Source organism: Microcoleus sp. PH2017_08_TRC_O_A (assembly GCF_020738665.1).
Lineage (GTDB): Bacteria > Cyanobacteriota > Cyanobacteriia > Cyanobacteriales > Microcoleaceae > Microcoleus.
Genome location: NZ_JAEQCE010000053.1, coordinates 1 through 57,671, shown reverse-complemented (window position 1 = coordinate 57,671; position 57,671 = coordinate 1). Strand labels below are relative to the sequence as shown.

General features: G+C 46.9%; 59 protein-coding genes. 30 read left to right on the top strand and 29 right to left on the bottom strand.

Going from position 1 to position 57,671, the window contains the following annotated elements:
* Positions 1–170: 170 nt before the first annotated feature.
* From JGK22_RS19355 to JGK22_RS19335, 5 genes are all read left to right on the top strand, one after another.
* Positions 171–1,442 (top strand): response regulator, encoded by a 1,272-nt coding sequence (locus tag JGK22_RS19355; protein ID WP_293183107.1) that lies wholly within the window; start codon positions 171–173, stop codon positions 1,440–1,442.
* Between the two features lie 29 nt (positions 1,443–1,471).
* Positions 1,472–2,062 carry a chromophore lyase CpcT/CpeT gene (locus JGK22_RS19350; RefSeq protein WP_293313423.1) on the top strand — a complete coding sequence of 197 codons (591 nt, stop codon included), beginning with the start codon at positions 1,472–1,474 and terminating at the stop codon, positions 2,060–2,062.
* A 110-nt stretch (positions 2,063–2,172) separates the two neighbouring features.
* Positions 2,173–3,324, top strand: coding sequence for an NAD-dependent epimerase/dehydratase family protein (locus tag JGK22_RS19345; RefSeq protein ID WP_293183103.1), 1,152 nt, complete (start codon positions 2,173–2,175; stop codon positions 3,322–3,324).
* A gap of 335 nt (positions 3,325–3,659) precedes the next feature.
* The gene (locus tag JGK22_RS19340) at positions 3,660–3,944 is read left to right on the top strand and encodes a hypothetical protein (protein ID WP_293183101.1); all 285 of its coding nucleotides are present in this window, start codon (positions 3,660–3,662) and stop codon (positions 3,942–3,944) included.
* 6 nt (positions 3,945–3,950) lie between these two features.
* A complete protein-coding gene (locus JGK22_RS19335; RefSeq protein WP_293183099.1) occupies positions 3,951–4,589 on the top strand; it encodes a DUF4291 domain-containing protein in 639 nt (212 codons plus the stop codon).
* A 100-nt stretch (positions 4,590–4,689) separates the two neighbouring features.
* On the opposite strand, the gene JGK22_RS19330 is transcribed toward JGK22_RS19335, so the two are convergent.
* A complete protein-coding gene (locus tag JGK22_RS19330) occupies positions 4,690–4,953 on the bottom strand; it encodes a hypothetical protein (RefSeq protein WP_293183097.1) in 264 nt (87 codons plus the stop codon).
* On the opposite strand from JGK22_RS19330, the gene JGK22_RS19325 reads away from it, so the two are divergent.
* The 8 genes from JGK22_RS19325 (at position 4,934) to JGK22_RS19290 (ending at position 14,474) form a co-directional block, all read left to right on the top strand.
* Complete coding sequence (locus tag JGK22_RS19325) at positions 4,934–6,067, top strand: glycosyltransferase (protein WP_293313421.1); 1,134 nt, start codon at positions 4,934–4,936, stop codon at positions 6,065–6,067. The two genes, JGK22_RS19330 and JGK22_RS19325, sit on opposite strands and share 20 nt — an antisense overlap.
* A gap of 18 nt (positions 6,068–6,085) precedes the next feature.
* A complete protein-coding gene (locus JGK22_RS19320; protein ID WP_293183093.1) occupies positions 6,086–6,229 on the top strand; it encodes a hypothetical protein in 144 nt (47 codons plus the stop codon).
* 420 nt (positions 6,230–6,649) lie between these two features.
* The gene (locus JGK22_RS19315; RefSeq protein WP_293183091.1) at positions 6,650–9,304 is read left to right on the top strand and encodes a GAF domain-containing protein; all 2,655 of its coding nucleotides are present in this window, start codon (positions 6,650–6,652) and stop codon (positions 9,302–9,304) included.
* Between the two features lie 150 nt (positions 9,305–9,454).
* Complete coding sequence (locus JGK22_RS19310; protein ID WP_293183089.1) at positions 9,455–10,597, top strand: hybrid sensor histidine kinase/response regulator; 1,143 nt, start codon at positions 9,455–9,457, stop codon at positions 10,595–10,597.
* Between the two features lie 632 nt (positions 10,598–11,229).
* Positions 11,230–11,940, top strand: a complete 711-nt coding sequence (locus tag JGK22_RS19305; protein ID WP_293197008.1) for a transposase — start codon at positions 11,230–11,232, stop codon at positions 11,938–11,940.
* A gap of 15 nt (positions 11,941–11,955) precedes the next feature.
* Positions 11,956–12,435, top strand: coding sequence for a transposase (locus JGK22_RS19300; protein ID WP_293192147.1), 480 nt, complete (start codon positions 11,956–11,958; stop codon positions 12,433–12,435).
* A 6-nt stretch (positions 12,436–12,441) separates the two neighbouring features.
* Positions 12,442–13,272 (top strand): GUN4 domain-containing protein, encoded by an 831-nt coding sequence (locus JGK22_RS19295; RefSeq protein ID WP_293192144.1) that lies wholly within the window; start codon positions 12,442–12,444, stop codon positions 13,270–13,272.
* A gap of 611 nt (positions 13,273–13,883) precedes the next feature.
* Positions 13,884–14,474: a YdcF family protein gene (locus tag JGK22_RS19290; protein WP_293183081.1), complete on the top strand. Its 591-nt coding sequence runs from the start codon at positions 13,884–13,886 to the stop codon at positions 14,472–14,474.
* Positions 14,475–14,702: 228 nt separating this feature from the next.
* On the opposite strand, the gene JGK22_RS19285 is transcribed toward JGK22_RS19290, so the two are convergent.
* The 6 genes from JGK22_RS19285 to plsX form a co-directional block, all read right to left on the bottom strand.
* Positions 14,703–15,341, bottom strand: a complete 639-nt coding sequence (locus JGK22_RS19285) for a lysophospholipid acyltransferase family protein (RefSeq protein ID WP_293183079.1) — start codon at positions 15,339–15,341, stop codon at positions 14,703–14,705.
* 188 nt (positions 15,342–15,529) lie between these two features.
* Positions 15,530–16,474: a substrate-binding domain-containing protein gene (locus tag JGK22_RS19280; protein WP_293241538.1), complete on the bottom strand. Its 945-nt coding sequence runs from the start codon at positions 16,472–16,474 to the stop codon at positions 15,530–15,532.
* Between the two features lie 10 nt (positions 16,475–16,484).
* A complete protein-coding gene (locus JGK22_RS19275; RefSeq protein WP_293241541.1) occupies positions 16,485–17,198 on the bottom strand; it encodes a PspA/IM30 family protein in 714 nt (237 codons plus the stop codon).
* A gap of 352 nt (positions 17,199–17,550) precedes the next feature.
* Positions 17,551–18,432: an ACP S-malonyltransferase gene (gene fabD / locus JGK22_RS19270; RefSeq protein WP_293192140.1), complete on the bottom strand. Its 882-nt coding sequence runs from the start codon at positions 18,430–18,432 to the stop codon at positions 17,551–17,553.
* Positions 18,433–18,956: 524 nt separating this feature from the next.
* A complete protein-coding gene (locus tag JGK22_RS19265; protein ID WP_293157417.1) occupies positions 18,957–19,958 on the bottom strand; it encodes a beta-ketoacyl-ACP synthase III in 1,002 nt (333 codons plus the stop codon).
* A 349-nt stretch (positions 19,959–20,307) separates the two neighbouring features.
* Positions 20,308–21,360: a phosphate acyltransferase PlsX gene (plsX, locus tag JGK22_RS19260; protein ID WP_293183071.1), complete on the bottom strand. Its 1,053-nt coding sequence runs from the start codon at positions 21,358–21,360 to the stop codon at positions 20,308–20,310.
* Between the two features lie 474 nt (positions 21,361–21,834).
* On the opposite strand from plsX, the gene JGK22_RS19255 reads away from it, so the two are divergent.
* The 8 genes from JGK22_RS19255 to JGK22_RS19220 all read left to right on the top strand — a co-directional run bounded on the left by JGK22_RS19255 (position 21,835) and on the right by JGK22_RS19220 (position 28,461).
* Positions 21,835–23,172, top strand: coding sequence for a D-alanyl-D-alanine carboxypeptidase (locus JGK22_RS19255; protein ID WP_293183069.1), 1,338 nt, complete (start codon positions 21,835–21,837; stop codon positions 23,170–23,172).
* A gap of 175 nt (positions 23,173–23,347) precedes the next feature.
* Positions 23,348–23,632, top strand: a complete 285-nt coding sequence (rpsP, locus tag JGK22_RS19250; protein ID WP_293157400.1) for a 30S ribosomal protein S16 — start codon at positions 23,348–23,350, stop codon at positions 23,630–23,632.
* The gene (locus JGK22_RS19245; protein WP_293183067.1) at positions 23,604–24,089 is read left to right on the top strand and encodes a KH domain-containing protein; all 486 of its coding nucleotides are present in this window, start codon (positions 23,604–23,606) and stop codon (positions 24,087–24,089) included. Before rpsP ends, JGK22_RS19245 begins: the two co-directional genes overlap by 29 nt.
* 772 nt (positions 24,090–24,861) lie before the next feature.
* Positions 24,862–25,815, top strand: coding sequence for a PhoH family protein (locus tag JGK22_RS19240; protein WP_293183065.1), 954 nt, complete (start codon positions 24,862–24,864; stop codon positions 25,813–25,815).
* A gap of 198 nt (positions 25,816–26,013) precedes the next feature.
* Positions 26,014–26,418 (top strand): ChuX/HutX family heme-like substrate-binding protein, encoded by a 405-nt coding sequence (locus JGK22_RS19235; protein WP_293183125.1) that lies wholly within the window; start codon positions 26,014–26,016, stop codon positions 26,416–26,418.
* Positions 26,419–26,598: 180 nt separating this feature from the next.
* Positions 26,599–27,384 (top strand): DUF6816 family protein, encoded by a 786-nt coding sequence (locus JGK22_RS19230; protein ID WP_293183063.1) that lies wholly within the window; start codon positions 26,599–26,601, stop codon positions 27,382–27,384.
* Between the two features lie 13 nt (positions 27,385–27,397).
* Positions 27,398–27,724, top strand: coding sequence for a hypothetical protein (locus tag JGK22_RS19225; RefSeq protein WP_293183061.1), 327 nt, complete (start codon positions 27,398–27,400; stop codon positions 27,722–27,724).
* Between the two features lie 2 nt (positions 27,725–27,726).
* Positions 27,727–28,461: a hypothetical protein gene (locus tag JGK22_RS19220; protein ID WP_293313419.1), complete on the top strand. Its 735-nt coding sequence runs from the start codon at positions 27,727–27,729 to the stop codon at positions 28,459–28,461.
* A gap of 56 nt (positions 28,462–28,517) precedes the next feature.
* Here JGK22_RS19220 and JGK22_RS19215 read toward each other — a convergent pair whose 3' ends face one another.
* The 14 genes from JGK22_RS19215 to JGK22_RS19150 all read right to left on the bottom strand — a co-directional run bounded on the left by JGK22_RS19215 (position 28,518) and on the right by JGK22_RS19150 (position 39,719).
* Positions 28,518–28,883 carry a hypothetical protein gene (locus tag JGK22_RS19215; protein WP_293313417.1) on the bottom strand — a complete coding sequence of 122 codons (366 nt, stop codon included), beginning with the start codon at positions 28,881–28,883 and terminating at the stop codon, positions 28,518–28,520.
* Positions 28,884–28,897: 14 nt separating this feature from the next.
* Positions 28,898–29,242 (bottom strand): papain fold toxin domain-containing protein, encoded by a 345-nt coding sequence (locus tag JGK22_RS19210; RefSeq protein WP_293313427.1) that lies wholly within the window; start codon positions 29,240–29,242, stop codon positions 28,898–28,900.
* 239 nt (positions 29,243–29,481) lie between these two features.
* Positions 29,482–30,735: a beta-ketoacyl-ACP synthase II gene (gene fabF, locus JGK22_RS19205; protein WP_293192131.1), complete on the bottom strand. Its 1,254-nt coding sequence runs from the start codon at positions 30,733–30,735 to the stop codon at positions 29,482–29,484.
* A gap of 97 nt (positions 30,736–30,832) precedes the next feature.
* A complete protein-coding gene (gene acpP / locus JGK22_RS19200) occupies positions 30,833–31,087 on the bottom strand; it encodes an acyl carrier protein (protein ID WP_293185403.1) in 255 nt (84 codons plus the stop codon).
* 370 nt (positions 31,088–31,457) lie between these two features.
* Positions 31,458–31,934 carry a hypothetical protein gene (locus JGK22_RS19195; RefSeq protein WP_293185404.1) on the bottom strand — a complete coding sequence of 159 codons (477 nt, stop codon included), beginning with the start codon at positions 31,932–31,934 and terminating at the stop codon, positions 31,458–31,460.
* Positions 31,935–31,937: 3 nt separating this feature from the next.
* Positions 31,938–33,329 (bottom strand): transposase, encoded by a 1,392-nt coding sequence (locus JGK22_RS19190; protein ID WP_293185405.1) that lies wholly within the window; start codon positions 33,327–33,329, stop codon positions 31,938–31,940.
* Positions 33,330–33,624: 295 nt separating this feature from the next.
* Entirely contained in the window at positions 33,625–33,786 is a 162-nt protein-coding gene (locus tag JGK22_RS19185; protein WP_293192129.1) for a hypothetical protein, read from the bottom strand.
* Between the two features lie 12 nt (positions 33,787–33,798).
* Positions 33,799–35,595 carry an iron uptake porin gene (locus JGK22_RS19180; protein ID WP_293313415.1) on the bottom strand — a complete coding sequence of 599 codons (1,797 nt, stop codon included), beginning with the start codon at positions 35,593–35,595 and terminating at the stop codon, positions 33,799–33,801.
* Positions 35,596–35,597: 2 nt separating this feature from the next.
* Positions 35,598–36,185, bottom strand: a complete 588-nt coding sequence (locus tag JGK22_RS19175; RefSeq protein ID WP_293185408.1) for an isochorismatase family protein — start codon at positions 36,183–36,185, stop codon at positions 35,598–35,600.
* A gap of 10 nt (positions 36,186–36,195) precedes the next feature.
* Positions 36,196–36,783 carry a cytochrome b gene (locus JGK22_RS19170; protein WP_293313413.1) on the bottom strand — a complete coding sequence of 196 codons (588 nt, stop codon included), beginning with the start codon at positions 36,781–36,783 and terminating at the stop codon, positions 36,196–36,198.
* Positions 36,784–36,795: 12 nt separating this feature from the next.
* The gene (locus tag JGK22_RS19165; protein ID WP_293217518.1) at positions 36,796–37,530 is read right to left on the bottom strand and encodes an SDR family oxidoreductase; all 735 of its coding nucleotides are present in this window, start codon (positions 37,528–37,530) and stop codon (positions 36,796–36,798) included.
* Between the two features lie 42 nt (positions 37,531–37,572).
* The gene (locus JGK22_RS19160; RefSeq protein ID WP_293313411.1) at positions 37,573–37,821 is read right to left on the bottom strand and encodes a CDGSH iron-sulfur domain-containing protein; all 249 of its coding nucleotides are present in this window, start codon (positions 37,819–37,821) and stop codon (positions 37,573–37,575) included.
* A 140-nt stretch (positions 37,822–37,961) separates the two neighbouring features.
* Entirely contained in the window at positions 37,962–38,861 is a 900-nt protein-coding gene (locus JGK22_RS19155) for an AraC family transcriptional regulator (protein WP_293313409.1), read from the bottom strand.
* A 243-nt stretch (positions 38,862–39,104) separates the two neighbouring features.
* Positions 39,105–39,719, bottom strand: coding sequence for a hypothetical protein (locus tag JGK22_RS19150; RefSeq protein WP_293217527.1), 615 nt, complete (start codon positions 39,717–39,719; stop codon positions 39,105–39,107).
* Between the two features lie 272 nt (positions 39,720–39,991).
* Here JGK22_RS19150 and JGK22_RS19145 point away from each other — a divergent pair, with 272 nt between their 5' ends.
* The 3 genes from JGK22_RS19145 (at position 39,992) to glmS (ending at position 43,844) form a co-directional block, all read left to right on the top strand.
* Positions 39,992–40,897 carry a CoB--CoM heterodisulfide reductase iron-sulfur subunit B family protein gene (locus tag JGK22_RS19145; protein WP_293212472.1) on the top strand — a complete coding sequence of 302 codons (906 nt, stop codon included), beginning with the start codon at positions 39,992–39,994 and terminating at the stop codon, positions 40,895–40,897.
* Between the two features lie 239 nt (positions 40,898–41,136).
* Entirely contained in the window at positions 41,137–41,382 is a 246-nt protein-coding gene (gene psaC, locus JGK22_RS19140; protein WP_015175986.1) for a photosystem I iron-sulfur center protein PsaC, read from the top strand.
* 518 nt (positions 41,383–41,900) lie between these two features.
* Positions 41,901–43,844 (top strand): glutamine--fructose-6-phosphate transaminase (isomerizing), encoded by a 1,944-nt coding sequence (gene glmS / locus JGK22_RS19135; protein ID WP_293192880.1) that lies wholly within the window; start codon positions 41,901–41,903, stop codon positions 43,842–43,844.
* A gap of 99 nt (positions 43,845–43,943) precedes the next feature.
* On the opposite strand, the gene JGK22_RS19130 is transcribed toward glmS, so the two are convergent.
* Together JGK22_RS19130 and JGK22_RS19125 are read right to left on the bottom strand one after the other, a co-directional pair.
* Positions 43,944–45,554, bottom strand: a complete 1,611-nt coding sequence (locus JGK22_RS19130; RefSeq protein WP_293205762.1) for an O-antigen ligase family protein — start codon at positions 45,552–45,554, stop codon at positions 43,944–43,946.
* A gap of 52 nt (positions 45,555–45,606) precedes the next feature.
* Positions 45,607–46,452 (bottom strand): YaaW family protein, encoded by an 846-nt coding sequence (locus JGK22_RS19125; protein ID WP_293185418.1) that lies wholly within the window; start codon positions 46,450–46,452, stop codon positions 45,607–45,609.
* Between the two features lie 256 nt (positions 46,453–46,708).
* Between JGK22_RS19125 and JGK22_RS19120 the strand changes: the two genes are divergently transcribed.
* Positions 46,709–47,779, top strand: a complete 1,071-nt coding sequence (locus tag JGK22_RS19120) for an FAD-dependent oxidoreductase (protein ID WP_293313425.1) — start codon at positions 46,709–46,711, stop codon at positions 47,777–47,779.
* A gap of 21 nt (positions 47,780–47,800) precedes the next feature.
* Here the strand turns inward: JGK22_RS19120 and JGK22_RS19115 are convergent, their stop codons facing one another.
* Positions 47,801–48,727: a Uma2 family endonuclease gene (locus JGK22_RS19115; protein ID WP_293192884.1), complete on the bottom strand. Its 927-nt coding sequence runs from the start codon at positions 48,725–48,727 to the stop codon at positions 47,801–47,803.
* Between JGK22_RS19115 and JGK22_RS19110 the strand changes: the two genes are divergently transcribed.
* Positions 48,719–48,904, top strand: coding sequence for a hypothetical protein (locus JGK22_RS19110; protein WP_293185421.1), 186 nt, complete (start codon positions 48,719–48,721; stop codon positions 48,902–48,904). The two genes, JGK22_RS19115 and JGK22_RS19110, sit on opposite strands and share 9 nt — an antisense overlap.
* A 199-nt stretch (positions 48,905–49,103) precedes the next feature.
* Here the strand turns inward: JGK22_RS19110 and JGK22_RS19105 are convergent, their stop codons facing one another.
* The 4 genes from JGK22_RS19105 to JGK22_RS19090 form a co-directional block, all read right to left on the bottom strand.
* Positions 49,104–50,027 (bottom strand): polysaccharide deacetylase family protein, encoded by a 924-nt coding sequence (locus JGK22_RS19105; RefSeq protein WP_293185445.1) that lies wholly within the window; start codon positions 50,025–50,027, stop codon positions 49,104–49,106.
* A 341-nt stretch (positions 50,028–50,368) separates the two neighbouring features.
* Positions 50,369–51,955: a bifunctional pantoate--beta-alanine ligase/(d)CMP kinase gene (locus JGK22_RS19100; RefSeq protein WP_293185422.1), complete on the bottom strand. Its 1,587-nt coding sequence runs from the start codon at positions 51,953–51,955 to the stop codon at positions 50,369–50,371.
* A gap of 499 nt (positions 51,956–52,454) precedes the next feature.
* On the bottom strand, positions 52,455–53,522 hold the full coding sequence (locus JGK22_RS19095; RefSeq protein ID WP_293185424.1) for a septal ring lytic transglycosylase RlpA family protein: 1,068 nt from the start codon (positions 53,520–53,522) through the stop codon (positions 52,455–52,457).
* 605 nt (positions 53,523–54,127) lie between these two features.
* Positions 54,128–54,304: a hypothetical protein gene (locus JGK22_RS19090; protein WP_293313407.1), complete on the bottom strand. Its 177-nt coding sequence runs from the start codon at positions 54,302–54,304 to the stop codon at positions 54,128–54,130.
* A gap of 54 nt (positions 54,305–54,358) precedes the next feature.
* On the opposite strand from JGK22_RS19090, the gene purM reads away from it, so the two are divergent.
* From purM to JGK22_RS19070, 4 genes are all read left to right on the top strand, one after another.
* Positions 54,359–55,387 (top strand): phosphoribosylformylglycinamidine cyclo-ligase, encoded by a 1,029-nt coding sequence (gene purM / locus JGK22_RS19085; protein ID WP_293275001.1) that lies wholly within the window; start codon positions 54,359–54,361, stop codon positions 55,385–55,387.
* A 259-nt stretch (positions 55,388–55,646) separates the two neighbouring features.
* Positions 55,647–56,288 (top strand): Uma2 family endonuclease, encoded by a 642-nt coding sequence (locus JGK22_RS19080; protein ID WP_293225255.1) that lies wholly within the window; start codon positions 55,647–55,649, stop codon positions 56,286–56,288.
* A gap of 138 nt (positions 56,289–56,426) precedes the next feature.
* Positions 56,427–56,747, top strand: a complete 321-nt coding sequence (locus JGK22_RS19075) for a DUF433 domain-containing protein (protein ID WP_293225257.1) — start codon at positions 56,427–56,429, stop codon at positions 56,745–56,747.
* Positions 56,740–57,075 carry a DUF5615 family PIN-like protein gene (locus JGK22_RS19070; RefSeq protein ID WP_293225259.1) on the top strand — a complete coding sequence of 112 codons (336 nt, stop codon included), beginning with the start codon at positions 56,740–56,742 and terminating at the stop codon, positions 57,073–57,075. The genes JGK22_RS19075 and JGK22_RS19070 overlap by 8 nt, the downstream gene beginning before the upstream one ends.
* Before the next feature lie 105 nt (positions 57,076–57,180).
* Here the strand turns inward: JGK22_RS19070 and JGK22_RS19065 are convergent, their stop codons facing one another.
* Complete coding sequence (locus tag JGK22_RS19065) at positions 57,181–57,516, bottom strand: hypothetical protein (protein WP_293313405.1); 336 nt, start codon at positions 57,514–57,516, stop codon at positions 57,181–57,183.
* Between the last annotated feature and the right edge of the window lie 155 nt (positions 57,517–57,671).

Below are 57,671 nucleotides of genomic sequence, written 5' to 3'. Positions count from 1 at the left end.
TTATTATCAATAAAAAATTTGATTCAAATTACTATATAATTGAAAAAAAACTATTTATTCTTTTTTCCTTCCTTTTAACCTCTTACATCCATCCCTTATATCCGTTACATCCGTTAGACAACCCGTTGCCGAACTTCCTGCTTCCTGCTGTTTATATATTGGAGTTTCTAATGTCAGTCAATTCCATGTCCGCAGACAAGACTATTTTAGTTGTAGACGATACTCCCAGTAATCTGCAAGTATTATTTGATGTATTGAGCGAACATGACTACCGGGTGGCGATCGCCAAAAATGGTGAAACCGCTCTACAACGAATTCAATTATCTCAGCCCGATTTGATTTTGCTAGATGTCATGATGCCTGGAATCGATGGCTTTGAGACCTGCAAACAGCTCAAAGCCAATCCTGATACTCGCGATATTCCGGTTGTTTTTATGACAGCCCTTTCCGACTCAGTAGATAAAATTAAGGGGCTAAGTTTGGGTGCAGTGGACTACATCACAAAGCCGATTCAGTGCGAAGAAGTATTGGCCCGGATTCAGGTGCATTTACAACTACGAAATGCCACACGCATCATGGAACAACGTACCAAGGAACTCAACGAAGCATTAGAAAATCTAAAACAAGCCAAAACTCATTTAGTGCAAGGCGAAAAAATGTCTGCCCTCGGCCACTTGGTGGCGGGAGTAGCCCACGAAATTAACAACCCGGTGAATTTCATTCATGCTAACCTAAACCCCGTCAAAGAATACACTGAATATTTGTTAGACTTTGTGCAACTTTACCAGAAACATTATCCAAATCCGGTTCCAGAAATCCAGACACGGGCAGAAGAAATTGATTTAAAATTTTTGCAATCAGATTTGGTTAAAATACTCAATTCGATGAAAATAGGTACGGATCGCATTCGCGAATTGGTGCTTTCTCTCCGCAATTTCTCCCGCTTGGATGAAGGCTACTGCAAAGCGGTTGATATTCATGTAGGTATTGACAGCACTCTGTTGATTTTGCAACACCGTCTAAAAGGTGGACAAAATTGTCCTGAAATTCAAGTCATCAAAAATTATGGGCAGTTACCACAAGTCCAATGTTATCCTAGTCAACTAAACCAGGTGTTTATGAATATCCTGAGTAATGCGATCGATGCTTTGGAATCATCGGGTGTCAGCAATAACCAAGAACCTAGGATTACGATTCGTACTTTCATTAGTAGTGATGATGCGATCGCAATTAGTATTGCCGATAATGGAGTCGGGATCCCGGAACCCATTCTTTGTCTATTATTCGATCCGTTTTTCACTACCAAACCTCTTGGGAAAGGCACTGGTTTGGGGCTGTCAATCAGTCATCAGATTATTACTGAAAAACATGGTGGTAAGATTGAATGTTCTTCGATTCTGGGGCAGAGTACGGAGTTTGTTGTGAAAATTCCAGTAAAATAACTTCTACTCCGCTTCTCAAAACCATCGATATGTCCCATTCCACCGATATCATTACCCTCGCCCGCTGGATGGCGGCCGACTTCAGCAACCAAGCGCAAGCCTTTGAAAATCCGCCATTCTTCGCGCACATCCGCGTCTGCATGAGACCCCTACCCACAGAACTTCTGGGCGGGATGAGCTTGTACCTAGAACAAGCCTATGATATTGAACTCAAAACTCCGTACCGAGTCCGAGTGTTAAAATTAGTCCCGATGGGCGATCGCATCGACATCGAAAATTACGCGATCGTCAACGAAGAGCAATTTTACGGCGCCTCCCGCGATCTCCAAAAGCTCCAAGAACTCAACAAAGCCGAATTTAAACTAATGCCGGGGTGCACCTTTATTACACACTGGGCGGGCAGCAGCTTCAAAGGGTGTGTCGAACCCGGAAAAGGCTGCATGGTGGTCAGAAAGGGCAAAAATACCTATCTAGATAGCGAATTCGAGATCGATGGAGACAAATTCACCAGTCACGATCGCGGACGCGACCCAGAAACCGACGCCCACGTCTGGGGAGCCCAGGCCGGCCCCTTTGAATTTACCCGCTGGGCTAGCTTCGCCGACGAAATTCCGGTTTGATGCCGAAAAACCAAGTCCAGACTTGGCCAACACGCTTGATTAAAGGTTCACAATGCACCAATACCTGGTACATTAACCCAGTATTGGCAAGCAAGATTCACCGTTGATTTATGAAAGTCCTGGTTATTGGTGGCGATGGCTATTGCGGTTGGGCAACCGCACTCTACCTTTCTAACAAAGGTCACGAAGTTGGCATCCTCGACAGCTTCGTGCGGCGGCATTGGGATCTGGAACTGTGCAGCGACACCCTCACTCCCATTGCACCGATTCAGCAACGACTCCAGCGATGGCAAGATTTAACGGGTAAGTCGATCGACTTGTTCGTCGGTGACATCACCAACTACGATTTTCTCAGCAAAAGTATGAGAAAATTTGCACCAGAGGCGATCGTCCATTTCGGCGAACAGCGATCGGCGCCCTTCTCGATGATCGATCGCGAACACGCAGTCCTCACCCAAGTCAATAACGTCGTCGGGACACTGAACCTGCTGTACGCCATCCGCGAAGATTTCCCCGACTGTCACCTAGTGAAATTGGGGACAATGGGCGAATACGGCACGCCGAATATTGACATTGAAGAAGGCTACATTACGATCGAACACAACGGCCGCAAAGATACACTACCCTATCCCAAACAGCCTGGCAGTTTTTATCACTTAAGTAAAGTCCACGATTCCCACAATATCCATTTTGCCTGCAAAATCTGGGGTTTAAGAGCCACCGACTTAAATCAGGGCGTCGTCTACGGCGTGCTCACAGAAGAAACTGGCATGGACGAACTGTTAATCAACCGTTTGGACTACGACGGAGTATTCGGTACAGCATTAAACAGATTTTGCATCCAAGCTGCGATCGGGCATCCTTTGACAGTTTATGGAACTGGCGGACAAACCCGCACCTTCTTAGACATTCGGGATACCGTGCGATGCGTCGAATTGGCGATCGCCAACCCCGCCGCCGCCGGAGAATTCCGCGTCTTCAACCAATTCACCGAACAATTTAGCGTCGGCGACTTAGCCTCATTGGTGCAAAAAGCAGGCATGGCAATGGGATTAAAAGTAGAAATCAACAACCTCGAAAATCCCAGAGTCGAGAAAGAAGAACATTATTTCAATGCCAAAAACACCAGTTTGTTAGGCCTCGGCTTGCAGCCGCACTACCTCTCAGATTCCCTGCTCGATTCTCTGCTGAATTTTGCTACAAAATATCAGCACCGCGTCGATAAAAACCAAATTTTGCCGAAGGTTTCTTGGCGACGGTAAATTCGGGCACAAGCTGCGGGAGAGAGTTTTGGCATTACATAATTCTGGCATGAATCTTGTGGGGTGGGCTTCTAGCCCGCCCCAAAAATAATGATTTTCAGCTTTGATAAAATTCCAAATCATCCCGCAAATATGCAACGCTATTTTTTTAACGAACCGCGAAGGCGCGAAGGGCGCGAAGTAAGAGATGAGAAGGGAAGAGAAGAACTGCTAGCTTGGTTGGGAATAAATATGGCAACCGCGCCCGATGGTTATGACGTTCTTAATTGCTGAAACATCAGGCTCGATTCCTTCTTCCTTCTTCCTTATATACCGTGAAAAGTCGAATTCTCATCTTGTTGCTTTTAGTTGTTCTGCCGGGATTTTCTGCCAGTGCAGTTTGTGCTTATTATTTAATACCGGAATGGGCTGCACTAACGGCGAGTTATCAAAATTACCGCCTCAAAAGCGAATCGCCTTCGGCTACGGAAAAGGAAATCTTAATTGCCAAAACTGCACAGGAAATTCACAGAATTAACTGCTTTGCTGAAGGTGTGGGATTGCTTTTAGGTGGGATAATTTTATCAATTGGCATTCAGGGAATTTGTATCTTGCCGGAACAACCTCTCGATCGCAAATAACTTCAGATGAAGCTGCTGACAGAATCTTACTTAAACCAAAAAATGCGGTGGCCGAATACAGGTCGCCACATTTTAGCACAATTTGACGATGATACTGTTGTTGTCTATCAAGCTTACCGTCCGGCGATCGGTCACTTTGCAGCGGAACGCGGTTATTTCGGCGGCGAGTTCAGTCTTAACCGCATGAGTTGGATTAAGCCAAACTTTCTCTGGATGATGTATCGTTCGGAATGGGGTACAAAACCCGGACAAGAAGTAATTTTGGCGGTTTCGTTAAAGCGATCGGCTTTTGACGAAATTTTAGCATCTGTCGTCCATTCCAATTTCGTTTCAGCAGTGTACGGAAGCGAAAAAGAATGGAAACAAGCTGTTAAAAATTCATCCGTGCGGCTGCAATGGGATCCAGACCACCATCCCAGTGGCGCGAAACTGGAACGGCGGGCAATTCAACTCGGCTTGCGTGGCAGTTATCTTGCCAGTTATGCCCAAGAATGGATTGTTAACATTGAGGATATTTCAGAATTTGTGCAGCAACAGCATCAATATAATACGGGCGATCTTGCCCAATTACTTACTCCTCGCGAGACAGTGTATCCTGTTACTAACCCCGACATTTGCCAAAGACTGGGAGTATCGATTTCCTAAACAATATATCAAAGAATATAGCCTTTCTCAAAAAGATGAGGTATGTCTGGTAATGGGGAATTGGTAATTGGTAATTGGCAATTGGTAATCGATAGTTTCTCTAAGCTTTCTGAGGTTTCTGGGAGTAAAGACGCTCGCCCGCAGTGTGTGTTCTCTCTACTGAGAGTAGCAGAATTTGGCATACCTCATTTTTATGAAAACCTGTATAACTACAGCTTTCTTCCTTCTTCCCTCTTCCTTCTTCCTTCTTCCCTCTTCCCTCTTCCTTCTTCCTTCTTCCTTCTTCCTTCTTCCCTCTTCCTTCTTCCTTCTTCCCTCTTCCTTCTTCCTTCTTCCTTCGTTTTATGAAAATTGCTCTGTTCACTGAAACATTTTGGCCAAAAATAGACGGCATTGTGACGCGCCTGATTCACACTGTAGATCACTTGCAGCGATCGGGCGAACAAGTTCTGATATTTTCTCCAGATTACGGAATTACAGAATACAAAGGTGCCCGAGTTTACGGTGTTGAGGGTTTGCCTTTACCGATGTACCCGGAACTGAAAATGGCACTGCCCAGTCCGGCTATAGGTCAACAATTACAGAAGTTTCAACCGGATCTTATTCATGTTGTCAATCCCGCTATTTTGGGATTGGGCGGGATCTATTACGGCAAAAAGTTCAATATTCCGATTTTGGCTTCTTACCACACGCATTTACCCAAATACTTGCACCATTACGGTTTTGGAATGCTCGAACCATTGCTGTGGGAATTGCTCAAAGGGGCGCACAATCAAGCTGAATTAAATCTGTGCACTTCTACAGCAATGGTGGATGAGTTGAGAACTCATGGCATTGAGCGAGTAGACTTGTGGCAGCGCGGTGTAGATACGGAAATGTTTGTCCCCGAATTGGCAAGTCGAGAAATGCGATCGCGCCTTTCTGAAAATAACCCAGATAGCCCCTTACTCCTCTACGTCGGCCGCCTCGGTGCCGAAAAAGAAATCGAATCCATCAAACCAGTCCTCGCCGCCATTCCCGGCGCCCGCCTCGCCCTAGTGGGAGACGGCCCGCACCGCCAAACCCTCGAACAATATTTTGCCGGCACCCCCACAAATTTTGTTGGCTACCTGAAGGGGCAAGAATTGGCTTCTGCTTACGCATCTGCTGATGCCTTCATTTTTCCCTCCCGTACCGAAACCCTGGGCTTAGTGCTCCTCGAAGCTATGGCTGCGGGGACTCCCGTAGTGGCGGCTCGCAGTGGCGGAATTCCCGATATTGTCACAGACGGTGTTAACGGCTATTTATTTGACCCCACCGATGAAGCCGGAGCAGTGGCTGCCACCCAGCGCCTGTTTGCGAATCCCGAAGAACGAGAAACCCTCCGCCAAAACGCTCGCTCTGAAGCCGAACGCTGGGGTTGGGCGGCGGCGACTAACCAACTACGAGGCTACTATCGATCGGTCGTATTTGCCCAGTCCATGGCCTCTGCTGCTTAAATTTGACAAGATGTCGCGATGTTAAACATCACCGACAGCTTAGCTTCCATCCCGAGGCAGTTTCTAGCGAGGAGGAATGTCCTCAAAGATCGATCGAACTTTTTTGAGGCTTTGATTGCGGTAGCTATCCTGCTGTTGCGTTTACCATTAAACTATGAATAGCTTTGGAATGCTTCGCGGGCGGCAAAACTGGGGCGCGGCGGCAGCCGACCGGATACGGTCGCCGAGTGCGCTAAAACAGTCACACCGCCCAGCAGCCGAGCACAGAGGGTAAAATATACATCGCCCGCGATCGATCGAACAAAAGCCTAGAAGCTCGTTTTCAGGCTGCCAGCGTTCCGAAGTCAAGTTCAGCTCATGCCTGGCGAACTCTCATCAGTATCGATGTTGTAACAAAAAAAAGATCGAGCATCTCTAACAAGCAAACTGAAGTTTCATCCGCCAAAGAATGAACCCATTATTCATCAAACCGACAATCGAATGCTGAGTTGAAAAGCAAACAACTTAAACAGTTTGCACCGCAGAATCTAGCACCGCGATCGACCAGCCGGTCAATCTACCCCTCTGAGCAAGCAGTTAATCATGACATTCTCCAATGCTGGTAGCGTTCTGGCTACACTGACTCAAGTCAATTTTATGGGGGCATTGACCTCTCGTGTTAAGAGCTTGCCAGTTACTGAATTAGTGTGCCTGCTGGACTTTGTAACGGCTGAATTTCAGCAATTTATCCGGGCAATGGACCTGATTAACAATGAAGCACTCGAAACTCTCTTAGAGCAACTGTTAGATGCCTTCACTGTCAAAATTGGTCAAATTTTGCAAGCAGACCGGACAACAATTTTTTTGGTAGATGCCAACAAAAATCAACTGTGGCACAAAACAGTGGATGGGCTCACGGGCGAAGATATAGAAATTCGCTTGCCGATGGATGCAGGCATTTTAGGCTACGTAGCAACTACTGGAAAATCGCTCAATGTCTTGCATGGTAGAGAACACGAGCATTTTAATGCCGAAGTAGACGAACCGCCGAACTACCGGGTTGAGACTATCCTCTGTATGCCGATTTTTAGCAGTAAGAGCCAGCACGAACCCGTAGCGGTGGTGAGACTGTTAAACAAAGCTGGCAATGCCCCCTTTACCGAGGAAGACGAACAGCAGTTTCAGGCTTTTGCAGATTCGATCGGGATTATTCTCGAAAGCTGTCAATCTTTCTACGTCGTGGCCCGCAACCAGCGAGGGGTGGCCGCACTTTTGAGAGCTACCACGACGTTGGGTCAAAGCCTTGACTTGGAAACAACTTTGCGCTCTGTCATGGATCAAGCTCGGGACTTGATGCAAGCCGATCGCAGCACGCTATTTTTATTAAATCCCGAAACCAACGAACTTTGGACAAAACTCGCCAAGGCCGACGGCAAAACGATGATGGAAGTCCGCATTCCTGCTAACAAAGGAATTGCAGGCTACGTGGCTTCGACCGGTCAAACTCTAAATATTACAGATGCTTACGACGATCCCCGCTTTGACCCATCTACAGACCAGCAAACGGGATATCGCACTCGCACTGTCTTGTGTATGCCGGTTCATAACGCCAAAGGTGAGCTGATTGGGGTGACTCAACTAATTAATAAGACTCAAGGCACTTTCACAACTTCCGACGAAGAGTTTTTGCGAGCATTTAATTCCCAAGCCGGAATGGCGCTGCAAAATTCTCAACTGTTTCAGAACGTGATGGTGGAAAAGCAGTATCAAAAAGATATGCTGCAAAGTCTTTCAGATGCAGTCATTTCCACCGATTTGCAGGGGCGAATTGTCACAATTAACGAAGCCGCGCTGGAATTGTTGGGCTGTCCGGTAAATCAAGATAAAAGCAAACACAATCTCGTGATTTGGGAAGATAAACTGATCGATCGCTATGTTTGGGAAGTTGTGCCGATCGATAATTTGCAATTTCGACTCGAAGACAGTCTCCTGAATGCTGCCAGACATTACGTTCCCGAACAAAGTTTAACTGTGGGACTGTTGGTGGAAACAACACTGGGTAGCGCAGCAGCAGATACAGAAGCAGAAAGTTACATTTTGGCCGTGCCCGATCGCAATGACCCCACCTTATATTACGCTTGGGGCGAAAACAGCGCCTGGACTGAGGAAGTAGCGCAGGCAGAATTAGCTAATTCCCAATCTCTATTTTCGCTGCGGAATGCTGACCTCTATCACCCTTATTGTCCCCTACCCATCTCCGGCTCTCGAATTAAAGTAATTGAACGCAGTTTGAATTTAACTGTCAACCCGCTGATCAATCCAGAAGGTGGCGCGCGCGGCGGTTTAGTGGTACTCGAAGACATCAGCCGCGAAAAGCGGATGAAAACCACAATGTCTCGCTACATGACTCCCGGAGTCGTAGATAAAATCATGGCCTTGGGCGAAGGCTCCCTGATGGTGGGCGAACGCAAAGAAGTTACTATTTTATTTTCCGACATTCGCGGCTACACCACTCTGACCGAAAATTTGGGAGCCTCGGAAGTTGTGGCCCTATTGAACCAGTATTTTGAGACGATGGTGGAGGCCGTTTTCCACTACGAAGGCACTTTAGACAAGTTTATCGGCGATGCTTTAATGGCGGTGTTCGGTGCGCCCCTGCCGCTCAATCCCCCGGAAAGTCACGGTTGGATGGCGGTGCAGTCGGCTTTAGATATGCGCCGGCGCTTGAAAGAGTTTAATGATTCTCGCCCAGGCGCCGATCCGTTTCGCTTCGGAATTGGGATTAGTTCTGGAGAGGTGGTTTCGGGAAATATTGGTTCGGAAAAGCGGATGGATTACACCGTAATCGGGGATGCGGTGAATTTGAGTTCCCGCTTGGAACAGCTTACAAAGGAGTACGGCTGCGATATAATTTTGAGCGAATTTACCTACAATTTGTGCCGCGAACGGATTTGGGTGCGAGAGTTGGACAAGGTGCGGGTTAAGGGCAAAAATCAGCCGGTCGGCATTTACGAGTTGCTGCAAATTAATTCCGATCCCCTCGATGGGGAAACCGAAAGGTTTTTGGAACTTTACAACAACGGTCGCCATGCTTATATTGCTAGAAATTTTCAGCAAGCTATTAATTATTTTGAGGCGGCTTTAGCTATGCGACCGAGCGATCGACCTGTGGAAGTTCAGATCGAGCGATCCCTCAGCTATTTGGAAATACCCCCGCCCGACGAATGGGACGGCGTGCATACTATGACAAAAAAGTAGCATATTTTATCATATCCGAGAGCCTAAATGTAAAAAAATTGGATAAAGTTTTGAGATCTTCCTTATGACAGAGTTAAGAAGTGGAAAAATGTGAAAACATGAATCGGATGCCACATTAAAGTTAGTATTTATTTTCATACCGACAATTAAATGAACTATTTATCTGTTCCGAATGCCACAAAAGCCGATCGCATTCTGGTTGTAGATGACGCACCAGATAATGTTTTGTTGGTGCAGACAATCCTGGAAGAAGAAGGTTACGAAATTAGCACGGCCGAGAACGGCTTTTCGGCCTTAAGCCAAATTGACAAGTCAACCCCCGATTTGGTATTGCTAGACGTAATGATGCCGGGAATGGACGGTTACGAAGTCACCCAGCGAATGCGACAAAATAAGGAATTGCCCTTTATCCCGATTTTGCTGATCACAGCTCACGACAGCGCCAGTGTAGTCCAGGGACTCGACATGGGCGCAGACGATTTTATCCGCAAACCCGTGGAAATGGACGAACTGCTGGCGAGGGTGCGATCGCTCTTGCGGCTCAAACACAGCGTAGACGAACGAAATTCGATCGCCCTCCAGCGCGAAGATTTTGTCTCCAGACTCGCTCACGACTTGCGGACGCCCCTCGTAGCAGCCGATCGAATGCTAACTTTAATGCAGCAGGGAGCTTTGGGAGAAATCTCGCTCCCCATGTGCGACGCTTTCGGGACAATGGTTCGCAGTAACAAAAACCTGATCGCGATGGTAAATATGCTGCTAGAAGTCTACCGCTACGAAGCAGGGCGCAAATCCCTCAGTTTCGCTCCGGTTGACTTGCGCCAGCTTATTACCGAAGTAGCCGAAGAACTCGCTCCCCTAGCCGATGCTAAAAATTTGTCGGTGAATTTAGACTTGAGTGAAAGTGCAGAAAGTGCTCCGATTGCCAAGTATCCGGGCGATCGTCTGGAGTTGCACCGCTTGCTGACTAATTTAATCGGAAATGCGATAAAATTCACCGACAGCGGCTCTATAGATATCCGCTTAAAAGCTGCCAATTCACCTGTTTATACGAGCTTCAAAAACCAACCGCTGGCATGGGTAATTATGGAAATCCAAGACACCGGCGCCGGAATTTCTCCCGCCGAACAAGCGAAGTTATTTGAAAGGTTTGGCTCGGGAACTCACAAGAAATCCAGCACAGGTTTGGGACTGCACCTCTGCCGCCAAATAGTCGAAGCTCACCGCGGCACGATCGTGGTCAAATCCGAGTTGGGTAAAGGCAGCTTGTTTACTATTCGCTTGCCTTGTTAGAGCGATTTAATTAACTGTAGATGACTTATTTCATAAATGTTTGATGGCTAGAGCAACCGCAGATTTAAGGCAGATAAACACAGATAAACGCAGATAAATTAAAGATAATTTGCGAAGAAATGCAGGAAGTAAAAGTAGGGTGCATCCGCTCAAGATATTTCCTGGGACAATTGATAATCTCAAAACTGATGCACACCCTGAATAGATGGTGCGTCAGAATGAGATTTTCGGCGATCGTTAAAAATGACTAAACTGACGAACCCTATCGCTGACTTTGGCTCGGACTCGCATTCCGCACTACAAACCAGTCAATCACGAATCAGAAAAATAGCTTCGTAGTCAGGACTTTAGTCCTTCTTTGGCTCGGACTCGCATTCCGCACTACAAACCAGTTCGAGACTGAATGATATCACTCGTGCGATGTCTGGGCCAGCAATACAATCAGAAAATTATTAGGCAGATGTCATATAATTACTTGGCAACTGAATTTACTTCAACTAAAACAACAGGAGTCCCGCACCAAACACGGTACGAACTTGAGTGACGGGAGGAATGCGCGTGAGGCTTGCATAGCTGAACAAATTATTGATAAACGCAGACAGACTTTCTTCAATACATGATAGAATCTTGTCATGAAACAAGTCCTGACAGTATCTTGCAAACTCCAAGTAATGCCTGAGCAGTCCATCAAAATTGATGCAACACTTCAGGCGTTCGCGAATGCTTGCGAATATGTGAATCAAACTGTATCGCCAACTCTGACAAACGAATTGGCGATGCAATCCTTGATATATCACGATGTCAGAGATATGTTTGGACTTTCGGCGCAGTTGGCAATCCATGCTATCAGACGGGTTTCTGGTAACAGAAAAACAGCCAAAAAAGATGGGAAGTCGGTCAATAAATTTACTCCTACTAGCGTCACTTACGATGCTCGTATCTTTTCTTTCAGGGAAAAAGATTGGACGGTAAGTTTGACTACTACTGGTGGTAGGGAACGGTTTGTACTGGCTATCGGAAACTACCAACTTGGATTGTTGAAAGGTCAAAACCCAAAGACTGCTACTTTGTGCAAACGCAATGATGGTAGTTACTATCTTAATATTCAGCTTGAATCTATGCCCGTCGAACCTCCACCAAGCGATCGAGTTTTGGGCTGTGATTTGGGTAGGACTGACATTGCAGTTACTTCCGATGGAGATACATTTAGCGGTAAACAAATTACCCAAGTTAGAAATCATTATGCCAAGTTGAGAGCAAACCTCCAACAAAAAGCCACGAAGGGCACGCGCAGTTCTCGGCGTAGATGTCGAGAATTGTTGAAACGGTTGTCGGGCTCTTGAAAGCGCTTTCAGACATTGGTAAATCACACTATCAGTCACCGTATCGTAACTAAGGCTCAAAACAAAAATCAAGCGATCGCTTTGGAAGATTTGACTGGAATTAGGGAGCGCACAAATCAGCAGCCACGCTCGAAAAAAGAGCGGAGACTTAGCAATAGCTGGGCATTTTTTCAGTTGCGCCAATTCCTAATATACAAAGCCATAAAGCATAGCGTAAAGATTTTGTTTGTTGAGCCTAGATACACTAGCCAAATGTGCCACAAGTGCAACCATATTCATCCTGTAAAGGGTGAGTCTTATAGGAATGGCAAAAAGTTTGCTTGTGGTCATTGTGGATGGAAAGGTGATGCCGACTTAAACGGCAGTAAGAATATTGCTGTTATTGGGGCTTCCGTAAATAAGCCTGAAGGTTCGAGATTATTTTGCAATTTGCAAGATCATTTCAGGGCTATTGAAAGCCCACACTGTACCTGTACTCAGGTCAGTGCTGGGTAATTTACTATGTCTGACTGTCCAGTGTGCGGTGCTGAGTACCTAGAAAAAAAAGCAGAGTTTTGCTCGATTTGTGGCTGGGATTTGACTCCCTACCCGCAGCGTGCTAAGCCTTCCAAAACTTATTTAAAACAAGAACAAGTTCGATTGCAGTGGGCAAAACAAATGTGGGAATCGGCCCGCAATCAACAAAATTGGTCAGCCAGATTTGACGAGTTGCAAGAGGAATTACAGCAAGGTGCGATCGCCCGCGCGTACCTGCAATCTCAGTTAGAATGGGTTCTGTACCGCCTCGAACAACTCAATCCCGAATCCATTACCAGCACTTTACTGCGACTGGAAGAGAAAATCGGCGCCTTACCTGACCAAACTCCGGCTATCTCTGAAGTGGGGATGGATTACCGACAACTGACAAAGCTGTTAGAAACTGGAAAATGGCGCAAAGCAGACGAACATACTTGGGAAATTTTGCTGCAAATCTCTGTCAGGGAAGACGAAGGCTGGCTGAGTGCAGCCGATATTGACGGGTTTCCTCTTACAGACCTTCGCACGATCGACAAACTTTGGCAACAACACAGCAGCGGGCGGTTTGGATTCACCGTACAACAACAGATTTGGGAAAGTACCGCCGGAAATTATACCCAATTGTGCGATCGACTCGGCTGGCGAGTCAAGGAAAATTGGAAATATTACAGCGAGCTCTCATTCAGCGAAAATGCTCCCCCCGGACACCTCCCCGTTACCGCCTGGAGACATCGCGCTTGTTACGGTGCTGGTAAACTCACCGCAGCAGAAAACTTTGCCCGCATTGTCGGGAGAGTTGCTACGGGCGATCGCTAATCATCCAAAATAAAAAATTCAAAATCGCCATTACCTGCTATAATCAAAACGGTTCAGCAACTGGGGCTGTGGCTCAGATGGATAGAGCAAGCGCCTCCTGAAGAATCGGGCACCCTGCGAGGAAACTCTGGGAGTGAATGTGGTCAAACTCAAGGAAGCCTAAGTCTGACAGCAGATACGGTAATCTTGAGCCAAGCTTTATCTAAATTTTGTTTAGGTAAGGAAGGTGCAGAGACTGGCTTTAGGAAGTAAACACCATAAAACCTCCTAAACATACGGCCACCACCTAAAGGCCGCAAGCCTACGGTGAAGGAATAGTCCGGAGAGTGGGGAAACTCACACAAATCTGAAGCGCTAGGTCGCCGGTTCGAACCCGGCCAGTCCCGTTAAAAATCAAGAACAATTAAAAGCAGAAGGGTAAACCCTAAGTTTTATCCTTCTGCTTTGCATATGCGTTAACCTGTATATTCAATCCAAAATCTAAAATCTAAAATCTAAAATCCTCTGACCATTGTTTAAATTTTAATTTTTAATTCCTGTTAGTGGGTTGTACGTGCGGTATTTTTTGTTATGGTTCCTGTGTCAGCTAAATAAAGTTTTTATAGGTTTAGATGTGGTTGAGAATAAATTTAAACAGGCGGCGTTACCCGCGTTTGAGGAATTCACCCAATTTTTGGTTCCTACTAGGGCTTTTGATGGCGTTTTGGTTTGGCTATCAGCAGCTTAAGAGCGAATTTCAGAGACCCCAAGCTTTGTTGGTTCTAGGTGGGGCTACGGAGCGAGAGGTGTTTGCCGCCAAATTTGCTCGATCGCACCCTCAATTGCCGATTTGGGTGTCTTCTGGGAGCAATCCTGAGTTCGCGGAATGGGTCTTTTCAGAAGCGGGAATTAAGTCCGATCGCCTGCACTTAGACTACAGAGCAGTGGATACGGTAACAAATTTTACCACCCTGGTAGATGAATTGAAAGCTCAAGGGATTGAGAGCGTGTATCTGATCACTTCTGACGATCATATGCGGCGAGCTCAGATTATTGGCGAAATCGTGCTCGGCAGTCGAGGGATTAGTTTTAAGCCTGTAGCAGTTCCGTCTGGGCGAACCCCCGAACCCGTGCAAAAAGCTCTCCGCGACGGCGCTAGAGCCATTATGTGGCTGACTACGGGTTATACGGGTGCTAACTTCAGCCAAGCCAGAATTGAATAGACAAAGAAAGGACGGCGGTTGAAACCGCTTTTGACCTCTTACTCGTAGGCGAAGCCAGCGCGAAGCGCTTATGTGGCGAAGCGCCCGTCATCAGAGTAAGAGGTCAAACTACAAAAACGAATTCCGCCGGACGCCGAATGAAGAAAATAACGTAACTTTAACCGCCCGTTCTTCAACCCGCTTGGAGTGGGTTTTGTTTGTCTGGCGTGCGAATTCTATTCGCCCGGTTCAGCGACCCAAATCGTGCATCGCATTAATCTCAGTTGCACATCTTTGAGTCAGCGCTTCCAATTCCGCGCGATCCGACGAAGCGGGCGCCTCAATTAGTTTGCCAATTCGCACCGTCAGCGGCACCGGACGCGGCACTATCGAACCTTTGGATGCGATCGCATGAGTTCCCCACAAACTAACGGGTAATAGCGGTGCTTTTGCCTTAGCAGCTATCAGCGCAGCCCCCAATTTCGGATCAGTAATTCTACCGTCTGGCGTCCGAGTTCCCTGCAAAAATACACCCGTAGCCCATCCATTTTCTAAAGACTGGATAGCCGATCGAATTGCACTGCGATCGGCACTTTCCCGCTTGACTGGATAGGCACCATAAAGCGTAATTGCCTGCTTCAAAATAGGAACTTTAAATAACTCTTCCTTTGCCATAAATGCCACTGGCCGCCTCATGGAACTAGATAAAATCGGCGGATCGAAATCGCTGGCGTGATTGCTGACTACCACAAATGGGCCTTCTGCTGGCACATTTTCTGCACCGTAGATGCGCCCCCGAAAGTAAAGGTGCAGCATCGGGCTGACAATTGACCACTTGAATAAATAGTAAAGAAGTAAACTTTCGACTGGTTCGCGACTTTTGCTCACGGAAAACCTTAGATTTTAAATTACACTGAATTTTAGCCTATCAGTTCCGCTCTGTAAAATTAACTAGGACTTGCAAAAAAACGCAGGACGTAATGATGCGCGGGTGCATCGCGATCGCATAACTTGAAATAGAGGCGAGAATTCCCGCAGCGACGCACCCGCGCGAGTTGATGGCTAACTCAGGCCTGTTAATTTCCGGCTAGCATCGCTTTTTTTCCTTCCTCGGAAGTCGCGTAACCCAAGAAATCCTTAACCGCTTGGCTGGGGGGATTTTTGTAAGCGTAGTACAACTGGCGCTGATAGCGATAATTGGGGGCTTCCGGCGTCGCACCGTCTACGGGTACAACCCTCACCGTTTTCTGATTGACAACTTGAGCGAAAGTGGCATAGCCGATGCCGTTGTTACCTAAAGCTTGCAGCAGCGGAGTTGTCGCATCTCGATCGAGCGTAGTAACATTTTGCCCGGTGCCAAAACTACCGCCTCCGAGCACTTGTTCTTTGAAAGTTTGGTGAGTGCCGCTAATTTCGGGTCTGTTAATTACCTTAATCAAGCCTGCTGAACCGCCGACTTTTGACCAGTCTTGAGCATTTCCCTTGAAAATGTCTTGAACTTGAGCGGCAGTTAAACCTCCTTGAAACGGGTTGTTAGTGCCGACTACGATCGCAATTCTATCTAAAGCAACGGGCACTGCTGCCAAACCCCTAGCTTGGTCTTGGGCATTCAAAGCGGTCGATATCGCGGCAATATCGGCTGTTCCCGCCACCAAATCCTGAATTCCTTTTGCAGAACCATTTGCTTTGGCATCGACTGTAGTGCTGGGAAACTTGGCTTGAAAGCCATTCTTAAGGTTGAGATTGATTGTCACCATGCTGGTAGAACCGTCAATTCTCACCGCCGTGCCCGCAGGTACGGCAACTGGTAGTGCAAAGGAACTAGCAGCAACAGGCGATGCTAAGCCGGCTGCGGGCGCAACGGGAAGCGGGTTGGAACTGCCACCGCCTGCGGGTGTTGGGGGATTGGAGGAATTGTTAGCATCCTGTGCCGCTGGTTTGTTCAGAAAAAACCAGCCACCGGCTGCGAGGAACAGGAATAAAAAAATAAAAACTATGGGGGGAGGCCCGCTCTTAGCCATAAAATTCTCCTTAGTTCGGAAGTTTTTTGTTGTCCGGGTCGTCTAACATTTGCAGCCTGCGACTGACTTCATCATCTTCGGTCATGTTTTCTAATTCTGCCTGAAGTCTTTCTTGGGGGTTCTCAGATATTTCTGCTAAAGCTTGCTGTTCGAGGTTATGCTTTTCGACGGCATTTTTGGCTTGTTCAAATTGCGATCGAGCTGAATCAATATTAAGATCGTTGTTGACTTTGGATATGGCGCCGAGAGCTTCGTTAATCTCGACCATATCTTTCATGTTTTGCATATCGGTTTTGTAGGCTTCCAGCTTCGTGCGCTCTCGATTCAGCTTGTCTTTGGAAGCGTTCACAAACTGTTCGGCTTGTTTTACTGCATCTTCGTACTGCGGCAGGATTTTTTCTATCTGAATTACCTTAGATATGGCTAAGCGGGCTGCTTCTTCGTTGCCGTTGCGGTTGGCTGTCTTGGCTTGGCGCTCTAAAGTTTGCATCTCTCTAACTTTTTCTTCATATTTTGTTTTGGTGCGCTGGTAGGCTGCAACTTGTTTAGAAACTGCTTCTGCGAGCTTTTGGACGGACTCTTGCATCGATCGCAGCGACTCTTCGGCTACGGCGACTGAAATTTTACCACCGGATTCTACGGGAAGTCCCCACAGCCAGTTCCACCCGCCTACTATGGTTCTGCCGGCTTTTTCGCCCATCAGCCAGTAAATAGCTTTTTTCATATAAGTACCGGATTAGCTTGATTTTTATTCCTAGTTTAAATCAGAATTTGCCGATCGACCTCAAGGGCGATCGATATATAGATTATTTTTAATCGCGATTTTTAGCTGTTTGGATTGTCGATCGCAAATTTGCACAACAGGTCGTAGTAAAATTTTCCTGTTGTGCTATTTATTTTTCGGCAATTTTCTGATCGATTAACTCAATTTTACCAGAAAGAATTAATCAGACTATTCATTACTCCAATCCTCTTCCTTCTAGGTAGAGGTCGCTCTTAAACTGTCAACTGTCAACTGTCAACTGTCAACTGTCAACTGTTGAAAGCCTGCGGCTGAATAATCGGTTAACAATAGATTAAGCGGGCAAATCTGCAAAACTGCTGACATTTACCAGCGCTAAATTTGGACAAGTCCGTTTGATCAAACCTGTGAGAACTTTACCTGGGCCAATTTCCACTACGCGATCGATTCCTTGTTGTGGCAATTGCAGAGAAATTTCTCGCCAGCGCACGCCTTTAGTCATTTGATAATTCAACCGCTGTTTTAGAGTAGCTGCGCTAGTAGTCGCTGTCGGTTCTGAGTTCGAGAGTACCAGCATTTTAGCATCGGAAAACCTTGCCGACTTTAACGCTAGTTGAAACTCTGCCGCCACCCCGGCCATCAGGGGAGAGTGAAACGCACCGGAAACATTCAATTTAACCGCGCGTTTGACTTTTATTTTGGCTAGCAAATCTTCTACTGCTGTCGGCGTGCCAGAAATCACTACTTGTGCTTCGCTGTTATCGTTGGCGAGCACCACATCTCGGCTGTATTGAATTTGCAGTTCTAATTCCTGCCTGTCGAAGCCGATCAACGCCACCATTTGCCCGCCGGAGGCAGTCTCCATCAGTTCGGCGCGGCGTTTGACTAAGCGCAATCCCGTTTCAAAGTCAAAGACGCCTGCTGCGTACAGGGCAACATATTCTCCTAAACTGTGACCGGCAACTACTGCGGGTCGATCGCTCTTTTCTCGCATTAAGTCTGCCAAAATGCTTTCTACTACGAACAAGCAAGGCTGAGTGTAGAGAGTCCGAGATAGTTTTGCTTCTTCTTTTTGGCAAACTTCAGGGACAGACCAGCCTAAAATTTCTTTAGCCAGCTCAAATTTAGCTTTGGCTGCTGGCAAGTTTAATAAGTCTGCACCCATCCCGATCGCCTGGGAACCTTGTCCGGGAAATACCCATGCTGTTTTAGTCATTTTTCCGGTAATCTGCTAATTGGTGGTTGCTAAGAAAGTGATTGCAAAAATTCTTTGTTTCCCGCTTCTGAGTTCGCTGACTGGTATCCGCTATCTTTCGGTTCACGAACTATCTACTCGCGACTCACAACTATAACATAATAACTGCGCTTTTTTCGAGGTTTATATTTTTTTTGCTACTTTAATTCAGGTCGATCGCCGTAGTAAAATTTTCAACCTTCGACGGGGGGAAAGTCCATCGAAAAATAGAGGATTTTCAATTGCAGCACACTCTTGTCCAGAATTCCTGTCGAAGGATGCACGGCTTGGTGCAGGCTTTACCCTATGCTATGACCTGTGTATGGCGTGTTAAAAGATTTTTCTTTTTTAATTAATGGTCGCACGCCCGATGTCAGCAGGGCAAGTTTAGAGCAAAATATTGTACCAGTTCCCTAAAATCATGAAACTGCTAGCCTGCGCTTCCAACCCATAGTCCATCAGTGATTCCCCAATCTAAAATCTAAAATCTAAAATCTAAAATCGTATTACCTTCCCCATTGAAAAATTGCCGCCCCCCAGCTCAAACCTGCACCGAAACCAGCCGCAGCAATAGTCTCACCAGATTTAACTTTACCCAGACGCACCGATTCGTCTAAAGCAAGGGGAATTGAAGCTGCTGAGGTATTGCCGTAATTTGCTAAATTGCTGATTACTTTTTCCGGGGGAATCTTGAGCCTTTGGGCAACTGCATCGAGAATCCGTTGATTGGCTTGGTGCAACAGCAGCCAGTCAATTTTTTCGGCGCTGATATTTGCCCGAAACATTGCTTTTTCAATGACTTCTGGCACTTTTTTCACGGCAAAGCGATAGATTTCTTGACCGTTCATGGCGATCGGCTCAAATCCACCTTGTCCGATATTCACGCCCTCAATTAATGATTTTGACTCGGCTTTGTAGGCTAAATTGAGAGACGAATTTTGCGTGCCGTCGCTGCGAATTTCAAATCCCAAAAATCGATCGACCTCTGAAGCCTGCAATACCACCGCACCTGCACCGTCTCCAAATAAAATGCAAGTACCTCGATCCGACCAATTCACCCAGCGAGATAAAATATCTGCTCCGATCAGCAAAACATTTTGATAAACGCCTGTCCGAATGAACTGCGAGGCTGTAACTAAACCAAACACAAATCCCGAACAAGCTGCTGTCAAATCGAAAGCCACAGCTTTTGTAGCGCCCAACTGATATTGAATTTTGCCCGCAGTGCCGAACAAATCGTCAGGGCTTGATGTGGCCAAAATAATCAAATCGATATCTGTCGGCGAAATTTCTGCCATGGCGATCGCCCTGCGGGATGCCTCCGATGCCAAATCGCACAAAGAAGTGCGATCGTCCGCCAGCCTGCGCGATCGAATGCCCGTTCGCGCCGCAATCCACTCGTCAGACGTTTCTACTATCTGACTCAAACCATTATTATCTAGCGAAACCTGCGGTGTACAAGACCCGCTACCCGTGACGGCAATGCCGAACCCTGATTGCTGCAACATTCCTCTCCATTTACTCGCTGTTCGGTCGAGAAATTAAAAATTAAAAACTTCAAATTTAAACTATTTTTTAAACTGCTGAAATTACCTTTTTCAAGCAAAACAGTTGGTTTAATCTGACATTTTTAATTTGACTTTTTTAATTTTTAATTTCTACTTACTAGAAAGAATTGGTTTAAAGCCCCAAGCCCGGGAGAAATTAAAAGAAGACTATTCATTACTCCAATCCTCTTCCTTCCAGGTCGAGGTTGCACTCAACTGTCAACTGTCAACTGCCAACTGTCAACTGTCAACTGCCAACTGTCAACTGTTAACTGTCAACTGCCAACTGTCAACTGTCAACTGTCAACTGTCAACTGTTCAAAGCTTCTTGTTCCACAGCGCTTTCGCGATTGGACGATTTAATTCGCTCCAGCACTTGGTTGTCAATAGCCCCTTTTGCCAAACGAATGGCATTAAAAATCGAGGCAGCTTGAGACGAACCGTGGCTGATAATGCAAACTCCAGCAACGCCCAACAGCAAACCGCCACCATGTTCAACGTGGTCTACTCGCTGCTTGAATCCTTGCAAGCTTTTTTGCAGCATAGGATCGTTAATTTGATGTTGGAGCCCTTTGACCAGCTCTTCCTTGAGCACCTGGACTACGACTTCGCCCACCGCTTCGGCAAACTTCAACAACACGTTGCCGACAAACCCGTCGCAGACAATCACGTCAAAGTTCCCCGACAGCACGTCGCGGCCTTCGGCATTGCCCACAAAAGGAATGTTCGGATTGTCCGCCAATAACTGATGGGTGCGTACCGCAGCGTCGTTGCCTTTAGAAGGTTCTTCGCCAATGTTTAGCAGGCCGATTTTTGGTTCGGCGACGCCGAGCACGCACTGGCTGTAAATAGTTCCCATCAGAGCAAACTGCTCCAAAAATTTTGGGCGGCAGTCCACATTAGCGCCGACATCGAGAATGAGTACAGAGGTACCCGGTACCATTGTCGGCAAAACCGCACCGATCGCGGGGCGATCGATTCCAGGTAGCCGCCCCAACCTCAGTAGGGCAGCCGCCATTGCCGCACCGGAGTGACCGGCGGACACCACAGCATCAGCCTGCTGCTGCTTCACCAAGTTCATGGCTACGTTAATCGAAGCTTTGGGCTTGCGTTTGAGGGCACTTAGAGGTTCTTCGTGCATTTCCACCGTTCCTTCTGAAGGAACGATTTCTAGCTGACCTGTAGAGACGCGGCCGATCGCGTCTTGAAGACGTAGCGAGTCTTCTATTTGCTGCGGGTCGCCCACCAGCAAAATCTCTACGCCTAACTCTTCTTGTGCCTTAAGCGCTCCAGCTACAACTTCGGCGGGGGCGTGATCCCCACCCATAGCGTCTATTGCAATTCTTGCGCGTGTCGATCCCATTGACCAATGTTTGAGAAACACTAAAAATTCTACCAGGAAGTCAGCCGATTTTCGATTTTCGATTTTCGATTTTCGATTGAGTTACAGCCTGAAATCTGGCAGCAGAAACTAGGGTCGAAAATTTTGGGAGCATCCACGAATGGCGTCGGGGCGTTGTACCCGTTTCTTGCGGATCTGGAGTCTGAATCCAGAAGTGCGAATAAATAACTAAAATCTGCTCGCACTCGATCGGACAATTGTCATTTGCGACTACTCTGATAGAGTTTGTGCCTACTTTACTATTTTTGACTGCAAATTGAAAAACTCAATAGAATAATTTACCTGACCCCGCCCAAAAACGGATAAAAGTTTCCGACACTCGTCGTGACTCGGGCCCAAAATTTTAGACCCGAGTTCAAGCCCCCAGATTGATTCTGTGGAGTAAATCTAAAATCTAAAATCTAAAATCGACTGACTGAACTATAGGTGTAAAAAATGCTGGATTTATTATTTAGCTCGGGAATCATGTCTCTGTGGCTCGACATGGCTGGGGTACACAGTGTCGCGCCCAACGCTGTGTCGCTACTGGCTTGGCGGGGAGGGATACCCGGGTTAGTGGTGGCCGAAGAGCTGGCTTTTGGAGGAGTAGATGCAGCAAATCGAGACTTGCCGACATCCGTCGCGGTGGAGGAATATTTAAAAGATTTGAAGGCAAAACATCTGATAGACGGCAATCAGGGAGTTTGGGTACAAGCCGGAATGGTGCCACTGGTAAGTCAGCAGGGAAAGGTACTGATGCCAGGGGCTTCGCTGACTAAGATTGCCACTTCTCTGGCTTCGCTGGAAACTTGGGGCACCGAGCATCAGTTTGAAACACGGTTCCGGGGAACCGGGCCGATTAGGAATGGGGTGTTGCAAGGAGATTTGGTTGTCAGTGGTGGTGGCGATCCGTTGTTTGTGTGGGAAGAGGCGATCGCCGTGGGTAATGCTCTCAATCAAATGGGTATCGATCGCGTGGCCGGCAACTTAGTGGTGACAGGCAATTTCCGCATGAATTACCAGTCCGATCCTTTGGCTGCGGGGGAGGGTCTGCGGCAGGCTCTCAATGGGCGCAGTTGGCCTTCTGACGTGCTGGCAATATATTCTAAGATGGCTCGGGGAACGAGAAAGCCGCAAGTAACGATCGCCGGCACGGTGATTGCTGAAAAATTTGTGAGCTCGGGACATTTGCTGCTGAAGCGCCGATCGCTCCCTTTACCCGAAATTCTCAAGCAGATGAACGTCCACAGCGACAATGACATTGCCCAAATACTGGCAGACAATTTGGGCGGACACAAAATAGTCCAGCAGCAAGCGACTTGGGCGGCGGGGGTGCCGGCGGCGGAACTTCAATTAATTAACGGTTCGGGATTGGGAGTGGAAAATCGGATGTCTCCGAGGGCGGCTTGTGGGATGATGCAGGCGATCGCGCGCAACCTTCAGACTACGGGGCTGACTATTGCTGACTTGTTTCCGGTGTCCGGGCGCGATAAAGGAACTTTGGAACACCGACACATTCCGCCGTCGGCTGTGGTGAAAACCGGTACCTTAGATACGGTGATTGCTTTGGCTGGAGCCATACCCACGCGCGATCGGGGTTTAGTTTGGTTTGCAATTATTAATCGCGGCACCGATTGGGACTCTTTGAGAGCGCAGCAAGATATATTTCTGCAAAAATTGGTGCAGCAGTGGGGAACTGCACCGGCCCTGCCACTAGCAATTACACCGCACATTGACGGCGCTAGACCAGCTTTGGGGGCAGCAAATCGCAGCGATATTTTGCTGGGAGGTTAACGTCAGTTGACAGTTGACAGTTGACAGTTGACAGTTGTCAGTTGGCAGATTAATGCTTTTAGGCTCGATGCCCGATGCCCGATGCCCGATGCCCGATGCCCAATTCCCCACAGCATAATGTGAGATTTCGCGCGTGGAGTATGTCACAATTGATCGAGGACTATTCTGCAAGAAGATGATCAAACTGCGATTGAAGAGATACGGGAAAAAACGCGAGACCAGCTACCGGATTGTAGCTATGAACAGCTCTACCCGCCGCGACGGCCGTCCCCTAGAAGAACTCGGCTTCTACAACCCCAGAAATAATGAAACCAGGCTGGATGTTCCAGCGATTGTCAAGCGCCTGCAAGAAGGCGCTCAGCCAACTGACACCGTGCGTGACATCCTGAGAAAAGCGAATGTATTTGAACAAGTCGGAGCCGGAGCCAACGTTGAATCCAGCACAGCAGCAGTCAGCTAGTCCCAACTATTCTGGACTGGTTAAGTTTTTAATTGGGCCTTTTTTAGAGTCGCCCGCGTCTTTGCGAGTTGATTGCGAACTGCACCCGCGCCAATCCCGGGTCTGGGTTCGGCTCGCTTTTGAAGATCCCGATAAAGGGCGGGTTTACGGTAGGGGCGGACGCAATATTCAGGCAATAAGAACTACCCTCGAAGCGGTGGCGCAAACGGCGGGCCAGTCGCTGTACTTAGATATATACGATGGTGAAGCGGGCGATCGCAACTCCGGGCCACCTAGGGGCGATCGCGATCGTTCGGATCGCGATCGTCCGGATCGCGCTAGGCGCGATGGGGGAGACTTCCGACCCCGGAGTGGGCCTCCGTCGCCGACTCCCTTACCTAGCAGAACCCCGAGAGAACAACCTCGCCGTACTAACACACCTACGTTTAGAACGAGCAGAAATACTCCCGGTTATTAACTGTTCTGCTGAATGAGAGACAATTTTAGATTTTAGATTGCCTGTTGTAGACTTTGTGTTACAAACCCTGTTTGATTTGAGATTGCCAGTTTTGCGATCAAACAAAAATGTAAAATTTTAAATCTAAAATCTCAGCGGGATCGGGTAAATCTAAAATCTAAAATCTAAAGTTGTCTGACTTCATCAAAGCAACACGGGATGCGGGAAACTCAGACACAAAGCGTGCTCAGAGGGAAGCGACCCGAGGGACTTCAGTCAAGAGTGTTCTTGAAAATGTGATATAATTTGAGTTGGGAGTAAGAACAAAAAACATCTACGTGTTGAAGCATCCTAGTATCGGAGAAATCCCGGCTCCTATGAAACAACGGTTAGGTTTAAGTCCTGATGTCAGTATGACAGGAAAGAGCAAATAATGGCAGGTTGTGGAGCGTACCGCGTCTTGGCAAGTGTGATGGATTCTGAAAGCATTGAAACAATAAAAGTAAACGCGATTACAACATTGGCAATGTCGGTAGTTGTTTTGAGTGTTTAGGCGGCGTTTGACGGTCGCAGCGAGAGTTTACTCGCGATCGCAGAATCGAGCGTGTCTTTAGACCTGAGAGTGTCAAAGAAGGGAGATTTGATTTGTGCCTCAAGCACCAAATTTATTTGCGATTTAAACAGAAAAGACGCCTGAGATACTAGGTAAAATCTAGTACCGGGCGTCTTTTTGTTCGTAAAACAAAGCTGATTGTTAACTTTTAATTACTTACTTGGAGGAGCTCATGCTGGCATGACTGAAAAACTAACAATAGAGTTACCGAGCAATCAAAGCGCCATGTCGCTGGCCGGAAATCAAGAAGAAAACTTGAAAATTATCTCTAAGCAAACCGGCGCCAACCTGGTAATGCGAGGCCAAGAACTGCTGATTTCCGGCACAAAAACTCAAGTAGAATTGTGTCATAAATTAGTGCGATCGCTCTCCGACTATTGGAAATCCGGCAAAACCATCACCGGAGTAGAAATCCAAACAGCGCGCTACGCATTGGATACCAACCGCCAAGAAGATTTGCAAGACTTGCAACGAGACGTACTCGCCAAAACCCGCCGCGGCGAAGAAATAAGAGCCAAAACCTTCAAGCAGCGGCAGTACGTCCAAGCAGTACGCACCCACGACCTAACATTTTGCATCGGCCCCGCTGGTACTGGAAAAACATTTCTAGCAGCTATTTTGGCAGTGCAAGCACTGTTAAGCAAGCAGTACGAAAAGCTAATTTTAACCAGGCCCGCCGTAGAAGCAGGCGAAAAATTAGGATTTTTGCCTGGAGATTTGCAGCAAAAAGTCGATCCCTATTTGCGCCCGCTTTACGACGCCCTCCAAGAAATAATCGACCCCGAAAAAATGGCCGATTTAATGGAAAGAGGCTTGATCGAAGTAGCTCCTTTAGCTTATATGCGAGGGCGTACTCTCAGCAATGCTTTCGTCATTTTGGACGAAGCTCAAAATACAACACCTGCTCAGATGAAAATGGTGTTGACTCGTCTGGGCTTTCGATCGAAAATGGTAGTGACGGGCGATATCACTCAAACAGATTTGCCACCAAACCAACAGTCGGGACTGTCAGTTGCTCAAAAAATTCTGGGTAACGTTGAAGGCATTGCTTTCTGCGAATTCAATCAGTCAGATGTGGTGAGACACCCGCTAGTACAGCGGATTGTTGCAGCTTACGAATTGCACGAAAAATAGTCAGTTGACAGTTGACAGTTGACAGTTGTCAGTTGTTATCGGTTATTTGTTATTTGTTATTTGTTGGTTATAATAACTAATAACTAATGCCCAATTCCATAAAAATTGACAGTTGTTATCGGTTATTTGTTATTTGTTGTTTCTAACAACTAATAACTAATGCCCAATGCCCAATTCCCAATTACCTATTCCCAAATTATGCCTAATCTCAAAGAATTCTTAGAAGCTTGCGAAAAATTGGGGACGCTGCGTTTGATCGTGACTAGCAGCGCCGCTGTACTGGAAGTGCGCGGTTCAATTCACAAGCTGTTTTATGCAGAGTTGCCCAAGGGGAAATATGCAAATATGCACGCCGAAATATTTGAGTTTCACCTAAATATGGACAAAATTAAACAAGTGAAATTTGAGACCGGCGAGGCAAAAAGAGGCAACTTTACTACCTATGCAATTCGTTTTCTGGACGAGCAAAATGATGCTGCGTTGAGCGCGTTTTTGCAGTGGGGAAAACCTGGTGAATACGAACCTGGACAGGTGGAAAAATGGCACGAATTAAAAGAACAATACGGGGAGGTTTGGGAACCTGCACCTGTTGAGGCAATTTAAAACTAACAAACAATAAAAAAGGTTGGTAGTGAGGACTTCAGTCCGCAAAAAGAAGGACTTGCATTCCTCATTACCAACTTTTGGTAGTGAGGACTTCAGTCCGCAAAAAGAAGGACTGAAGTCCTCACTACGAACGAATTAGAGCAAAATATAAAGTTAGCTGTTTGAATGTAATTTGGTATGAAGGTAATTTGGGTTTTTTGTCTGGTTTTGGTTGTGTTGCTGTGGGGTGGCGGTGCGAGGGCGGGGGTTTTGGGCGATCGCATTTCCAGTTTTCCCAATTGGGATAGCAAGCCTCCCATCGCCGTAGCTAAGGGAGATTTAGTGTATCCAGACTGGATGGCCGGAAGTTGGAATGTTGCCAGCACTTTAATAGATTTAGCAGCGCCTTTAGCCCCAAATATTGTCACGCCTGGATTTGAAAAAAACCGCCAGTATTTGCAGCAGCCAGTATTGTTTAAAGTTCGATTTCAACCTGAAAAATTTATTGGTTTAATTTCTACTTATACATCTAAAAAAGCTCCTAAAATTGTAGCCGATCGCAATTTTAACGGTTTGAACATCGCCAAAGCCTATTTAGGCAACGGTGGCGTACTTTCCGTGAAAGTCGATCCAAACAATCCCAACCGCCAGATTACCATACTCAAAGGCGATCGCCAACTAATCTCGATTGTCACCAGTCGCGGCACTGAAACGCCGAATCCTCGGGAGTTTGTATCTACAGAAATTTCTCAGCAGGTGTTTCGGGGCGAGACTGATATTTATTTAAACGAAGTGGAAACAACCACAGCTTATCGAGTGATTGGAAGCGGGGAAAATGGATCTTCTGGGAGTAAAAAAATTGTAGCCGATCAGGTGACAGCGATTTATTTATCGCCCCAAGACCCGGATTATTTCGCGGCTGGAGGGCATCCTGTGGCTTTGTACCGATATCGCTTGGAGTTGTCACCGGGAGAATCGAGCTAATTTATTGTGAATTATGGCAACTTTATCAGGGCGAATGGCATGGGAACGCATAACACAAGCTATCTCAACTAGGATTAATCCAAAAGCAAGCGACTTTCAAATGTGGGCTGAGTCACAACAGGGCTGGCATCCTACTCAAACACCTAATGGCCCGTTAAAATATATTGATAAAAACGGAGTAACTAGATTAACACTCAAACAGGGAACTCCAAGAGCTCCCGGAAGCAACCACCCTCATGTAGAGCTAAAAAATGCTAAAGGCAGTAGAATCGATCTACAAGGAAAGCTCGTTAACAGAAAAAGCCCAGCTAATCATACTCCTATTGATTGGGACATTTAAAAATGGAACGCTTAAACTACTGGCAATTTCCGGGATTTGAAAATATTTATCTAGAGGATAGCTATGTACTTAGCATTAATGATAAAACATCTATACAAATCCTCTTGGAAGCTGTTCTCACAGAAAATCACTCTCTCTACACTCAACCCTTACCTGAAGAACAGTATTGTTATCGGCGGATGAGCTTAAATTTTCCCTACCCTCAAACCTACGATTTGGTTCTGAACAACATCAGCCCCATTGCAGATCCAGATGGTAGCGTTGATTACGGGAATATAGACGAATTTTTTAGCGCGGATGGCAAATACTATTTAAGAGGGGAATGGGGAGAACTTACTATAGTTTCCGATCGACCCCTACTTTTTGATGTAGAAAACTACCTAATTGTCAAAAACGGCGATAATTTTATTGAAATTAATAAGGAAAAAATTAGTATTTTTGAATGGAAAAGGGAAAGAAAAGGAGTAATCACCTTAGTTTACGAAAACACTTCAGGAAGTCCTTTATCTGTTCAAATTCAGGCAGAGCAAGATCCCGAAGGCTTTGCAGCCGTTTTGGGGTATATGGGTGAAATTGAAAGAGGTTATACAACTGAGTTAACAGGAGGCGATCTGACTTTTGACAAGCTCAAGCAATATTACGCCGCTAATTTGAATCAGGAAAATGTGCAAGCGTTTTCTGTTAAATATCCCAGCTCAACGGGCGATAAATATTTGATTTCGGCAATTACTTCCTAGAATTAAGGTGAAATCTCGATCCAGGCATTGTGAAGTGAGGATTTGAGACATCTCTGCTAATTGTCTTTGTCTTCAGCAATTTTATCGAGATTAAAAAATTCTTCCAACAGTTTGAAAAACTTATCGAGGGCGTCTTTTTCATCAGCAGAGAAGAAGAGAATTATACTGTCCCATCCGTGACTTGACGTAATTTGATATCTTTCTTGTATCCACTCTTGAAATCCATCAAGTTGTTGTTGTTGTTCTGTGTCGGGCAATCCAAGTTCCGCTCTAGCCGTCTCATATCCATCTAAAAATGCGCGCAGGCGGGTAATTGAACACTTGCCCAAATACATACCAGGTCTCTGTTTGATTCTTTGCAGTAAATCAAAGAAGTATTCAGATTTAACATCTAGTTTGTTAACATTGACTTCGGCTAGCATAAAAAAGTCTCCTATTAAAAGTCTTCTTCTATTACTATAAACTGTAAATCATTAAATAGCTTACCATGAAATAGCAAGTTTGTCATCCATTGCTCTCTGTTTAGCCCGTCCGGGTGATGGTTGTCAAAAATAATTTCTATGTTGTTGATAACAATAGCGATTCCTTCGTGACGACCATTGACTGAAATAGCCTCTCCCGGTACGCTATCATCATAAATGCCACTGTTCCTGCCTCTGCCGAATCCAGTGTACAGTTTTATGCGCTTTCCAGGAATTCCTTGACTTGTCAAGTAATCTTTGAGATTGGTGGCGCACTCAACACATTTAAAGTTTTCATGGCGATCGACAATAGCCTTGATTTGCAGTATTTGCTCAGCACTAATTTAACTCATATCCCACCACAACCAACAAATTGATGACTTACGCATCGATGGCCAGAAACCGGGTTTTTTACGAAAAATATTCGCTGTAGCCCGCAGATTCGGTAAAAAACCCGGTTTCTTAGTCGCAGTGTACCCAACCTAAAAATTCACCTAAAAAAATTAGAAGGTGAAAAATTAGTTTTTCACCTTCTAACTTGCGACTTTCCGATTTCGGGTTACTGCACAAACTTCTTGAATGCCAGTGTCACGTTGTGGCCGCCAAATCCAAAGGAATTGGACAGTGCCACATCAACTTTTAGATCGCGACTTGTATGGGGAACATAATCTAAATCGCACTCAGGATCGGGATTTTCTAGATTGATTGTCGGCGGGACTTTATCGTTGGCGATCGCCATTACCGTCGCCACCGCCTCAATTCCCCCGGAACCGCCCAAAAGATGGCCTGTCATGGACTTGGTAGAACTAATTGCTACTTTGTAAGCGCTTTCTCCCAAAACCTTCTTAATTGCCTTGGTTTCCGTAGAATCGTTGGGAAGCGTGCTCGTGCCGTGAGCGTTGATATAGCTCACTCGATCCGGCGTCAAACCCGCATCCTTGAGGGCTAAAGCGATCGCCCGCGATGCACCTTCGCCCCCCGGTACTGGGGATGTCATGTGGTACGCATCGCAGGTTAAACCGTAGCCGACGATTTCTGCGTAAATTCGGGCGCCTCGTGCCAAAGCGTGTTCCATTTCTTCTAAAAGCAGAATCCCAGCACCTTCGCCGACGACAAAACCATCACGATCGCGATCGAACGGACGGCAAGCATGAGTCGGGTCATCATTGCGAGTCGAAAGCGCCCTCGCCGCAGCAAAACCCGCCACGCACAAAGGAGTTACCGCCGCTTCGGTACCGCCGCAAATCATGGCTTGGGCATAACCGCCCTGAACTAGGCGAAACGCATCGCCCACAGCGTTTGAGCCGGCAGCGCAGGCTGTCACCGTGCAAGAGTTCGGCCCCTTGGCGCCCGTTTGAATCGCCGTCAGGCCTGCGGCCATATTCGCAATCATCATCGGAATCATAAACGGGCTGCATCGATCGGGGCCGCGAGTCAGATAAATTTCTTGCTGGTCTTCTAAAACCTTCAGCCCGCCAATGCCGGTGCCAAGAATGACACCCACCTGTTCTGCGTTCAGGTCGTTAATCTCAAACTTCGCATCAGCCAGAGCTTGTTTGCTCGCTGATACCCCAAATTGAGCAAAGCGATCCATCCGCTTTGCTTCCTTGCGCTCTAAATACTCGTGAGGGTCGTAACCCTTCACCTCTCCAGCAATCCGGCAGTCGTGCCGCGACGCATCGAACAAGGTGATCGGGCCGATGCCATTCTTCCCGGCCAGCAACCCGTCCCAATATTCAGACAAGGTATTGCCGATCGGTGTAATCGCGCCGAGACCCGTGATAACAACGCGCTTACGCTCTAAATTTGTCATGATTTCAGTTTCAAAAAATTAAACACCCAGAACGCAGAACAAAAGAGGAGTTGTTAGTTTTTTAACTTCTCTCCTCTTAGGGGAAAAGACAGGTATTTTATGCTTTTGGAGCTGCAAGTTTGCTGCTGATGAAATCTACAGAAGCTTGAACCGTGGTAATTGCTTCGGCTGCTTCGTCGGGAATTTCAATATCAAACTCTTCTTCCAATGCCATTACCAGCTCTACTGTATCTAGGGAATCTGCTCCTAAATCGTTAGCAAAGTTGGCTTCGGGCTTGACTTCGGTGGGATCGACTTCTAGTTGATCGGCCACAATTTTCTTGACTCTAGCAAAAATGTCGTCTTGACTCATAACATCGTGTCCTCATTGGTTGCTGCGTATCTAATCTTATCCGAAAGGGGGATCTGCAAGAGGAAGGCTTGCCGCTTTTCTAACTGACCCTTGGTGTGGGGTGATGGGGTGATGGGGTGATGGGTGATGGGTGATGGGTGATGGGTGATGGGGTGATGGAGTGATGAATTTCCGAAGCTCTTGAGTCATCCCTCTGACTCCCTCTCTTTCTCCCCATTCCCCTCTCCCCTACGTTATGTTGCGCGATTCTGCATCACTAGGCCCTTACGGTCGAGGCCGCGGTGTAGGTCGATCGGGGCGGTAATGCAGACGAATCGATTATCCATAATTCACGCTGAATTTTCGATCGGCCTAATTGCCAGAGGCTCCTTTAATTTGGGTTTGAATTAGATGATTGATGGGCTGAATGCTTTGCCATCGGAGGATAAAGCCAGAGCTTGAACAACCGTGTTATCTGAGGCATGACGACCCAAGTCATCAACGGCATCATGATTGCAATGCTGACAAGGGTTACTAGCCAAGTAGGGAGTCCGTTTGTGATTGGTTTCAACAGAATGGGCATCAGAGAAATCATTGGATAAATACCGATCGCGCTGACGATCGCAGTTTTCCATTTTGGCGGTGGCGCAACATTCGGCATTTCAGGTAAAGCAAACCAAGCTTCTAATCCATTCACTCGCGATACTCTGGGCGTTTCTGTGAGGGCATCTGCCAGTGCAATCCAACCTTGGCAAATTGGAGAGTTTTCCCATTCCTGTAAATGAATCAGCGTGTCGAATCGCATAATTAGTTGCCATTCACCGCCTCGATTGTTGGGGTAGAGAACTTCGCCGCGTGACGACTCCACACACTAATGCTTTGCATATAGTGTGGGCTTCTCCAGACTCCGGAGAGTAGAGAGAACTTCCTTCGAGGTACTATCAGTTGTAGAACGGCCCACAACAACTTTCCCTCTACGGCGATTTATAGTCGGGAACTCGCCCAGCCCGACTCTTTTGATATTGATAGCGGCGTTGATGTCCCTATCAACCCTCATATTTTCTACCTCATCCCAATACTCTCGAATGCTGCAATCGGTGAAGATGAACTCATCACGATATGCAAGTAGTTGGGATGTGTAGGCGGGGTTCACTCCAATCACGACGGCTCCAGCTTTTGCAGCTATGTATTCCAGGATTGTGAAGAATTGCCCAAACGCGGCATCGTTCCAGGACTTGTTTAGTCCAGACTTAGCCGATTGCCCGTTCGGCAGGTACTTTCCCTGCTCATCTTGTTTTGCGCCATTGCGCTTGCTCAGCCCTTTCAGGTTGAGATTCTCGTGAAAGAATACTGTTTTACCCGTCCTCACAACCTTGTGAGCGGTTTTGAAGGCATGGTCGCGTCTAGCCCTCGCAATGCGTTGATGTTCTCTAGCTTCACGATGAGCCAACTTGCGACGGGAACGACTTCCTTTTTTCTTAGCCGCCTTGCGATGAGACACTTTAGCCAACCGCTTCTCAGACTTGCGAAACGACTTCAGAGATGGCAATTTTTCACCCTCAGAGGTCGCCAGGTAGTCATCTTCATGCAAAACTGCATCCATACCCAAAGCAGTATCCCAGTTCAGATCGACCCCATCAGATTTGATAGGCACAGTTGGATCTTCTAGTCGCAGGTTGACATACCAACTATCTGCCTTTTCGATCGGTTGCACCTGCTTCAAGATTGCGCCATCTGGAAGATCTCTGTGCATCCGCACTTTTAGCAGTCTCAGCTTAGGTATCTTGACGAACAGATATTTGCCACCTAACGAACAAGAATGCAATTCGACTCCAGCACCCTCAAACACCATGGAGCGAAATCGGTCAGCAGACTTGAAGCGAGGTTTACCACTCCGTTTGCCAGTACTGTCACCTGCAATAAATCGTTCAAACGCCTTATCAACTCGCTTACAAACCTCCTGCAACGTGTTAGCCGGAACCCGTGAGAAGTCCAACAACTCAGATGACCAACCGACCGTAACTAGATCTGTTTTGATGTCAGGCAGGTATTTTTTCTGACTGTAATAGTTGGGCTGATCCCGTAGCTCAGGCAAGTGGCAGATCAAAGGGCAAGCGTTGACATAAGAGCGATTACATTCCCACCAGTCAAACCTATCTCCTAGTTGACGGTTGTACCAATACTGGCAAGTCCGCAACCAGAGATTAAGCTCTAGCTTCTGTTCAGTTGTGGGAAGTGCTTTGTACTGGTAGGTGTATTTCATGTCATTATTGTAATTGATATTGCCTTGCGGTGCAAGCCATGAAATATGACGATTCCATCAATATTAGACTGCCAAAAACAGAGAAGAAAATTCTAGATAATTACTGTAAGCGGGTGAAGCGCAATAAAACCACTGTAAGCGGGTGAAGCGCAATAAAACCGATGTCATCCGAGAGTTTATTCGTTCATTGCCAGAGCGGTAGTTTGTTCGTCTCGTCGTCGATGTCTTTCCTGTTGGCTACGCCAATTTGGTCAGACACCACTCCTCGACTCACGCGCATTCCTCTCGCGCCAAATCAAAGATTATGGCGTGAGGCTCCTGCTGCTCTAGCTAAATAGCCCGGAAATGTACTGGCTGCTAGGGTGACACCTCGGACGGCTGCCTCAAAGTCGGCTTCAGATCCTGGTTTAACGCGACGCGCGATCGCCACGACAGCAGGTGCGGAATGTTCTTTCATAGAATGTAAATGCTAAAAGGTAAAAACGGTGCGGAGTGTTCCAGTCACGATCGTGCCATTGCTGTTTTGATTGGCTGGATGAGTAATGATTTGAATCAATGGAGTAATCCGAATATTGTTGGCTAGCGGAAAGTTGTAGAACGCTTCAATATTTGTTTGTGTTGCGTTTCCTACCTCTGTCAAAATGAAAGGCTGAACGACACCCAATCCAGCTAAATCACCTGTGACAAACAAATTCTGAAGAGAAACGCCAGCAGACCAATAACTAGGGCGAATATCCCCGATCGTCGTATCAGGATAGGAAGCGTAACCATAGCGCCCAAAGATGCCAAGCCGTGATGTGATTGCCCAATCAAAGTTTGCGCCAACAGACTGAAAATTGCTGCCAAGAACTTCTCCGCCGCTGTACTGCAAGCGGGCCGAGAAGGAGCTTGTCGGTGCATATTCTAGTTCCACAACGCCCATGTAGGGATCGCCAAACAATCCGCCTCTTGCGCCGCCTCCTGCGATCGGAAAAAGCCGAATATCTCCAGGACTGCCACCGCCAAAGAAGCTTTGATTTTCGGGCAAACTTTCTTCTGAATTACTAGCAATGTAAACTGCACGCAGCCTTAAAGCACCTTGATTCGGCTTCCAGTCGATCGCAGCGCCCGCACCTCCCGGCCTAGGTAACAGAACAAAATTGTTGATGAGGGATTGAGTCGAAAAATCTCGAAAGCTAACGTTCGCGAATCGATTTTTATCAACAAAATCACCCGCAACCATTCTTGCCCCGACAGTCACGCTGAGATCCTTAGTAGGAGCAAAAGAATAGTACAAACGAGCAAGAGATATTTGCGTTGTGCCAGGAATCGCGAAATCTAAGGTACTCCATAAATTCGGTTCTAGAAATCCAGCCGCATTATCGTTAGTTCCAGGACTCCCAGCCAGTAGGCGAAGTTTTAGTAAGTCAGTACCTTTGAAACTGGTATTTAGATCCAAACTGAGGCGGTACAAAGCGGTCGGATTCGGTCGATCGCGCGTGACGATCGCGCCTCTAGGACTAATCACTCGATCTCCACTAAATTCGCCTGCATTGATTGCAAAAATTGCTTGTCCTGATAGTTTCGTCGTCGTTGAAAATTGCTGAGATTCCAATCTGTTCGCTTCAGTTTCTAGACTATCGACTCGATCGCGTAAAGCAGTTAACTCAGTCGTAAATGCTTGCTGAAGACGTTCTACAGCCATCAAATCGTCGCGAGTTAACCCATCGATCGTGTTGATCCGTTCTAAGCAAGCATTCAGCGCTACTGCGAATTCTTGACGAGAAAGTGCTTGTTCGCCTCTAAACCGTTTTTCTGAATCACCAGCAATGCAGCCGTATTTTTCGACGAGCGATCGCACTGCTGAAAATGCCCAACTGGATGGAAGTACATCTGCAAGTCGATCGACCGATGGAATGATTTCTGGTTGCAAGTTCGTTGAATCAACAGAATCAGCGGCAGATGGAAGCACCTCTGCAAGTCGATCGACCGACGGAATGATTTCTGGCTGCAAGTTCGTTGAGTCCACAGAATCAGCGGAAGATGGAAGTACATCTGCAAGTCGATCGACCGACGGAATGATTTCTGGCTGCAAGTTCGTTGAATCCACAGAATCAGCGGCAGATGGAAGCACCTCTGCAAGTCGATCGACCGACGGAATGATTTCTGGCTGTAAGTTCGTTGAGATCGCAGAATCAGCGGAAGCTGTCTGAGCTAGGGTATAGCAGCAATCTATCCAAAGTCCCAAGCCCAAAGCCAACACTTTGTAAAGTCCTAATTGCTTCATTTCTACAGCCGATTGCCCCAGTAGCTCAGTTCCTGGTAAAGCTGCCCAACCGCTGGGCCTTCTGGCGTTTCCCAGTCTTTCATGATTTCTGAAGCAACCGATGCCCAAGACACCATAACGGCTCCTGCTTGAGTCATGCGTAGAAGCGCTGCTGTTTCATTCAACTGCGTATCAGATCCAGAAACATCTACCACGACATAAGCTTCGTAACCTGCTTCCAGTAAATCGAGTGTCAGTTGCAGCGTGCAGATATCTAGAGAAATTCCACCTAGCAGAACTTTCTTACGCCCGATCGCAGCTAATTTATCCCGAAACGTGGGTTCATCCCAAGCACTCGGTGTATGACGCTCGATCCGAATCGCACGATCGGCATGGGCAACGACTTCCGAAAAGAACTTGCCTCGAAATCCGCCTTCTTCTCCCAGCATAATTGTTGGAATATCGAAGATATTTGACAGGCGAGTAAAGGCTTCTGCATTCTTTCGGAGTAAGTCGTGATTGATAGTCTTCAGTCCTGGCAAAAATCCGTCTAGGAAGTCAACCAAAACCACAACGCAATTATCGCGAGTTAGTTTTTCACAATAGTTCATGGTAAGTCTCTTAAGTTTCCTTTGTTGCTTTCCTAGTTTTCAAGAAGCCTGTCAATCGCCGCCAATTGGCTTTTGCTACTTTCCACTGAAAAATCAGATGCACTGCAATAAAAGCGAGAAAGGTATAAGCCAGCCAAAAATGGAGCGATCGACCAAAATCGACCATTGCATCATTTTGCGGAAACAAATCTGGCAGTAGCAGCCCGAAAAATTTGACGTTGTTCGATCGAAAAGAATTAGAAAAGAAAAAACCTGCGATCGGGACTGCCCACATGAACACATACATCAATGCGTGCAATGCAAAATTTCTCCACCATTGCGGCGAGAACTTTGGCAATCGCTTCGCGTATTTCTTCCACATCACCTGAATCAGCGTCAAAATCCGCCAGGTGAGCAATGCCATTGTCAGGACACCGATCGACTTATGAAAGTCATAAAGCAATCCTCGAAACTCCGTTCTAGGCAACCGCGCCATGAAGGTGCCACCGACAAACAGAATCAGATAGCAGCCCGCCATCCACCAATGAACTGACATCAATCGTTGAAAAGCAGAATTGAGCCTTGGCTTTTTGACGGTTGCGTTTTGAAGTGAACTCATGCTGAATGCCTCTTACAGAATGCCACCATTAACTTGAATCGTTTGCCCATTAACCCATCGCGCTGCATCCGATGCCAAAAATGCAACGACATCAGCGATGTCAGCAGGTTGCCCCAATCGACCGAGCGGCGTGGATTGCACCAGATGATCTAGCGCATCCGCAGGCATGATCAATCCGTCTGTATTCGTGACTCCAGGAGCAACGAGATTAACCGTAATTCCCCGATGTCCGAGTTCTTTGGAAAGCGCAAAACTAAATTGCTCGATCGCGGCTTTACTTGCAGCATAAACGCCACCCGTTGGGATACTCTGCCGCGTTGCACCACTCGATAAACTGATGATTCGTCCACCATCGCTTAAATGTTGTGCCGCCGTTTGTAAGGCAAAGAATGTTCCTTTCGCATTCGTGTTGAAGACTTTATCAAAATCAGCTTCGGTGATGTCTGTGGTGAGCTTGTAGACTGAAACGCCTACGTTGTTCACGACGATATCAACATGACCAAAGGCGTGAATTACTTTTTTAAACAGCGATCGCGTTTCTGCAAGGTTGCTGATGTCTGATTGAATCGCAATTGCATCAACTCCAAAGGCTTTGATTGATTCAACAACAGCCTCCGCTTTGTCGCGATTGCCTGCATAGGTCAAAGCAACCGTTGCACCTTCACGCCCTAAACGTTCTGCGATCGCTTTGCCAATTCCGCGCGATCCACCTGTCACTATCGCCACTTTTCCAGTTAGAGATGACATAACATTACTCCTAAAATGCCTGCATGATACTGAGAATCACTATTATTCGTACTGATGATGGGAGCCATCGCAGAATGGCACATTGTTGGTGTGTTTGCATAGACAGAGTGCAACTTTCTTCTTCTCAGTTAGCTCAAACTTATTTGGAACAAAACCAGTTCCTTTGTGAGCGCCATTACAAAACGGTTGATTACTAGAATGTCCACAGCTACACCAGAAATAAGTTCCTGGCTCAAGTTCTAGAACGGTTGGCTTCTTATCGACAATCACAGGCTGTAACTCAGCACCCATCGTATTTTACTGAATAGAGGTTGAAACCGAACCTAAAGTAAAGCGCCGATTTATTAATAAAATCTTAAGACAATTGCTTGGTCGCTGTCTTTCCTTTTCTTGCTCTCATTTTGCTGAATCTTGCACTAATCCATAAAAAGTTACTTTTGGTCTCGATAAGCCCTAGGAGAGGTATGGAGATATTGGCGAAAGACAGTAGAGAATCTGCTTTGATGACAAAAGCCTGTGCGGTAAGCAATTTCTGCGATCGATAAATCCGTCATCTTTAACAAATGTTTCGCACGTTCTAACCGTTGACGCACAATGTAAGCATGAGGGGTTAATCCCATTGACTGTTTGAACAAACGCACGAAGTAGTATGAGCTAATTTGCACCAATTGAGCCAGGGTATCAATCGAGAGATCCTCATCTAAATGAGCATGAATATAGTCGATCGCAGTGTCTAACTTTGATTGACTCAATCCATTTACTCCTTTTTGCGTTTCTACAGCAACTGTCGAGTAGTGCCGTAATAAATGAGCCGCTAGCATTGTTGCCGCCGCGTCTGCATAAAGCGCATCAATCTCAGTGCCACTCACAACAGCAGACTTGAGAGTCAGTCCAAGTTGAAGCAGGAAAGGATCGTGCGGATGAAAAGAGGGAATGATTTCAACCAGATCGGGATCGATGCGATCGTGAGCAAAGTGGCTCACAAATTCTGGTTCAAGATACAGGTGTAAGATTTGGGCTGGATCGACAACGCGAATCGTGCGATAGAGTCCAGCAGGGTTAATACAAAACACTTCGCCTTCAGTAAAGCGATCGCTTTTGACCTGACGATCGATTACGCGCTCTAGTCGAGCAGGCGCACCTAAATTCAGACCGATAACGTGCTTTGATAATGTATGCTCAGGGCATTCAACTGACGGAAGTTGATAGTAAGAAACGTTGAGATGCTTCCATTTCAACTCGGTGCTACTCGCTTGAGGAGCATACGGGAGAATCCGAATCATCTCTTTTTCTCGAATTGGGTTAATCACTAAAGCTGAATTTTTTCCCATTAGAGTTCCCCTAAAGATAAGTCACGATCTCGATTGACGGAGTTGGTAGAAAGGGAGATAAGTTAGGCAGGAACAGGGACATCCCTTAAAAATCGCCAGACTTCATCACTTGACGTTTGTTTGTAAACAGAAAGTAGGTCAGCGCCCTTGACGGTCGAGACCACGGTGTAGGTCGATCGCAATCGGAATGCGTTGGGCTTGATGATGGCGTTCCAATTCCGCGTTTTCTTGCAGTTTGAATTGTTAGCCCATTGACTCTTCCTTCAACAACACTTGTGCCATCCACACTGACCACACCATACTCAACAACAATACAATTATTCCTAAAGGTGGCACTAGACTGAGAACCCCCATTCCTAAGCCCAGATAACATAGGGAATCGGGTAGCTGCTGGCTCTTGAGTGCAGTCCAACTCACCAACAAAAACCACAAACCATCTAGACTGATTGCCACCACTGCTAGAATACCAATCATGCTATGGAGATGGCTACCAGATAATGCTGCTTGGTCATATGTAGAAGCCTGGGAAATCGCATACAAACTGAGAGTAGCATTACCGACCAAGCACAAAACAGAGAGAAAGCCAAACCCAGTTGCAACTGAGAGCAAGGCTGAAGCGTCACGCCGTAAATAGTTTGCTAGCGCCAAAATCAGCACACTGGAAATTACCGCCGAGACTAACTTTAATCCATCCTGGATCAGCAACGGTGCAGGGTTGTGGATTGCTAAGTCTATTAATTTATTCGGATCGGCGATCGCCGAAAATCCAATTAAAAAAATTACAGTAGCCAATGTTGCCATCACCACAATGACATTGATGAATGCCGCGATGCCACCAAGTTTTTGAAGGTGAGTCATAATTAGGCTTCCTTTTACTTTGCCGATCGGTTATTGCCTAGGCCAGCGGATTTAGTAGCCTGCGTCGCTCTAATGCGATTTTCCTAAAAGCATCTTAACCAGATTAGCCCGATCGCCCCGCCACCAACCTGAAAACTGCGTCCTCATGGATAATAATTGTCTCAAACTGGGTAAGGATATGGAAGGAAGCATCCCAACTTCGTTAGCGCAGCCAACGAAGAGGATCGCCCTCCTGTCTTGTCCCTTGCCTTATGTCCCCAGCAGAAACAATTATGCTATCCCCAAATCTCAAATATGCTTACTTTCCCGGTTGTGTCGCCCAAGGGGCCGCCCGCGAACTTTACCTTTCTACCCAAGCGCTGACTCAAGCTTTGGGGATTGAACTGGTGGAACTCAAAAAAGCTTCTTGCTGCGGTTCAGGCACTTTTAAGGAAGATTCACAGTTGCTGGAAGATACTGTCAATGCCCGCAATATTGCCTTGGCTGAGCAACTAAATCTGCCTTTACTCACACATTGCAGCACTTGTCAAGGCGTAATCGGTCATGTGGACGATCGCCTCAAGGAATCCCAAAAGACCGATCGACCTTACCTCGAAAAAGTAAACGGTTTACTCGAAAAACAAGGCTGTTCGCCTTATCAAGGCAGTACGGAAGTGAAACATCTGCTGTGGGCAATAGTCGCAGATTACGGTCTGGAGGAAGTGCAGAAGCGAGTCACCCGCAAGCTTTCGGGTTTGAAGTGCGCGTCTTTTTACGGGTGCTACCTGCTGCGAGCTCAGGATAACTTGGTTTACGACGACCCGCACCAACCGGAATCGATGGAAAATGTGTTTCGGGCGATCGGGGCAACTCCGGTTTATTATCGCGGAAGGACGCAGTGTTGCGGGTGGCCTCTGGCGAGTTATGCCACTAACCAATCTTTTCAGATGGCCGGCAAACATATTGTAGATGCGCTTGACAATGGTGCTGATTGCATGGTGACTCCTTGTCCGCTTTGTCATTTAAATTTGGATTCGCGGCAGCCGGAGGTGGAAAAAGTAATCGGGCGAAAATTGGGTTTGCCCGTATTGCATTTACCGCAATTGGTGGCTTTGGCTTTGGGTGTTGAGCCAAAAAAACTAGGACTCGATCGGCATATTGTTTCAACTAAGCCCGTGTTAGAAAAATTAGGCTTTTAGTTTTTCTAAAGTTCGTAGTCAGGACTTCAGTCCTTTCTAACTCGGATAGGACTAAAGTCCTGACTACGAACCTACGATCGACTGTGAAGTTTTGTCGCTTTTTCGCGAAGTGCTTCCAAGCACTGCGGTAGACTAACCTTTAATTCTCTGTGCAGGCATAAGCGGTGGTACCTCGCCGTCAAATCTTTTAACTCGCAGAGCCCGCAAATTTTTAGTGACTCGTTGGGAGCCTTTATTCAATGTCTCATTCAGTCAAAATCTACGATACCTGCATCGGCTGCACTCAATGCGTCCGCGCTTGTCCGACTGACGTTTTGGAGATGGTACCCTGGGATGGCTGCAAAGCGGCTCAGATTGCCTCGTCTCCCCGCACAGAAGACTGTGTCGGTTGCAAACGTTGCGAAACAGCTTGTCCTACCGATTTTCTGAGCATCCGGGTTTACCTGGGAGCAGAAACCACTCGCAGTATGGGTCTAGCTTACTAAATATCGATCGAACTGTCGATCGAGTTACGGGCACAGGAGAGGGGGCGATTAAATTGCCCCCTCTCTTTTTGTCGCGGAATCTGCATTCTGCGACAGGAAGAAGGTAATACAATTTGGGATTTGGGATTTGGGATTTTCGACGATCGGCAACAAACGGACACAAGCCCCCGACGCGAGTGTCAGGATCAAAAGCAAAATATTAGATCTGAGATCTTGCACCATTCTCAATTAGCCGTAGGGGCGGGTTCGCCAGTAGCCTTAAAGGTAGCAAACAGGTTCTATAAACCCGCCCGACCCCACGAAAAATCCTCTTATTGACAAGGCGTGCAAGATCTCAGTTAGATCCTAGTTCCAGCTTCCAAATTCAAAGTTGCAAGTCAAATCTAAAATCTACAATCTAAAATCGACTGAGTATCATGGTTGGGATCTTCCCTACAGTTGCATTCTTTTTTGCAACTGGTGTAAAAATGATAAAAATTGGGTTTTATCGCGATCGCTAAGCAGGAGAATTACCTTAAATGTGCGGAATCGTTGGTTATATCGGCACGCAAGCAGCAAGCGAGATTTTGCTATCAGGATTGGAGAAACTGGAATACCGGGGTTACGATTCATCAGGCCTCGCTACCATCTCCGAAGGAAAAATTACCTGCATCCGAGCAAAAGGCAAATTGCACAACCTCCGGGAAAAGCTAGCAGAGATAGACTCTCCCGCTCCCATCGGCATCGGGCACACCCGCTGGGCAACTCACGGCAAACCAGAAGAATATAACGCTCACCCTCACCTAGATAATAGCGGGCGAATTGCCGTAGTTCAAAATGGAATTGTCGAAAATTATCGCGAGTTGCGCGAAGAATTGAAAGCCAAGGGACATAAATTTGTCTCGGATACGGATACAGAAGTTATCCCTCATTTAATAGCTGAAATTTTCCAAGAAGGAAGAAGGAAGAAGGAAGAAGGAAGAAGGAAGAAGGAAGAAGGACAAGATCCAACAGCAGAGGAAATTACTGAGTTGTCGTTTTTGGATGTGGTTTCAAAGGCGGTGAATCGGCTAGAAGGAGCTTTTGCGATCGCCACGATTTGTGCAGATTTTCCAGACGAAATAATTGTCGCCAGACAGCAAGCTCCTTTGGTGATTGGCTTTGGTGCAGGTGAATTTTTCTGTGCTTCCGACACGCCAGCGTTAATATCTCACACCCGTGCTGTTTTGTCCCTCGAAAATGGCGAATTAGCAAGACTAACTCCGATGGGAGTAGAAGTTTATAGCTTTGCAGGACAAAGGCTGAAAAAAACTCCGCGCATCCTCGGCTGGAATCCGGTTTCTGTCGAGAAACAGGGCTTCAAGCACTTCATGCACAAGGAAATTTACGAACAGCCGGCCGTAGTGCGAGCTTGTTTGGAGACTTATTTAGACAGCGATTGGCAGCCCGGAAATCCAGGCTCTCCCATCAATCTCAACTTGCCACCAGAACTTTGTGCCGATGTCGAGCAAATTTCCATTCTCGCCTGCGGAACGAGCTGGCACGCCTCGCTAATTGGCAAATATTTGTTGGAACAGTTAGCTAATATTCCCACGGCTGTGCAGTACGCTTCTGAGTACCGTTACGCGCCCGCACCGCTGACAGCAAATACTTTAATTATTGGGGTAACTCAGTCGGGAGAAACGGCGGATACGCTGGCTGCTTTGGGGATGGAACAGCAGCGTCGCGCGGCTTTTACCGATAAATTTCGATCGCGAATGTTGGGCATTACTAACAGGACTGAAAGCTCGATCGCCCACATGATGCCACACATCATCAACACCCACGCTGGTATAGAAATCGGGGTGGCGGCAACTAAAACTTTTGTCACTCAGTTGATGGCTTTCTATTTCTTAGCTTTGGATTTGGCGCACCAGCGGCAAACCATCAGCACCGAGAGATTGGCAGAAATTCTTGCGGGTTTGCGCCAGTTACCAGCCCAAATCGAGAAGTTTTTGGAGATTCAAGAACAGTATGTCGAGGAATTGTCGCACCAGTTTACAGAAACCCAAGATTTTATCTTTTTGGGGCGGGGAATTAACTTTCCGATTGCTTTGGAAGGGGCGCTGAAACTTAAGGAAATTAGTTACATTCATGCCGAAGGATATCCGGCGGGAGAGATGAAACACGGCCCGATCGCCCTTTTGGATGCTAAAGTGCCTGTAGTGGCGATCGCGATGCCCGGAAGCGTCTACGAAAAAGTCCTTTCCAACGCCCAGGAAGCCAAAGCCCGCGACGCCCGTTTAATTGGCGTTACGCCGAAGCATGGCGCGGCGGAAGCTGATATTTTTGACCACGTTTTGCCGGTGCCTTTGGTGGATGAATTGTTGTCGCCGATTGTGACAGTGATTCCGCTGCAATTGTTGGCTTATCACATTGCCGCGCGCCGAGGTTTGGATGTGGATCAGCCACGCAATTTGGCGAAGTCGGTGACGGTGGAATAATTGTTGACAGTTGACAGTTGACTGTTGACTGTTGACTGTTGTCAATTACCCGATGCCCGATTCCCGATGCCCGATGCCCGATGCCCGATGCCCGATTCCCTATTCCCTATTCCCTATTCCCGATTCCCTATTCCCGATTCCGCAAATCGCCGCCAACAACACCCAACTTATCGTATTAACCCGCAAATCAAACAGAGTTACATCTACAGTGTTAAACAGCGTACAGGCGGCGAAGGCTAATAAATAACTGAAGAAAATTAGGCGATCGGCATTTTCGACATCTTGACAAACCACCTGATTTGTGCTGGTAGATATTGAGTTTTGATTGAGAACTAAAGGATTTTCTGGTACTTCGAGAGTTGCTATTTGCTCTTGTTTAATATCCACAGCAGAAACCTGCCAATTCCCCAACAACAAAACACCCCTAGCCAAAACCCAACCAACTAAACCAAACAACAAAAGCGTTGTCGGGAATCCCGTTTCCGCAGCCAACATCAGCATCAAACTGTGAGGATGACCCAGCCATTCGTGCATTCTATCTTGATAGAGAGGCGTAAAATTTCGCAATCCCCAACCAGTCCAAGGACGCTGCTGAGCCATCGACCAAGCAAATTCCCATTGAGTAGTTCTCAAAGTAGCAGTCGGGCGATTTGGAAACATTTCATCCGTAAGTCTCGCCCAGAAAAAAGCCGGGATAATTATTCGTAAATATTGCCGCAGCGGTTCCGGGCCAAACGCCGACAAAAACACTGCACCCACCGCACTAAAAACCGCAGCTAATATTTTTTTATAACCCGCATAAAATGCAAAAGCCAAAACTGCCAAAACTGCCAATCCCCAAGCATTCCGAGAATTAGTAAAAATCAAAGCAACAGCATTTCCTACTACTGCAAAACTTAAAAATATGAATTGGGTATTGGGCATTGGGCATTGGGCATTGGGCATTGGGCATTGGGCATTGGGCATTGGGGATTGGGCATTGGGCATTGGTAATTGGTAATTGGGCAATTCTCCCCCTCTCCCCGTCTCCCCCTCTCCCCCTCTCCCCCTTTCCCCCTCTCCCTTCTTCCCTCTTCCTTCTTCCTTCTTCCTTCCTCGTTCTTCCATCCACAATCCGAGTGTTAAAATAAAAGCGATTGTTAAATAGCCGGCTAAAATATTAGCGTACATAAATACAGAAGCCATGCGGCCGGGGGGATTGCCTTTCGGTTCGAGTACCCAGCCAAAAATAGGCTGCAATTGATCGATGCCGCTCCAACCTAAAAATTGCTGTCCCAAACCTAAAATTATGACGGGAATTGCACTAATTGCTATTATCCAAGACAATTGTCGTAACTGAGCTGGAGTTTGAATTAAACTGCTAAAAGCAGCAAACAATATAAAGAATGGCCAAAAATTGCACAAGCCTAAAACAGCCTCGATACGGTTGTTGGCAAAAATCGTTGTGATGACTAGCAGCACACTCAAAATTGCGAATCCTCGATTCAGCGGGCTGCGGCAGATTTGCCGGAACTTTTGCTGACAAGTGCCGGCCAATCCCAGGAATATTCCTAAAGCTCCCAAGATTGGAATTGTCGGAAAAATTAGCATCCCGATTTGAGCGAAATTCCAAGGGATTTGCAGGCGGCGATCGGGATGTTTTTGCAGGTGAGAATTAAGATTTTTTGCTGTCTGTTTTACAGCTAATTTCCACGTTTTTTTGATATTCACCCAAACTCCCAATTCTTCAATTCTTCACTCCAAAATCCAAAATCCAAAATCGCTATGCTAGTTCCCAAACGCATTCCGATCGCGTTAAGCGAATTTGAGCCAAGGCAAAAATGGTCGGGATAATGCGCCCGTAGTTCGTAGAAATCGATCGCCAACCCAAATCTGCTAAAAACCAAGTCCACATCACCGGGCCGAGCAATGAAAACACGCTCCGTGTCGCACCGTAACGAGCCGCAGTCACGGCCATCCCCCGCCGCGCCGTCTGAATTGCGACATAATTTTGAAACTGGGTTGCTGCGGTTGCAGTCCCTGCGATCGCTACTTGTGTGGCCATTTGATAGGTAGCAAAGTGCAGCGCAAATTGATTGGCCATCAATTTCAGCAACATGGGTTTTAAAATTGAACTAACGGCTAAAGCGCTGCCACCTTTGAACAGCAAACCGAGCGGGTCTTTTTCAGCAGAAATTGGCAACGGTTCAGAAAGTTTAGCATCGACAATTGCTCGCTGTACGCGGACTGTCAGGGCTTGCTGTTCGTCTTTCGGTAAACGCTTCCAGGTGCGGCCCATTAAATGCAGAAATACTTCTGCCTCTAAGTCGGTGGTTGACAACTGTTTGGGATAAGGGATTTTGAGATAGCGGCAAACTTGAATTAGTGCTTGTCTGTAGGTTACTTGTTCGGTTCGCCCTCTCAGTACCGTCAACCCGTCGGCGGCAAGATACCGAAACCTTTGTTCTACGGCGTCTAGCCATGCTTCGCGATCGCGGCTTTGTACGTCTAGGGGTGCGGGGGTTTGCACGTAATCTAAAGGGTTAAACTTGCGACTGAACAGAAGTTCGGTTAGTTGCTGCAATTCTTCTTCTGTTGTCAATTCTAGTGCTGCTCTGAGTTCGTCCAAGATTTTGCCCTCCCGTCATACTATTTTAGATTTTAGATTTTAGATTTTAGATTGTCGCTGAGTAGCGCGCTTTTGGAACTTGCCGATCGCTACATTTTTTTAACTAATCTTACCTGTCGATTATTTTACTACCTGGCGGAGGGCGATGGCTTACGCCCCGCTACGGCTTTGGCCTTTTATGTTCGTGGTGCAGAGCATCTTTTGCCCCGCAGCCTTTATGCTGATTGGTAAATCAAAAATACCTGACAGTTTAACTATGTTCGATGTTGTGGCGATCGGTGCGGGGATGGCGGGGCTGATTTGTGCTCGACAGTTGCGTCTGGCTGGCTATTCTGTGGCGGTTGTTGAGAAATCTCGCGGCCCCGGCGGACGAGTCGCTACTCGCCGCGTACATGGCACGAGGGCCGATCACGGAGCTCGCTATTTGGAGCCGCAGGGGGATGCGGTGCAGGCGTTAATTGATGTTTTGGTCGATCGCCAGATCCTGAAACTTTGGACGGATAGCGTGGGAGAATTTCGAGAAGGAGAAATATCTTCGATTCCCAGTTCTTGTTATGTCGCACCGGCTGGGATGAATGCTGTCGGTAAGTATATCGCAGAGGGTTTAGACATTTGGTACGGCCGCCGAGTCAAAGCGATTTCTCGTACTGAGAGTGAAATGTGGCATCTTTCTCTGGAAGTTACCGACGACAATTTAGATCTACCTCAAGAATTGATTGCTAAGGCTGTGGTGGTGGCAATTCCTGCTCCTCAAGCTTTAATGTTTTTGGATACAGAACTTGGTTTTTCCTCTGATTTTATTGACAAATTGCGCTCTGTAGAATACGACGCTTGCATTACAGTTATGGCTGGCTATTCTGCGGAACGAAATTCTGATTTGAGCAATCTAAATCCGCAGTGGAAATCGGTTTCTTTTCCCGATGATTCTGATTTAAGTTGGATTGGGCTCGACAGCAGCAAGCGGCTCGACGATCCGCAACAGCCTGTGTTTGTGGTTCACAGCAGCGCCAATTTTGCCGATCGCTTTTTAGAAGCTACTGATTTGAATATTATCGGTCAAGAATTGCTCGATCGCGCTTCTGAACATTTAATCCCTTGGCTGAAAGAGCCGGAATGGCTCCAGGTTCACCGCTGGCGCTATGCTTTTTGTCGCAATCCTTTGCCTGTTTCTTGTTTGCCTGCTGCGGGGACTTTGCCCTTGGTTTGTGCGGGAGATTTGTGCGGGGAAGGTCAAATAGAAGCTGCTTTGCGATCGGGCTTAGCGGCGGCTAATTGGGTGAATTCTCAGTTGCAAAATTTGCCGTTAGATTCCAGTCTAAATTGGTAATATCCTCAGCCCGATCGCCCTTTATCCCAAACGCTGCACCTCCTCCACCGACAGCGAAAGCGCCTGAGCGACTTGTTCGACAGTCAAACCCATTGCCAGCAGTTGCGGAATCGCATCTTGTTGTGTTTGCTGTGCGCGATCGGCCCGTTGACTCTCAGCTTCCGCCCGCTGGCTTTCAGCTTCCGCCCGCTGGCTTTCAGCTTCCGCCCGCTGACTCTCAGCTTCCGCCCGCTGGCGTTCCTGTTCGGTATGGAGGCGTTCGAGTCGAGCTTGCTCGCTTCCGGTGAGCAACAAATTTCCCTGGTTATCCCACCAGCGCAACCACCGCTGTGTCTGATTTTGATAGCTGCCTTCCCATAGGCCTAATTCTATGCCCATACGGTCGATCGGGTAATGTCCGCGATCGTTCGGTTCCAATCGGCAATAGCAACCATTCACCCAGTTGTAGACTTCCAGTTGGCTGGTTTTAATTACATAAATGGCGTAGTAGGGAATGCGGATAATCTGTTCGTATACCCAAAACTTCCCTGGTTTCTGAGTAGTGCCTTCTGGCAAACGGGATAAAGGCGTGTTGTCACGTTCTTCAGAACCATTTCCGCTGGCAAACTCGATCGCAATTATTGGCACCATATACTCGCGCCAAATCACGTAAGAGCGACGAATTTCGCCGTCCACGAGGGGCCCAACGTTGGGGACGTAGAACCAGTCAGGCGCTTCGGCACCCTTTTCTGGTGGGTCGGTTTCGCGCCAGTAGATGCCACAATCTTGCCCGATCGCATATTGTCCGTCGGGGTGAAGCCTTTGCAGTGTGATTTCTAGGGAGTCTGTGAGCAAGATGCTTTGGGGATGCTCTTGGAAATTTTTCACAAAAGTGCCATCAGATTCGGGGAGTTGCGTGTGATCCGGGAAGGCGGGGGGTAAGCCTGTCGTACTGAGACTTTGGGTCATGACTGGTACGCGATCGACCTAGCGATCGGACTGATGCTCTATTACCACAGCATAGCGATTGTCGATCGATTTGTGCAGAGGAAGAAGGCAATTAAAGCAATGATTTTAGCAAAAGAACATCCGGTGGAACCGGGCGTGGTTGCTACTTCTTCGTTATTCATTCAGCTATTGCTCTAAAAAATAGATCGAATGATATCAAATCCGCTCTTCATCGGAATCATATAAACGGAGGATACCGCGAGTGCCTTAGTCCCTACAATTAATCGCGGTAGGGAAACGGCATCTTGAGTGTCCTCTATATCATTCCGGCGCAGCCGGAATTGATATGACTTACAAAAACCTGGGAAATGGTGTAAATTGCCACTTTCCCCATTTGTTATTTCTGTGCTGTTTCCTGCTTCTTTAAAGCTTGTTCTTGCATCTGCAATAACTCTGGAACTGTTACAAATTTGTACCCTTCCTTTCTCAGTTTAGCAATAATATCCGGCAAAGCTTGTACAGTTCTCGATCGATTGCCACCGCCGTCGTGCATCAACACAATGCCGCCAGAATTTGCCTGCCGCATCACGTTGTCCATCAACGATTGCGTCGCAGTCCGCCAATCTAAAGAATCAGCAGACCACATGATAACTGCATAATTTTTCTTCTGTGCGTAGGCTGCCAAGCCATTGTTTAAAATGCCTCCTGGTGGCCGAAACAGTGATGTTTTTACCCCGGTTACTTCCTCAATTAATGATGACGTGCGATCGATCTCGCGAGCCGCACCGTCTTCGTTATATTTAATGTATTGGTGGTTCCAAGTGTGGTTGCCGATCGCGTGACCGGCTGACGCAACTTGTTTGCCAAGTTCGGGATATGTTTGCAGGTATCTTCCTACCCAAAAAAATGTAGCCTTAATATTGTTTTTCTTGAGAATCTCTAGGATTTGTCTAGTAGTTGTCGGCCAGGGCCCGTCGTCAAATGTTAGGGCGATCGCCTTGTGCTGCTGGTCCAGTTTTGCCTGACGCAGCATGGTACCTTTAAACTGGGATGGTAGGGATGATTGAAAACGAGTTTCCTGCTGTTGAGCTAGAGCTTTTTGGGAAACTTCTACTCGATGGGCGATCGCTCCTGCGATCCCACTAACATTAGATATCAGTTTTGGTTCTGGCGAGGATACTGCCAAGACTTGTGGCTGCATCGGTGGCGCTGGTTGATTGGCCCGCAAGTTCATTGGTAACGTCACACCCAGCAAAAAACTTCCTGCGGCGGCCAGAAAAGCAACGATTAATTTTTTTTGCCGCCTCAAAAGCCGTTTCATATTTGTCACGTCATTATCTCCTTCACACCTTGGAAAATTAATTCTAGATTTTATTTTGATATCAAGTTAATCCACTCAGGACGATCGTATTAAATGCGATTGTCCATAGAAATGTTACTGCAAATGACCGATCGCGGGGAAGTCCGGCAGGATTAACAAGTTTAAGAATTTTCACCGAGAGTTCCCCTAACCGATCAAAACGGGGAATAGTGGCAATCTTCCGGAAGGTAGTTAAATCCCGTTAATTGCACGTTCTATTCTATATAGTTAGGGGCTCAGACCCAAAAAGCCGGGCCGCTAACTGACACTACGGGCCGATCGCCCGCCCCAGCGTCTTCAAATTAACTTTTAGGGCCGATTCTTTCTTGATACAAGCCGACAATCCGATCGATAACTTCGTCAACAGTCAGATTATCTGTTTGAATTTCCACAGCATCAGCAGCTTTCCGTAAAGGTGCTATCAGGCGAGTGCTGTCCTTGGAGTCCCGCAGAGCGATGTCTTGTTCTAACTGGGCCAAACTAATATTAGCCCGATCGGCGTCTTTAAGTTCTAACATCCGCCGGCGCGATCGCTCTTGTACCGAAGCCGTCAAATAAATCTTCAATTCCGCATCGGGAAAAACATTAGTTCCTATATCGCGGCCTTCTGCCACAATCCCACCTTTTGTACCGCAGCGCCGCTGTTCATCTACTAGAAACTGGCGCACAGCGGGAATTGCCGCCATTTCCGAGACGCGAGATGTCACTTCCAAACTGCGAATTGCCTCGGTTATGTCTTCGCCGTTAATCTTCAGCATGAAAGATGCGGGATCGAGATTGTATTCCAAATAGCTGTAACTAATTAATTCGGCGATCGCACATTCGTCGGACATCGGCGTGTTTGTTTTCAAAGCCAGCCAAGTCAGCGCCCGGTACATCGCGCCGGTATCGAGATAAAACAAGCCCAAAGCTTTTGCTGCTTGGCGAGTTACCGTAGATTTGCCAGCCCCCGCCGGGCCATCGATCGCCACAATTGGCCTGCGGTTCCTGAGAATTATATTATCAATCAAGCGAGTAGAGCCAACTCTGGCTGCTACGGCTAAAAGTCCCGCTGTTTCCACCACCTCCAACGGCATCAGAGTGTCGGGATCGACGAGTTCGGCATATTCGAGCTTAACTTCGGGTTCTCCAGCGACTTCGGCGCGCGCGGCAGCGAGTGTGGCGGCCCAGGTGCGGTCGCCTGAAGCAAAAGTTTTTGAGGCTTGTTGCAGCGCGCGGTAGAGGGCGCAGGCTTGCTGTTTTTGCTCTGTTGTTAAATACTGATTTCGAGAACTCATTGCTAGTCCAGACTCTTCGCGGACGATCGGGCAAGCAACAATCTCTACAGGCAAGTTAAAATCCCAGGCGAGCTTGCGGATAATTGCTAGCTGCTGGGCGTCTTTCTGACCAAAATAAGCTTTTGTCGGCTGCACCAAACTCAAAAGTTTGGTAACAATTGTCGCGACGCCCTGAAAATGACCGGGCCGAGACTTGCCGCACAACACCGATGTCATCGCGGGTGGCGGCACTACTTGAGTTAAGGATGAAAGTTGATTTTGTGTTTGGGCGGTTTTGTCGGTTGCTGTGCGATCGCCCCCTGGGTTCCCAAACATTTCTGTTGCTGGGGGAGCAAAAATGGCATCAACGCCAGCTTGTTCGCACAGCAGCCGGTCTCGATCCAAATTCCGGGGATAATCTTGAAAATCTTCTGTCGGCCCAAATTGCAGCGGGTTGACAAAAATGCTGACTAGGACGATCGCATTGTCTTGTCTTGCCCGCTGGATCAAGCTGAGATGTCCGGCGTGCAAAGCTCCCATCGTCGGCACCAAACCGACTGTCACGTGAGGTGCAGCAGACTTTTGTGAATTTAAGTAGCAGCGAAGTGCTGCAATGCTAGTAAACAGTTGCACCGATACAATCTCCTGAAGGCATTCGGCAGAATGCAGAATTTATTTGTCTGAATTTGTTCGATCGGACATCTGGCACCAATGTTAGCAACTTGCCTCGCGTGCGAGTTCCACAACAAATAAACTATGGTGGGGCGCGAGACTATGGCGACGAGTGCAAGATGTCAGATACTTCAAGCCCGGACAAGTTTTATTCTAGTTTCTGCTTTCTACAGTTCGGATAACTTTTGTATTCTGCCTTACCAGAAAGAATTGGTTTAAAGCCGCAACCCTTGTAGGGAGAAATTAAAAGCAGACTATTCATTAGACTTCTTGCATAAGTCTTTGAGCGATCCTTCAACCGCAGATGTCAGACAGATAAACACAGATAAACGCAGATGATTTCAGGGTGTTTTCCGATTCGCCCTCAAGCTGTCAACTGTCAACTGTCAACTGTCAACTGTCAACTGTCAACTGTCAACTGTCAACTGTCAACTGTCAACTGTCAACTGTCAACTGTTGTTTACTTTTTCGGTTCGATTACTTGGATTTCCACTCTCGCAACGCCGCTGCTCATCATTCCGAGCACGTTGGCTGCGCCGGCCGACAAGTCAATCAGCCGATCGCCCACGTAGGGGCCGCGATCGTTAATCCGAACGACGACGGAGCGGCCGTTGTCAAGATTTCGCACCATGACTAGAGTGCCGAAGGGCAAGTGGCGGTGTGCAGCAGTCAAGGCATTTTGGTTAAAACGCTCGCCGCTGGCGCTGAGGTTGCCATCAAATCCGGGGCCGTACCAGGAAGCCAAGCCGCTGAGCCGCACTTGAAGTGGGCCCAAAGATAGCACGGGGGCTTCTGGTTCGGGTTGGGGTTGGCCTGCGACTGCTTCCAAGGGTGGGGCGTTGCCCAGGAGTCGGCGGAGGCGATTGGTTACTTGCAGAGCATCTCGGCTGAAGTTGCTCGTGGTGTCGGGGAGGATGTTTTGAGCGTTGATGCTTACCAAATCCTCGCCGTTTGCCTGGATTATGTAGCGATCGCCTTTTTCCCACTTAACGGTAATGCTGTTGGGATCGATGTTGTTGCGGTTTAGCTGGTTGAGTCTTGCTGCTAAGCTAGATGCCCGCCACATTGGATCTGGTTCTTGATTGGTGGAATTGCTGGCAGTGTTTCCGGCTTTGGGATTTTCTTTTGTGCCGGCTACTTTTGACTGACTGCTACCACTGGCTTTGCGATCGCCAGTTTCTCCAATTTTGGTGTTGGTTTCCTGGCTTGGGTTCAGAAAGGTGATGACTGGAATGTTTCGCACGTAGACTGTCACTGCTTGTCGCCCCTCCAAGTCGTGGGGCTGAATTTTGACGATCGAGTCTTGGTCAATGTCAGCTCTTGCTTGGTACTGATACTGTCCAACTTTTTGTGCTTCGGCCCGAGTTGCGTTTAACTGCGGGGACGGTTGGGTGGCAATTACTTGCTGCTTGGAGCCCTGAGAGTCTGGCTTCAGAGCGTCTGTCGCTTGTGCGTGACAAGAAGAGGCCGTTCCTACCACAGGAACTAACAGGACAGCGAGTAAACCACCAACAAATTTTTCCTTCATACGTCCATTTTTGTGAAGAGCCATTGCCAACCGAGATTGGAGGATTGGCCATTTGGCGGCAGGCGTCAAGGATTTTTCTCGATCCCTTCGCTATTCCCCCGTGAGTCAAAGCAAAGTATCCGGGTGCGTTTTTGCTGTAATGCTTCAGCGAAAAAAAAAATTTGGCTGAAACTTCCCCGATCTTTGACAACTCAATACTCGATCTGCAATTTGTGTTTTGGTAACGAACTGCAACAGACTACCACAAACTTTTGCGCTTGGGGATCGCTGTTTCGATACATTTGAGCAATATTGCTCAAATTTTCTCAGAACTCTGTCTAATAAAGTCCTTTAATTGCAGTGGTTACAGCCATTTTCAGAATTCCAGAAATTTTTACAAAAATTTACAAAAAATTCGTGTATTTTATGGCTGCCGAAGGATTAGCCTGAAAAAATCTGTTTGTCAAGTATTAAATGTTGAGTTCGCCCCCAAATGGATACTTGCTGCGATCGCAAAATTTTATACTTCTGTTCGAGATCCCAGCTCCAGAGCTCGTTCAACCTTGGCGCTTACCTGGAAGCCTAAAATCCGCAATCGGCAATCCCCAATCCGCAATCGGCAATCCTCAATCCGCAATCGGCAATCCCCAATCCTCAATCCAAAATCCAAAATCCGCAATCCAAAATCCAAAATCCAAAATCCGCAATCCAAAATCCAAAATCCGCAATGCCCAATGCCCAATGCCCAATGCCCAATGCCCAATTCTCAATCCAAAATCCAAAATCCAAAATCCAAAATCCAAAATCGGCTGACTCTTGGGAATAAACTAAAACTTACAAATGGATTTGGGGGACTTATGGATTATCGAGCAGCAGGTGTGGATGTTGAGGCGGGCAGAGCTTTTGTCGATCGCATCAAAAATACAGTCAAAAGCACCCACCGATCGGGAGTTTTGGGCGGATTCGGCGGATTTAGCGGGTTTTTCAGCGTCCCCGAGGGATTAAAAGAGCCCGTCATGGTTTCGGGCACTGACGGCGTGGGAACTAAGTTGAAATTGGCCCACGATCTCGATCGGCACGACACGGTAGGTATCGACTTGGTGGCGATGTGCGTCAACGACGTACTGACATCCGGCGCCGAGCCCCTCTTTTTTCTCGATTATTTAGCGACAGGAAAGTTAAATTCCGAACAATTAGCTGGGGTGGTGACAGGAATTGCTGACGGTTGCAAACAAGCGGGCTGTGCTTTGCTCGGAGGGGAAACCGCAGAAATGCCAGGTTTTTACCAAGCCGGCGAGTACGATTTGGCTGGTTTTTGCGTGGGAATTGTCGAAAAGAGCAAATTGCTTGACGCTTCCCAGGTACGGGTGGGAGATGTGGCTGTCGGGCTCGCTAGTTCCGGCGTGCACAGCAACGGTTTTAGTTTGGTGAGAAAAATTGCTGGGGATTTGGGTTTTGATTGGAATTCCCAACCGGAAAAGTTGGGCGGCCAAAGTTTAGGAGAAGTGCTGCTGACTCCGACTACAATTTATGTGAAACCAGTCCTCGAAGCCATTAAGAGCGGTTTAGAAATTCACGGTATGGCTCACATTACAGGTGGCGGTTTGCCGGAAAATTTGCCCCGCTGTTTGGGAGCTAATCAATCTGTAAAAATTGACAGTAATAGCTGGCCGAGTTTGCCAATTTTTGACTGGATTGCTGAGGCTGGCTCTGTGGCGACTGCCGATATGTTCAATACTTTTAATATGGGTATTGGCTTTGTGCTGTTGGTCGATCGCCGGGAAGTTGAGCAGGCTGTGAAGTGGTTTGAGTCTCAGGGAATTGGTGCGTTTGCGATCGGCGAAGTTATTGACGGTAACGGGGAATTGGTAATGGGCGTCGATTAATTTTAGTTGCGTGAATTAAAAAAAATCGCCCTTTTTTTTCGGGTTAAATGCTTGACTTCTGGCCGCAAAGAAAGTACAATTGAATAATGGAAATAGTGGCAATTTTAAAATTAAAGTTACCACTCCCATTATTTAAAATATACCACAGTAATTCTAGCCTAGTCAATAGGTAATACTTCTTTTTTAAGGCAAATTTTTTTAACAAGATTTATCGCATTAACTCTCATTATAATCAAGACAACCTAAAGGAGGTAATACTATGTTGACAAGCGATCTCAATGCTCTACTTGACCAACAAGCACTCCAACGCCAAGATTCCGAATGCCGCTATATTACCGATCGCATTAACTGGGAACAATACGAAACCTTACTCACCAGAAATGGGGATAGTTTGGCATATCGAGTCACATATTTAGATGGAGTCTTAGAAATTATCTCACCTTCCCGTCGCCATGAAAACAGAAAAACGCGGATTGGAGATCTTTTAGAAATCTACTTTTTAGAAGCAGATATCGACTATTTTCCCTTTGGTTCTACAACCCTGCGGCAAGAGGAAAAAAGAGGTGGGACGGAACCCGATGAAGCTTACTGCATTGGTACAGACAAAGAATTTCCCGATTTGGCAATTGAGGTTGTTGTTACCAGTGGTGGTCTGAATAAACTGGAAGTTTACAGAAGGTTAAATGTTAAAGAGGTTTGGTTTTGGCAAAATGAACGTTTTAGCCTCTACTACCTGCGAGAAGAGATTCCAGTTCAATTTGTCCAAACCTGCGGTTATGAGCAAATCTATCGGAGCGAAATTCTTCCTAATTTAGATATAGAATTATTGGCGGAATATGTCCGATATCCGAATTCCCTCGCAGCAGTTAAGGAATTTCGACAACGACTGATTTCTGGTTAAAACCAGAATAGATGCCGATCGAATGTAGCTATGACTCTTGATCAGCATAAGCTTGACGGCATACTCAAATTACTGCAAAAACCTTTTGTGCTAAAATTAAAGAGCTTAAACATTACTGATTAAGAGCCTTTAACTAAGATGTCTAAGGAATCAGTCATCACAGAACATATCGAAATTACGCCTGGGGTACTTGGTGGTAAGCCACGCATTGCCGGTCATCGAATTGCTGTAGCACACATCGCCGAAATGTATCTGAAAATGGGGATGTCTATAGAAGAAATCGCGGGCAAGTATGACTTACCACTTGCCTCAGTTCATGCTGCAATGACATACTATTACGATCGTAGAGAAGAAATCGATCGTCACACTGCTGAAAGTCGAGCTATGGTGGAAGAATTAAAGCGCAAGAGTCCACCATCTCCGTTACAAGAAAAATTGAGGACAATTAGAGGTGAGTGAGCAAATTCGTTTTCATTTAGACGAACATATTGACTCTAATATTGCGCGCGGTTTGCGTCGTTACGGCATAGATATTACAACAACAGTTGATGCAGGATTGCGTACAAAAAGCGATGAGTCACACCTGGAATTTATTCGCTTTGAGCAGCGCGTGATAGTAACTCACGATGACGATTTTTTAATTATGGCAAGCGATACCACAGATTATCCGGGTATTGTCTATTGTCCTTCTAATTCTCGTTCTGTGGGCGAGATTATCCGTAGTTTGATTTTAATTTATGAAGTGTATGCACCTGAAGAAATGATCGGGAGGATTGAATATATTTGACATGATTGTAAGGCGATCGCACTTTTTGTTGTTTGGGGGAAAAGGGCGATCGCACTTTTGACAATTTGGGACATAACAGATAACTCATCTTCTACCCTATTTTTTTCATTTTGTGTTTCTTGATGCTATTGACTTCGCATTCTTCATTGCCAGAGCTAAATATTTATCAATTTGCTCAAACCGAGAAGAATTTAATAGTATATTTTCTGAGATAACTTCCTCGCTGTCATAGATAATTTCTAAATGTGCTGGCTTAGAAGAAGAATAGATAGGATATTGATAACGAACGTTAAGTTCACCATTATCTAAAGGTATTAACCACCTCCAATATATAGCTCCATCCCTTTTGGCTTCGAGTGTCTGTGCCGCAGGAAAGTTATTCAAAATCCATCCTCTATCTTCACTCCGTATTTTTTGCATAAAATCTGTGGCTACCTCCATCTGAGGTCTATGTTCAGAAGCACCTCTATAGAAATTTGCTTGACTTCTACGATGAGCAGGGGGAACGCATCTTATTGAAGACTGTTCGCCAGTGGTGAGTATATTTTGACATAAATTCACCATGCTTAGAAGCTACAGAGACGCTTTATAATGAC

Bases quoted from the DNA above. Each gene is read 5' to 3' on its own strand.
- JGK22_RS19355 (WP_293183107.1), top strand. From the start codon at position 171: ATGTCAGTCAATTCCATGTCCGCAGACAAGACTATTTTAGTTGTAGAC.
- JGK22_RS19350 (WP_293313423.1), top strand. From the start codon at position 1,472: ATGTCCCATTCCACCGATATCATTACCCTCGCCCGCTGGATGGCGGCC.
- JGK22_RS19345 (WP_293183103.1), top strand. From the start codon at position 2,173: ATGAAAGTCCTGGTTATTGGTGGCGATGGCTATTGCGGTTGGGCAACC.
- JGK22_RS19335 (WP_293183099.1), top strand. From the start codon at position 3,951: ATGAAGCTGCTGACAGAATCTTACTTAAACCAAAAAATGCGGTGGCCG.
- JGK22_RS19325 (WP_293313421.1), top strand. From the start codon at position 4,934: ATGAAAATTGCTCTGTTCACTGAAACATTTTGGCCAAAAATAGACGGC.
- JGK22_RS19320 (WP_293183093.1), top strand. From the start codon at position 6,086: ATGTTAAACATCACCGACAGCTTAGCTTCCATCCCGAGGCAGTTTCTA.
- JGK22_RS19315 (WP_293183091.1), top strand. From the start codon at position 6,650: ATGACATTCTCCAATGCTGGTAGCGTTCTGGCTACACTGACTCAAGTC.
- JGK22_RS19310 (WP_293183089.1), top strand. From the start codon at position 9,455: ATGAACTATTTATCTGTTCCGAATGCCACAAAAGCCGATCGCATTCTG.
- JGK22_RS19305 (WP_293197008.1), top strand. From the start codon at position 11,230: ATGAAACAAGTCCTGACAGTATCTTGCAAACTCCAAGTAATGCCTGAG.
- JGK22_RS19295 (WP_293192144.1), top strand. From the start codon at position 12,442: ATGTCTGACTGTCCAGTGTGCGGTGCTGAGTACCTAGAAAAAAAAGCA.
- JGK22_RS19290 (WP_293183081.1), top strand. From the start codon at position 13,884: ATGTGGTTGAGAATAAATTTAAACAGGCGGCGTTACCCGCGTTTGAGG.
- JGK22_RS19280 (WP_293241538.1), bottom strand. From the start codon at position 16,474: ATGGCTAAGAGCGGGCCTCCCCCCATAGTTTTTATTTTTTTATTCCTG.
- JGK22_RS19275 (WP_293241541.1), bottom strand. From the start codon at position 17,198: ATGAAAAAAGCTATTTACTGGCTGATGGGCGAAAAAGCCGGCAGAACC.
- fabD (WP_293192140.1), bottom strand. From the start codon at position 18,432: ATGACTAAAACAGCATGGGTATTTCCCGGACAAGGTTCCCAGGCGATC.
- JGK22_RS19265 (WP_293157417.1), bottom strand. From the start codon at position 19,958: ATGTTGCAGCAATCAGGGTTCGGCATTGCCGTCACGGGTAGCGGGTCT.
- plsX (WP_293183071.1), bottom strand. From the start codon at position 21,360: ATGGGATCGACACGCGCAAGAATTGCAATAGACGCTATGGGTGGGGAT.
- JGK22_RS19255 (WP_293183069.1), top strand. From the start codon at position 21,835: ATGCTGGATTTATTATTTAGCTCGGGAATCATGTCTCTGTGGCTCGAC.
- rpsP (WP_293157400.1), top strand. From the start codon at position 23,348: ATGATCAAACTGCGATTGAAGAGATACGGGAAAAAACGCGAGACCAGC.
- JGK22_RS19240 (WP_293183065.1), top strand. From the start codon at position 24,862: ATGACTGAAAAACTAACAATAGAGTTACCGAGCAATCAAAGCGCCATG.
- JGK22_RS19235 (WP_293183125.1), top strand. From the start codon at position 26,014: ATGCCTAATCTCAAAGAATTCTTAGAAGCTTGCGAAAAATTGGGGACG.
- JGK22_RS19230 (WP_293183063.1), top strand. From the start codon at position 26,599: ATGAAGGTAATTTGGGTTTTTTGTCTGGTTTTGGTTGTGTTGCTGTGG.
- JGK22_RS19225 (WP_293183061.1), top strand. From the start codon at position 27,398: ATGGCAACTTTATCAGGGCGAATGGCATGGGAACGCATAACACAAGCT.
- JGK22_RS19220 (WP_293313419.1), top strand. From the start codon at position 27,727: ATGGAACGCTTAAACTACTGGCAATTTCCGGGATTTGAAAATATTTAT.
- JGK22_RS19215 (WP_293313417.1), bottom strand. From the start codon at position 28,883: ATGCTAGCCGAAGTCAATGTTAACAAACTAGATGTTAAATCTGAATAC.
- fabF (WP_293192131.1), bottom strand. From the start codon at position 30,735: ATGACAAATTTAGAGCGTAAGCGCGTTGTTATCACGGGTCTCGGCGCG.
- acpP (WP_293185403.1), bottom strand. From the start codon at position 31,087: ATGAGTCAAGACGACATTTTTGCTAGAGTCAAGAAAATTGTGGCCGAT.
- JGK22_RS19190 (WP_293185405.1), bottom strand. From the start codon at position 33,329: ATGAAATACACCTACCAGTACAAAGCACTTCCCACAACTGAACAGAAG.
- JGK22_RS19185 (WP_293192129.1), bottom strand. From the start codon at position 33,786: ATGAAAGAACATTCCGCACCTGCTGTCGTGGCGATCGCGCGTCGCGTT.
- JGK22_RS19180 (WP_293313415.1), bottom strand. From the start codon at position 35,595: ATGAAGCAATTAGGACTTTACAAAGTGTTGGCTTTGGGCTTGGGACTT.
- JGK22_RS19175 (WP_293185408.1), bottom strand. From the start codon at position 36,185: ATGAACTATTGTGAAAAACTAACTCGCGATAATTGCGTTGTGGTTTTG.
- JGK22_RS19170 (WP_293313413.1), bottom strand. From the start codon at position 36,783: ATGAGTTCACTTCAAAACGCAACCGTCAAAAAGCCAAGGCTCAATTCT.
- JGK22_RS19165 (WP_293217518.1), bottom strand. From the start codon at position 37,530: ATGTCATCTCTAACTGGAAAAGTGGCGATAGTGACAGGTGGATCGCGC.
- JGK22_RS19160 (WP_293313411.1), bottom strand. From the start codon at position 37,821: ATGGGTGCTGAGTTACAGCCTGTGATTGTCGATAAGAAGCCAACCGTT.
- JGK22_RS19155 (WP_293313409.1), bottom strand. From the start codon at position 38,861: ATGGGAAAAAATTCAGCTTTAGTGATTAACCCAATTCGAGAAAAAGAG.
- JGK22_RS19150 (WP_293217527.1), bottom strand. From the start codon at position 39,719: ATGACTCACCTTCAAAAACTTGGTGGCATCGCGGCATTCATCAATGTC.
- JGK22_RS19145 (WP_293212472.1), top strand. From the start codon at position 39,992: ATGCTATCCCCAAATCTCAAATATGCTTACTTTCCCGGTTGTGTCGCC.
- psaC (WP_015175986.1), top strand. From the start codon at position 41,137: ATGTCTCATTCAGTCAAAATCTACGATACCTGCATCGGCTGCACTCAA.
- glmS (WP_293192880.1), top strand. From the start codon at position 41,901: ATGTGCGGAATCGTTGGTTATATCGGCACGCAAGCAGCAAGCGAGATT.
- JGK22_RS19120 (WP_293313425.1), top strand. From the start codon at position 46,709: ATGTTCGATGTTGTGGCGATCGGTGCGGGGATGGCGGGGCTGATTTGT.
- JGK22_RS19115 (WP_293192884.1), bottom strand. From the start codon at position 48,727: ATGACCCAAAGTCTCAGTACGACAGGCTTACCCCCCGCCTTCCCGGAT.
- JGK22_RS19105 (WP_293185445.1), bottom strand. From the start codon at position 50,027: ATGAAACGGCTTTTGAGGCGGCAAAAAAAATTAATCGTTGCTTTTCTG.
- JGK22_RS19095 (WP_293185424.1), bottom strand. From the start codon at position 53,522: ATGAAGGAAAAATTTGTTGGTGGTTTACTCGCTGTCCTGTTAGTTCCT.
- purM (WP_293275001.1), top strand. From the start codon at position 54,359: ATGGATTATCGAGCAGCAGGTGTGGATGTTGAGGCGGGCAGAGCTTTT.
- JGK22_RS19080 (WP_293225255.1), top strand. From the start codon at position 55,647: ATGTTGACAAGCGATCTCAATGCTCTACTTGACCAACAAGCACTCCAA.
- JGK22_RS19075 (WP_293225257.1), top strand. From the start codon at position 56,427: ATGTCTAAGGAATCAGTCATCACAGAACATATCGAAATTACGCCTGGG.
- JGK22_RS19065 (WP_293313405.1), bottom strand. From the start codon at position 57,516: ATGGAGGTAGCCACAGATTTTATGCAAAAAATACGGAGTGAAGATAGA.